Origin of the sequence: Flavobacterium plurextorum, from assembly GCF_002217395.1 — a bacterium.
In the GTDB taxonomy this organism is placed as follows: Bacteria; Bacteroidota; Bacteroidia; order Flavobacteriales; family Flavobacteriaceae; genus Flavobacterium; species Flavobacterium plurextorum.
In genome coordinates, this window is record NZ_MUHD01000011.1 from 1 (window position 1) to 57,351 (window position 57,351).

Below are 57,351 nucleotides of genomic sequence, written 5' to 3' on the forward strand. Positions count from 1 at the left end.
GGATCGCTCAGCTTGAAAAATGTTTTAAAAACGTCTTAGAGAACGTTAGTTTATTTATATTGATCTGGTAATATTTTTACATTAAATAAAAACGTCTTCTTTTTATCGCTATAGCTGTAAATCAAAGTATAATCATTATCTCTAAAAACCTGAAGTCCTGTGTTTGCTTTCGCAGTACTTAAAAGACTTTTTTCCATTTCTACTTGTATTACATCAACCTCAGCAGTGACTTTTTCTACATTTAGCAATGTCAAATTATATTGAACAACTCTTTCTTCGGGTAAACTTACACTGTCAAGACGAATTCCTTCTTGAATTTTCAGCGGGCAGCTTTTATTGTATTTCCCAACCAGTTCTGTTATTTCAGTATTTACTTCATCTGCCTTTTCAGAAAGAAAAAATTGAAAGAAAACAGCCAAAGCAACTGCAATTCCAATTACAACTAATAATAAAATATTCTGTTTTCTTTTACTTTGTTTTTCTTGCATGTTTTATTAGGCTTAAATGAATTTAAAATCTATTTTTCTTGACTCTTTTTCATCGCATTAAAATAAGCTGCACGACTTAATGGCTCATATTCTTCTGTTTCCCCAAGCATTACTAATTTATCATTATCTGTTTTACGAAAACTGTAATTTGCAAGATTTCCCGTTCTCGTACATACCGCATGAACTTTCGTAACATATTCTGCAGTTGCCATAAGTCCCGGCATTGGTCCGAAAGGATTTCCTTTAAAATCCATATCAAGTCCGGCAACGATTACACGAATTCCCTGATTGGCAAGATCATTACAAACTGTAATAATTTCATCATCAAAAAACTGAGCTTCGTCAATACCAATAACATCGCAGCCTTGTGCTAAAATTAAAATATTGGCCGCGGCAGGAACTGGCGTAGAACGAATTTCGTTGGCATCGTGAGACACCACCATTTCGTCATGATATCGAGTATCAATTGCGGGTTTAAAAATTTCGACTCTTTGTTTGGCAAATTGGGCGCGTTTTAATCTGCGGATTAACTCCTCGGTCTTACCCGAAAACATTGATCCACAAATAACTTCAATCCAACCAAATTGTTCTTTGTGATTTACTGTATTTTCGAGAAACATTTTGTATTTTTCTACCTTTAAAAATGAATAGTTTTTATTACTTTGTACTGGTAATAAATTGACGCAAAAAACTGCTGTTTTTCGGTTTTTCAAAAGTAGAAAATTTTTATCAAAACGGAGATTCGCAATCGCTTATTAACAGAAATAAAAAATTATCTCGTTGATTTTCTCCCAGAATAAAGACATTCAGATACAAAACATAATAAATTACCCTATTCACTATAATTTCAACAGTTATGAAAAAAAAATTGGAAGCCGACTTAATCAGCATTGCACATCGAATTTTAAAACTTAAAAACAAATCCGATATCAATCAATTATATCTTGAAACTCAGAAATTATATGAGAAACTAGCGGTGTTAAAATTTGTTGATGAAAATTTCGACAGTTTAAAACCAACCATTGGTCACAGTGAAATTACTTCTGAAATAGAAACTATTTTTGAAAAAGAAGATACTATTCCTGCAGAAGTTAAAACCGAAGAACCAATTGCAGTTGAAGAAACCGTAACTGAAACCATAATTGCGGAAGAAACAAAAACGGAAGAAGTTGTAGAAGAAACTGTGCCCGAAATTGTTGTAGAAATTTCTGAAGAAATCATTGTAGAAACTGAAATTGAAACGATTCCTGAAACTATTGCCGAAATAAATGAAGAACCTGAAGCAGAGGAAATTGAAGAACCAATTTTTGAAGCTAAAAAAGATATCGAAGCCGCTGACGAACTTTCGTTTACTACGATCAGCGATTTAAAACCAATTCCTGATTTCATACCTGCTTTCGAATTAGAAACGGAAGAAATAGTTGCAGAAATCAAAGAAGAGCCAAAAATCGAAACAGAGACAAAATCTCAAGCAGTTCATATGACTTTAGAAGAACTTTTGGGAGTAAATTATGCTGATGCTCAATTTGTGAAAGTTGATAGTTTTGAAAATGTTTCAGCAAATACAGCAACTGCCGAATCTAAAGAGAAAAAAACTACCGAAACAGCGATTTTAGAAACTCCAGCAGAATCTAAAACTGTTACACTAAACGAAAAACTTGCAAAAGGTTTCCACGTTGATTTGAATGACCGAATTGCATTCACAAAAAACCTTTTCGGAAACAGTTCTGAAGATTACAGTCGTGTTTTAAATCAGCTTTTAACGTTTGATTCTTATGCCGAAGCTAAAGAATTTATTGACGATATGGTAAAACCTGATTATAACAATTGGGACGGAAAAGATGATTACGCAGAACGTTTCCTTGGAATTATCGAGAAGAAATTCGCATAAAGCCATTTTCACATTTTACATTTTACGAATAAAAAATATGTCAAAATTATATATCGTTCCAACGCCAATTGGCAATCTTGAAGACATGACTTTCAGAGCTATTAGAGTTTTGAAAGAAGTCGATTTGATTTTGGCCGAAGACACTAGAACGAGCGGAAAATTGTTGAAGCATTTTGAAATTGGCACGCACATGCACAGCCATCATATGCACAACGAGCACAAAACCACCGAAAATTTAATTGCGCGTTTGAAAGCCGGCGAAACTATCGCTTTAATTTCAGATGCAGGAACTCCGGCAATTTCAGATCCAGGATTCTTATTGACACGCGCTTGTGTTGAAAATAAAATTGAAGTAGAATGTCTTCCAGGCGCAACTGCATTTGTTCCAGCGCTTGTAAACAGCGGACTTCCAAATGACAAGTTTATTTTTGAAGGTTTTCTTCCTGATAAAAAAGGACGTCAGACTAGATTTTTGGCTTTAGCCGAAGAAACTAGAACAATGATTTTATACGTTTCTCCACATAAACTCGTTAAAACATTAGCTGAATTTATTCAGTATTTTGGAGAAGATCGACAAGTTTGTGTTTCAAGAGAATTATCAAAACTACACGAAGAAAATGTTCGCGGAACTGCAAAAGAAGTTCTCGCACATTTTGAAAAAACAGCTCCACGCGGTGAAATAGTTGTTGTCGTTGCTGGAAAAACTATAACAAAAGAGCCTAAGAAAAGTAAGTTTTCTAAGGATGATGAAGAATAAAAAACATTAGCCACAGATTTCACAGATTAACACAGATTCAAGAATCCTTTGAAATCCTTTAATCTGTGGCAAAAAAAATTAAATCATAATTTATGAGCATTCAAGCCTTTTTAGAAAAAGTAAAACAAACTCCAACACAAATAACATTCCCGGAAACTATTGCCATAATTGAGGAAAATTACAATTTCACTCCAACTGCTTTTCAAAACGGAACGCAGCATAATGCAGCCGGAGAAAATTCTGGTTCTTGTAAATTATTTTCTTTTGCAAAATTGCAAAACTTAAGCAAAGAAGAAACTTTGGCTTGTTTTGGCGCTTTTTATTTTGAAGAAGTTTTAGGAGATCCAAACGGAACAAATCACCAAAACATTAGAAATTTCATCAACTTAGGCTGGGACGGAATTCAGTTTAAAGGAAATGCATTGGAATTAAAATAACATTGTGAAAACTTTGTCAAAGTTTGAAACCGAATATTTTTTCCACAGATTAAAAGATTAACACAGATTAAAAAATCCTTTTAAATCATGTAATCTGTGGCAAAAAAATCTTAATCAGATTAAACGATTTTAGAAACCTACAGTCTAAAATCAAACTCTAAAATCTAAAATCAACTCATGCGTTGGACTTTAAAACCAAAACCTTCTCAAGATAAAATCAAACATTTGGCGCAAGCCTTAAATGTAGAAGATTTTGTTGCAACACTTTTGATTCAGCGCGGCATTGAAACTTTTGAAGATGCCAAGAACTTCTTTCGCCCATCTTTAGAACATCTTCACGATCCTTATTTGATGAAAGACATGGAGAAGGCGGTTGCAAGAATAGAATTGGCAATTGAAAATCAGGAAAACATTTTAGTTTTTGGTGATTATGATGTTGACGGAACAACGGCGGTTTCTTTGGTTTCATCGTATTTAAAATCACATTATCCAAATATTGCAACTTATATTCCGGATCGTTATGATGAAGGTTACGGTATCTCTTTTAAAGGAATTGACTTTGCTGATGATAACGGATTTTCATTGATTATTGCACTCGATTGCGGCATAAAATCCATAGATCATATCGCTTACGCGAAAGCAAAAAACATCGATTTTATTGTTTGTGATCACCACAGACCTGGTGAATTTCTTCCAGACGCGGTTGCGATTCTTGATCCAAAAAGAGAAGACTGCACTTATCCGTATGATGAATTATGCGGCTGTGGAGTTGGTTTTAAATTGATTCAGGCTTTAGGCCAAAACCGAAATGAAACTATCGAGGATTTAGTTCCATATCTAGATTTGGTTGCAACAGCAATTGCTGCGGATATTGTTCCTATTACAGGAGAAAATCGTGTTTTAGCTTATTTCGGTTTGAAAGTAATTAACAGTAATCCAAGACCTGGAATTAAAGCTTTGGTTCATCAGGTTAAAAAGACAGTTTTGGATATTACCGATGTTGTTTTTATTATTTCTCCAAGAATAAACGCTGCGGGAAGAATCAAGCACGGAAATCATGCTGTTGAATTATTGACCGAATTTGATTTTGATCAAGCGCAGCAGTTTGCATCTGAAATTGAACAATATAATGCTGATCGAAAAGATCTAGATAAAAAAATTACAAAGGAAGCTTTTCTTCAAATTACAGAAAACAATGAAGAAGAACGTTTTTCTACCGTTGTATTTCAAGAAGACTGGCACAAAGGTGTTATTGGAATTGTTGCTTCTCGATTGATTGAAACGTATTATCGACCAACTTTAGTTTTTACTAAAAGCGGAGATAAATATGCAGCTTCTGCCCGATCTGTAAAAGGTTTTGATGTTTACAATGCATTAGATGCCTGCGCAGAACATTTGGAACAATTTGGAGGTCATATGTACGCGGCGGGAATGACTTTAAAAGCTGAAAATTATCAGATTTTTAAAGACGCTTTTGAAAAACAGGTTTCATCAACTATTTTACCTGAAATGCGAACTCCTGAAATCGAAATTGATGCCGAAATTAATTTCTCTGATATCACTCCAAAACTCATCCGTATTCTAAAACAATTTGAACCTTTTGGTCCGCAGAACATGACGCCGGTTTTCATGACTAAAAACATAAAAGATACTGGTTATGCCAAAACTTTAGGTTCTGAGGAGGAACATTTAAGGCTTTTTGTAAAACAATCGAATTCAGATGGAATTGCAGCAATTGGCTTTGGACTAGGAAAAAAACTAAGTATAGCGCAAAATCAGAATCTGTTTCAGCTGGCTTATTCTTTAGCTGAAAACGAATGGAACGGAACCATATCAACACAGCTTATGCTGAAAGACATCAGAACAAATGACAACTAAATCAACAAAACCAGATCCGTATCAAGCGCTTCGCTATAGAGAGTTTAATATATTTTTACTATTACGCTTTGCGATGGTTTTTGCTTGGTCGATGCAGTTTATTGTGATTGAATGGGAAGTTTACAGTTTAACCAAAAACCCGCTTTCGTTGGGAATCATAGGTTTGATGGAAGTAATTCCAGCGGTTTCAATGGCATTGTTTGCTGGACATATTGTTGATCAAAGAGAAAAGAAAGGATTATTGGTAAAATGTATTCTAGGGTTTTCAGTAATTAGTTTTGGATTATTTTTACTCACTTGGCCAAAAATTGTCAGCGGTTGGTCGACTGAGTCTACCTTATATGCTATTTACTTTTTAGTATTTCTTGGCGGATTAGTTCGTGCTTTTCTTGGTCCTACTATTTTCTCTCTACTATCACTTATTATTCCTAAAAAAGCATATCCAAATGCCGCTACTTGGAGCAGTTCGGTTTGGCAGATTGGTGCGGTTATGGGACCTGCACTAGCAGGATTTTCAATTAACTGGATTGGTGTTCACTGGTCAATGTGTCTCGTTTTCGGATTCTCAATTCTTTCCTTAATTGCCTTATCACAAATCAGTAAAAAACCAATCATAAATCCGAAGATCGGAGAATCAATAAAAGACAGTCTTACAGAAGGTTTGACCTTTGTATTTAAAAACCAGATTGTTTTAGGCGCTTTGTCACTTGATATGATTGCAGTACTTTTTGGAGGTGCAGTAGCATTGTTACCCGTTTTTGCACAAGATATTTTAAAAGTGGGTTCTGAAGGTTTTGGTATATTAAGAGCTGCGCCTGCTGTGGGTGCTTTTATTACGATGATTGTTTCGGCGTATATCCCTTTATATAAAAATGCCGGAAAAAAACTTTTAGGTGCCATATTTGTTTTTGGGTTGTCGATCATCTTATTTGGACTTTCTACGTCATTCTGGCTTTCTGTTTTTGCTTTATTCTTGAGCGGACTTGCTGACGGAATTTCGGTAGTAATTCGCCAGACCATTTTGCAGCTTAAAACTCCTGATCATATGCGTGGACGCATTGGTGCTGTAAATTCGATTTTTGTTGGCTCTTCTAATGAATTAGGTGCGTTTGAGAGCGGTGCAACTGCTAAATTAATGGGAGCAGTAACATCTGTTGTCTTTGGCGGAAGCATTACACTTTTGACCGTTTTAGGCTTTGGTTTTATATCTCCAACTTTTAGAGATTTAGATCTTCATAAAGATATGGAAGAACATCACAAATTGGAGTAATTAATTTTTAAACCCTATAAGTTCATTTAAAGAATGAATCTTAAATTTAGAGACCTCCAATAAAACGGAGGTCTTTTTATTTTTGCATCAAGCAAAAACAAAAAAGCCTTTACGATGAACTTATAGTACTTATATGGTAAAACCTTTTTCAAATTTTTATGATTTTTTTATTTAGAATTAATATAAATAATATTTATATTTGCTGGAATAAAAGGATTTACAATGAGAGAAATACAACAAATATATCACAACAGCTTCGGCATAGCCTTTTACTGGAAACAAAACAGCCAGACAATTCTTGACAAAGTACAGTTGGTTTTTAAAGAAACTGGCTTTTATTTCACGGTTTCGGAGTTGAATATGTTTTGCGATTTAATCGAAGACAGCATTATCGAAAATGCCTGCTGCGAAGCTTGTGAGTTAAAATATTCTTGTCATAAATTTTTATTAAAAACTCCATGTTCGTCAATAGATTTAGCTGTTTCAATGACAGAATTAAAATCTATTAAAGATTTAGTTGAAGGCTCTTTGTTTAAAATCGAATTAGACGAATATGTTTATGGTCCTGGATTAAACTAAGAAACATTCTAAATATTTTAACAACATTTTTTCATTATTGAAATATATTTTGATTTTATTCAAAAAAAAGTATATTTACGGCAATGAAAAAAATAAGCATTTTTATTGCCTTTACTATTTTAGCGCTCTTTTTTACAAATTGCAAAGACGCTTCTGAAGAGTATATTGATCCGCGAGGCACTGATTATGCAGGCTCAGAAAGCTGTATTCAGTGTCATCAGACTCAATATGACATGGCATCAAAAAGTGCTCATTTTAAAGCCACTGCTCCCGCAATTCCAGCAAATATTTTAGGTGATTTTGACAAAGGAAATCACACTTTTATCTATGACAAAAACACCAAAATTGTTATGGAAAAACGCAACGACAGCTTGTATCAAGTTCTATATAAAAACGGAAAAGAGGTTGAAGCACATCGTTTTGAGATTGTTTTTGGAATTAAACATGCACAAACTTCGGTATACTGGCGAGATCGCAATACGTATGAATTACCTGTTTCTTACTATAATTCTATAAACAATTGGGCTACAAGTCCAGGTTTTCCGGCAGACAAACCTTATTTTGACCGTATGGTTGTAAAAGACTGTTATTCTTGCCACAGCTCAAATATCAGCAGCAGAAATGTTAATCAGAATTCTACAGATAAGAACTTTTTATCGATGGAAGTCGAAGATGTCATTGATAAAAAAACAATTGTTTACGGAATTGATTGTGAACGCTGTCACGGACCTGCGAAAAAGCATGTTGATTTTCATCTAAAAAACCCAAATATAAAAGTCGCAAATAGTATTACCAGTTTTAAAACGCTTAACAGACAACAAAAGTTAGATGCCTGTGCACTTTGTCACGCTGGAAATGACGGCATGAAAATGAAATCTCGTTTTGACTTTAAACCGGGTGATAATCTATCTGATTTTTATAGAGAAACAAGAAGTGTAACTGATACAGCGAAATTTGACGTTCACGGAAACCAATTTCGTTTAATGGCACAAAGTAAGTGTTTTATAAAAAGTGACAAAATGGATTGTATTACTTGTCATAATCCGCATGAAAATGCTTCTAAGAATATGGCGTCGTATTCTAAAATCTGTATGAGCTGTCATCAAGGTTTAAAACACAATGAAACGACTTTAAAAACGATGCCTGAAAAGTTATTGGCCGATAATTGTGTAGAATGCCATATGCCGAAAAAATCATCGGGGGCAATTAAATTTCAACTTTCAAACAGTAAACAGTTATCAAATTACATTTTAAGAACACACAAAATTGGGATTTATCCAACAAGTACAAAATAAGACATTTTTTAGTTTTTGGTTTTAGCCATTAAGCCTCAACTTTGCGACCTGCGACTTTTGACTTTTGACTTACTTATTTTTCGAATTTCTTAAGTTCAAAAGTCTCACCGTCAAAAACTCCGTAGGTAAAATAACCAATCCAATCGCCTAGATTTACATAATTTGAATCTTCACCAACAGGAATAATCATTGGTAAATGGCGATGTCCAAAAATAAAGTAATTGTAATGTTTGGTTTCGAGTTTACGTTTGGCGTACAAAACAAGCCATTCGTTTTCTTCACCAAGAAACTTCACATCTTCGTCACCAGAAATCAGTTTGTTTTTAACCGATAAATACTGCGCTAAACTCACGCCGACATCCGGATGAAGCCATCGAAAAAGCCATTTTGAAAACGGATTTGTAAACACCTTTTTCATTCTTTTATAGCCTTTATCTCCAGGACCTTTTCCGTCTCCATGACCAATTAAAAAGGTTTTTCCGTTAAAAGTAAATTCTTTATTATCATGATAAACCGGAATATTCAATTCGGTTTCAAAATAATCATTCATCCAAAGATCATGATTTCCAACAAAAAAGTAAATTGGAATACCGCTGTCGCGAATTTCAGCTAGTTTACCTAAAATTCGAACAAAACCTTTTGGAACAACTGTTTTATATTCAAACCAAAAATCGAATAAATCACCAAGTAAAAAAATCGCCTCAGCATCATCTTTAACCTCATCTAACCAAGCCACAAATTTCTTTTCACGCGGAAGACTCAATTCAGGAGTCGGCGCACCAAAATGCTGATCTGAAGCAAAATATACTTTTTTCATTTATCTTTTGTGAAATGTGATTGGTGAGATGTGAAACGTTTTACTTTTCACAATTTACTTTTTATTAATTACAAATTATCAGAAGCGTACCATTCTGCAAACGACGATTCAGTTTCTTGAAGTTTAAGAGAGAACAGCGAAATTCCGCTTGGAAGTCTTGCGATAATTCTTTCAGCAAAATCAACTACCATGTTTTCGCTTGTTGGCTGATAATCAACCAATATCACGTGATGCCCGCGATTTTTCAATTCATTTGCCAACTCAATATGCGGCGTTGTTTGATTAAATACGGTCGCATGATCAAATTGATCGACGATTTCTTCTTTTACAATTTTCTTTAGATCAGAAAAGTCAATTACCATTCCGAATTTCACATTCGATCGATCTGTAATTGGCGAACCAATAACTGTTACCGACAATTTATAACTGTGTCCGTGAACGTTCTTGCATTTTCCGTCGTAACCGTACAATGCATGCCCGGTTTCGAAACTAAACTGTTTTGTAATTCTGATATTACTCATCGATTTTTAATTTAAGCTTGCAAATTTACAAATTAATAACCGTTTTCGTCTCTTTTTTTAGCACGGTTATACATCCAATAGGCAATTCCTATTAAAACGACAAACGGAATAAACGATCCTATAACAACACCTATTTGATATCCGCTGTCTGGAGCGTTCTTAATTTTCTCGGCAACATCTACGTTTTGGAATAACGAAATAATAGTCATATTCAATATTTTATATAATGAAAAACTGGTTTTAAACCCTTTTTCAAAACTATGTTACTATTTGCATGAAATCAATGACTTATGTCATGCTTATTTTTTAAACTGCATCAAAGCATTTCTGGTAAAATCCGACAAAACCAATTTACCTGTAATAGCGGCACGTTCAAAAAGCAGAGATTCCCAATTTTCTGTGTTTTCCCAAATGATCTTTTTCATTTCGTGTAATGCTTCAGGATTGTAAGAGCTTAATTTTTGAGCAAAATTTTCTACTTCTTTATCTAGATTTTCTGAGTCAATTAAAACTGAATAAAGTCCTTTTTGAAAAGCCCAATCTGCCGATTTCCATTCGTGGGCTGCCAATGTCATTGCTGTCATTGCTGTTTTTCCGATTTTACGAGATACAGCGGGCTCAATTACAAACGGACCAATACCAATTGCAAGTTCAGATAATTTAATATCACTTTGAGGAGTCGCAAAAACGTAATCGCAAGCCGCAATTATTCCTACTCCGCCTCCAACTGCTTTTCCTTGAACTCGCCCAACTATAAGCTTACTGCAGCTGCGCATAGCATTTAGCAAATGTGCAAAACCAGAGAAAAACTCTGTTCCTTGTTCTTCATTTTCGACTTGCAGAAGTTCATCAAATGAAGCGCCGGAGCAAAAAGCTTTTTGACCTTCGCTTTTCAAAATAATAAGCGAAACAGAATCATTTCGACTCAATGAGTTAATTTCTAATGTAAGTTTATTTAATAATTCTCGCGGAAAAGAATTACTTGCAGGATGCCCAAACTGGACTGTTGCAATTGTATCTTGAAAAGAAGTCTCCAACGATCCTTTTGTAGTTTCTAAACTCATAAAAATAGTTTTAAGTGTAAAGTTACGGTTTTGACTACTATTTTTACTTAGATAGGTTTCTAAATTTGTTTATTGAAAATTAATTGACTTTATTTGCTGTCACTTTGGGGGATTAGCTCATTTGGCTAGAGCGCTACGCTGGCAGCGTAGAGGCGATCGGTTCGAATCCGATATTCTCCACAAAAACTGTATTGCTTAATTGAAATACAGTTTTTTTTATGATTTATTTTAAACACAATCAAATTTAAACCAACACAAAACCCCATGAAAAAAAGCATTCTGATTGCATTACTTACTCTAGTTGGCGCAAGCTCTTTTGCACAAGAGTTCAAAGTTAAAAAAGGTGAAGTTTTACTAGATGGTAAACCAATTGCTAAAATGTCGACAAAAGTACTTCGACAATATGAAATCACGAATCTCGACGGAACAAATGCAATTACGGCATACATGAGAATCTGTGAAAATCCAGCACCAGGAAAAGTTTATGTTGAAATCGCTAATGAAGAAAAGAAAGCAAACGATCTTGATTTTGTAAAATATTCGCCTTTCAATGTTGACCGAAGCATTATTCAAACCTTATTTGCAAAAGGTATGATTACCGAAAACGGAATTCAATTAGAACAAGTAAACACTTTTGTAAATGGCGAACCAACTGGTTTAGGCGAAAAATACGGATGTAAACAACAAAATGCAGAAAAAGCAGTAACAGATGCATTAGCCTTAACAATTGATGACAGTGGAAATGTTTTTAGCAAAAAAGAAAAAATTGGTTACATCAGAATGATTACAAACAATGGAACTACTAGTGGTTCTGTTGAAAAATACGAAGTAACAAATTTAGATTACAAAGTAATTGGAACTTGGTATGGTAAGTTTGGAATGGTACAAGGTTATGGTAAAGCTTTAAACCAAGAAATTTATACTTACGATGGTAAAGTTTTTAAAGTAGAATTTAATAACGGAGGAAATTTTATTGGTTACAAAATGAGCCAAGACGTTACTGCCATGAACATTATAAAAAAATTAACTGGAAATGGATATTCTTTAGGCCACAATTAAAACCAGTAATACAAAACCTAAAAAGAGTTCTCGAATTAACATCGAGAACTCTTTTTATTTTTAGCTTATTCTTATTTCTCATTTGCCGAGTCATCGGCGTCTATTCTATCTTTTACAGCTTTTTTGAAATCATTGTTCAACAAATCTGTTAACTTTCTTTTCTCTTTTTGATTTTTTCTGATTGTAAGTACAACTAGAATAACTACCAGTACTGCAACAACCGCCATTACAACCCAATTAATTTCCATAGCTTTAATTTTTAATTAAAAGTAAGAAACTATAACTAAATACTATATTATCAAAAAGTTAAGTATTAGATCTTCAGCAAAAACTTATTCTGATAGAATTATATATTTTGTAAGACATCTCACTAAATCATATGATTACTTTTGTATATCAAGAATCTAAAAAAGTGAATGTTTGTAAAATTTCAAAAAACAAACAACTTATGGCATTTATATTTCGATCATTCGGGATAAAATAATAAAGACGCTCAATTGAGCGTCTTTATTATTTTTAAATCATTCTTTTTGAATGGATTGTATGATTAGTTTTCCTTTCATTACTGTTACGACAACAGGTTTATCAATTAAAAATCCAGCTTCTTTGAGCCAATTACCGCACAAACGTATCTGCGGTACAATTACTGGCTGTGTTTTATACATGCCTATAGAACGCGAAAGCCTGTAAAATGCATAAGCTTTCATTCGCCTAATTGATAATACATTTGAAGTTTTTTCGATTTCAGAGGTTGTAGTTTCTACCTCTTTACTGCTTGTTTTTTCTTTGAAGTTCATTTGAAGAAAAATTAAGTTGACCAAAAAAATACGGTTTCAGCCTTTCCCGTTGAACTTCACCTTTGAGAGGCAGTGGGCGCATTAACGCTCCACACGGAGGTACCAAAACCGCGTATCTATACTTACAGACATAAAAAATGCCCGCAACAAAATTGACGAGCAATACTCGCCTCTCAAAAATGAAGTTCACTGCAAATGTAGCGAAAAAGTTCTTCTGTTTTGTAAGAAAAAAGACAAAATTAACTTTTAAAACTTATGCAGGCTTTAAACTTTTGATTTTCAAATTCAAACAAATTAAAGTACTTTCGTACATAACAAAACTTAAAATTATATTTAAACAATGACAACAAGATTCTTCTTTTTATCAAGCACTTTTTTAATTTTATTATCTGCCTGTAACAAAAAAGAAAACACCACAAATACACTTCCTAAAGTAACCGCACAAACGGCAACTGTAGCCGATACTCTTCAAGCTGAAGAAACTTCAAGAAAGGAAAGCATCTATTTATTTACTGTTATGCCAAAAGACAGCAGCGATGTTGCTTTTGTTTCTCTTTCGGATATTTATCCCATTGACAACGAAAAAGACACTCTGACTTTACCCAACCTTGAAAAAATGGCAGATGCCGATGCTCAATATTTCACCTTTGCCAAAAACTACAGAAAACGATTTTTATCTAAAACCAATATTTCTGAAACCGATTCGCTTTTTGTTTACGATTATGCCAAAAATAAACTTGCCTCTTTTTTAGTAAAAAATCTAAAAACTGCTGCGATGTTAAATGTATATTCTATTGGAGATGCCGGACCGTATCGTAATTATGATTATATGATTGGTTTCGAAATCAACAAAAAACTTTTAAACGGATTCAGCGATTATTACAGAGATGCTTTGGTATATATAGGTAAGGAAAATCCGTTTTCGAAAGAACGTTTGAAGCCAATTTCGTGGAAAAAAATTGCAAAAAAAGACTACCCATCAAAAGCACTGAAAAATAACGATCACGCTTTGCTAAAGAATACAATAGCGGGCAATACATATTTTTACAAAACAGAAAGCTATCAGTATTTTTTACAAGACTATCTAGACAGCAATAAAACAATTTATGGCAGACGTCTATTAGTCGTTGATTCAAAAACAAAAGATGTTATAATCGAAAAACTTTTCAGCCAAAGTGAAGGCACATCACCTGCTCCACTAAATTATGAAAATGGAGAAGATTCTATTGAACAATGGACTGGAAAACTTTTTAAAAACAAACCTGAAGTTGTTTTTGGTTTCGAATATCTTTCTTTTAGCTGTCCAAGTATTTCTGTAATCGACAAATCAAATGAAGAAATTAGTATTCAATGTGATAATCGTCATTAATAGATACTATCTTTAAAAAGATACTACTTCAACAAAAACCCCATTCTTATCGAACCGTAAAAATATCCTCTATTGGTATCATTAACATCGCCTTCTAATTCACGACCTCGATAAATAAACGAATACGACATATTGAAATTATTATGGCGGTATTTCAGTCCAAATTCGGCATTAAAACGAAGCGGCACTAAATCGAAAGTAATAGGACTTGTGTCATTAAACATACTGCCTTCGATTGTGGCATCATAAAACTGATAATTAACGCTTGGCATGGCGTAAAAATAAAACTCTCTAATATTGGGCTGTACATTTGCACTTACCGAAGCATCATGCATATTCGAATCGTAAATTGGAAGCAGTTTTTTAAAACCAATCCTAGTCATAAAACCAGTTGAAATGCCTGTAAAAATAGTTCCTAAATTGGCTTCTGACTGGAAATGAAGATCTACAAAGTCATTATGTTTTGATGGAAATAGTTTCTTCGAATACATCACATGAGCCTGCACTCCAAAAGCATTATGAAGCTGATTCTCCCAGCCATAAACTTTTTTATATCCAATGATTTTATGAAATCCTTCTTGAGTTTCTTGACCTAACGCATTTGGCCCCATAAAACCCAGCTGAAAATCGGTTTTTAAAACGGATTCACTTTGGTAAAAAAAACTTCTTCCAGCTTCGGCAAAAAGATATGCCGTAAACGGACGGTCATTTACATAAACCGCTTCTTTGTTAATGAATCTTGGATTATAAATATATTGCCCGATTCTAAATTCAGTGATTTTTTTGTTGATTTTTTCATTGTCATTCTTAGACAGAAATCGATAAAAAAGCTCTAAACCGTTGGTGTAATACATATCATTTTTTGATGATGTATATAAATCATTATCCGAGATAAAACCTATTTCTGTTCTTTTGCCTTGTCCAAAAGTCAAAGTTGCAGTTAAAATGAGGAATGCAAAAATTACCTTTTTACTTCCCATTATAATTAATTTTTCCAACAGCACGCATTTCGCGCACGATTCTTTCTTTTCTTCGGTTTATATAACTAGAAGAGCCTGTAGCTTTAAATTTTCTTGGATTTGGCAAAATTGCAGCAATTCCTGCTGCCTGCATTGGCGTTAAACTTGAAGCGTCGCGGCGGTACCAATGTTCTGTTGCGGCATAAGCACCATACACTCCATCTCCCATTTCGATACTATTTAAGTACACTTCCATGATACGTTCTTTACCCCAAATCAATTCGATTAAAACAGTAAAATAAGCTTCAAGTCCTTTACGGAAGTAGCTTTTTCCCTGCCATAAAAAAACGTTTTTAGCAGTTTGCTGCGAAATTGTACTTCCACCTCGAATTCGGCGTCCGCGTTCATTACTTTTATAAGCCTTTTGAAGCGCTTTAAAGTCAAAACCATTATGACTTAAAAAAGTTCCGTCTTCACTGGCAATAACTGCTTTTTGCAAATTCATTGAGATTTTTTCAATAGGTTCCCAATCGTGATCAAAGTAAACTTCCTTGCCTGCCATTTTGTTTTCGATTGCTCGAATAACCATTAAAGGCGTAAAAGGTACCGGCACATATTTAAAAAACACAACCGAAGCGATCGAAACTCCAAAAAACCAAAGACATAGCTTAATAAAAAACCATTTTACTTTTTCTCCAAAAGAACGATTCGTCTTTTTTGGAGCTGCTTTAGGTTTACTTGCCGTTGTTTTTTTTGGTGCTATTTTTTTAACTGCCATTATATTAAGTCTGCTAATTCGGTTCCTATTAAACTGCCTATTGCTACTCCCATTCCGCCTAAACGCACTCCACAAAACACGTTTTCAGACAGTTGAGCAACAACAGAACTTTTACTATTTCCGACTCCCATAATCCCACTCCAACGATGTGCGATCTTGAAATCCTGATTCGGTAAAATTACATTTTTCAACAACTCCTCCAATTTATTTTGAATAATTTTCGTCTGCCCAAATTCCGTTGTCGTTTCCCCTTCAAAATCTAAATTTCGACCACCGCCCAATAAAATTCGGTCGTCTATATTCCTGAAATAATAGTAACCGCGATCTAAATGAAACGTTCCTTTTATATCTAGATTTTTGATTGGCTCAGTAATTAAAACCTGTGCTCTCGCGGGTTTTACTTCTCCTTTTGTTAAAGAACCCGCAAAACCATTTGTAGCAAAAAGCACTTTACTCGATCTAAAACTAAAATCATTTAAAACCAACTCTACATAACTGCCTGCATCAAAATACGAGGTCACTGTTTGCTGATTTAAAATTAAAATATCGGCAGAAACAGCTTGTTTCAATAATTCCTGCATCATATTCCCAGTATCTATCTGCGCTTCAAATGGATTAAAAACTAAATAATCCTGAGTATTTTTAAAACCAAATCGATCTGTTTCTTTAGAAAAAACATCAGCTTTAAAAAGTGGTTTTAAAATTTCATTAATAAAAGGCATTTTCGAAATACATTCATTAAAACCTATTTCATCTTCTTTCAAAAACAATTCATATCCACCGTGAGGTTTAAAATCAATTTTGGAATCTCCTAATCTTTTTCGAAGTAATTGCAATCCTTTCCAACGTTTTTCGATTAAACGTACAACATCATCTTCTGAATTTGTTTTTAAGTCGTCCATAATTTCTGAAAGACTTCCAAAACAAGCAAAACCAGCATTTTTTGTACTCGCACCTTGTGGCAGCATTCCTCTTTCTATAACTAGAATTTTTGAAGCAGGAAATCTTTCGCGTAAGCGCAAAGCGGCATGCAGACCAACAATTCCGCTGCCTACAATTGTGTAATCGATATTTGTAAACCAGTTCTTTAATTCCCAGTAACTTAATTCCATCTTCCTCTTAAAATAAATTCCAATTTTTCAAATTCCAATTTAGGAAATAAATTTAAGACTTTGCTTTTGATTTTTAATCGACGCAAATTCACGAATTATTATTCTCAAAGATTATCAAAAAAAAATAATTCGTGAATTCGTGGCGAACAAAATTTTAGAGATTCCGTTTTTGGATCTCTATCCAAATGTCAAGCTGAGCGTCCCGAGGCTTCGGGTGAGAATGGATGATAAACTTTAACAAATTTTGGAATTTTAAATTCGTATTTTTAGCTCCACAAAAAATAGAATTTTTATTATGAAAAAAGTATTATTTACAACCTTAATAATGATGAGTTTAAACGCTATCGGGCAAAATGTAATGTCGCCAGAATTGTTATGGAAATTAGGAAGAGTGAGCGCACTTGGACTTTCGAAAGACGAAAAAAATGTTGTTTTCAAGGTTTCTACTCCTTCTGTAGAAGAAAACAAATCACATTCAAAATTTTATACTATCCCCGTAGGCGGTGGTAATGCAACTGAAGTTACGGATACAAAAGCGATTTTGGCTGATAAAAACATCTCGCCTGACGGAAAATTTTTAGTGTACAATGAAGAAGTAAAAATTGACAAGGTTTTAGGTAAAGATTTTTATCCAAAACTTGATAAATCTGATGCACAAATTTATGATGGTTTAGATTATCGTCATTGGGATACTTGGAACGTAGGTAAATTTAACCACGTTTTTTATAAGGAAAACAAAGACGGCGCTAAAGGAATTGACATTTTGAAAGGAGAAACTTTTGACTCTCCGCAAAAACCTTTTGGCGGTGACGAAGATTACATCTGGTCTCCTGATGGAAAAAGCATTTTGTATGTGTGCAAGAAAAAAGCAGGAACTGATTATGCGGTTTCTACGAATACCGATATTTATGAGTACAATTTAGAGACTCAAAAAACTACTAACAGAACTGAAGGCAACTTAGGTTACGACACGGCTCCGCAATTTTCTCCAACAGGAAATTTAACTTGGCTGCAAATGAAACGTGATGGTTATGAGGCCGACAAAAACGATATTATTGTTGAATTTAAAGGAATCAAAACGAACTTAACGGCAAACTGGGATGGAACTGTAGATAATTTTATCTGGAGTAAAGACGGAAAAAATGTGTTTTTTGTTGCTCCAGTTGATGGTACAAAACAACTTTTCAGTGTTAATTTTCCTGGATTAACAAGAATTGCAATTACTGTTCGCCAAATAACAAAAGGTGATTTTGATGTAAATGATTTAGTAGGATTTGCAGGTGACGATATTATTGTAACTAGAAATGACATGAATCACGCACCAGAAATTTTTTCTTTTAACTTGAAGAAAAATACTTGGAAGCAACTTTCAAATGTAAATACTGATACTTACAAAACCCTTACTTTAAGCAAAACTGAAAAACGTTATGTTACTACAACTGACGGTAAAAAAATGTTGGTTTGGGTAATTCTTCCTCCAAATTTTGATGCTTCAAAAAAATATCCAACTTTATTATTCTGTCAAGGCGGACCTCAAAGTGCATTGACACAATCGTATTCTTTCCGTTGGAATTTCTCATTAATGGCAGCAAAAGGTTATGTTGTTGTGGCGCCAAATCGCCGCGGAATGCCTGGTCATGGTGTTGAATGGAATGAGCAAATTAGTAAAGACTGGGGCGGACAGGTTATGGATGACTATCTTTCTGCAATTGATGATGTTGCCAAAGAAAGCTATGTTGACAAAAGCCGTTTAGGATGTGTTGGTGCAAGCTACGGTGGATACTCAGTATTTTATTTAGCAGGAATTCACAAAAACCGTTTTAAAACTTTCATCGCTCATGATGGTGTTTTCAATACGGTAAGTATGTTAGGAACTACTGAGGAAGTTTTCTTTAACAACTGGGATTTTGGCGGTGCTTATTGGGAAAAAGACAATGCTGTTGCACAAAAAGCATATACTACTTTTAACCCTGCAACTTTGGTTCAGAACTGGAATAAACCTATCTTGATTTTCCAAGGCGGGAAAGATTTCCGTGTGCCAATCGGACAAGGACAAGAGGCTTTTCAAGCAGCACAATTGCGAGGAATTAAAAGCCGATTTGTTTATTTCCCTGAAGAAAATCACTGGGTTTTACAACCTCAAAATGCTCAAGTTTGGCAAGGTGAGTTCTTTAAATGGTTAAACGAAACTCTTTAATCTCAAAATAAAAACAAAAAATCAGCCTCAGATATTTATATAATCTGAGGCTGATTTCTTTTTAAGACTATTTAATTATATAAACATTTGAGTTGTTTTTGCTTTTTTGAGATCGAAATTTTAAATAAATTGCAGATAATTCCAATATCTCAAACACTTCCTCAATCTACACCTAAATATTTATGGAGAGTAAAAAAAGTTATACAGCACTCAAAGTCTTATTCAGTTATGTTGCATTACTGGCTTTGGTAGTTACTGTTGGATGGTTTTTATACTCTGAAAATGTAGTCTACAATAAACTTGAAGATAAAATTGCCTTTGAAAAAACCAAAATTTTAAGAGTCAGTAAACTATTTTCAAACGTTTATAAAACGGAGAGTTTAGCTCGAAAAACAATTCAAACAAATTCTGAAAGTGATTTTAAAAACTATCTTATCGAAACGGATTCTTTAAGAGCAAGAATTGACACTTTAAAACAAATCGTTACTACTGAATATCAAAAAGTTCTATTAGACAGCGTTACTTATTTATTGTCTGAAAAAACAGAAAATATCCGCAAGCTAAAAACTATAAAAAACAAAGCTGATGATGAAGTTTCTGTAAATACTGCAATTGATGAAATCACTAAAATGGAGTTTAAGCTTAGAAAACTGGAACTTCAGGATTTTAGCAAGAATCCAAATCAATTAGGAAGTTATCAGCGAAATGTACTTCAAAAATATGTGGATTATCTGAACCAAAATATCCCAGATGACAGCACTAATACTTTAAGCAAACAAGCATCTGATTCTATCTTGGCCAATTCGAAAAAACTACTGAGTAATGTAAAATTGAAGGCCGAAAAGAAAAAAGAATCACTGAATTTTGAAGAAAACAAGTTACTAAAAAATGAAATTGCCATTTCTGAACAACTTAGAAAGGTTCTTCGAATTATAGAAAGAGAGATCATTATTAATTCGATAAAAAACAATTCGTTAAAAGAAAAATCCCTACGCAAAGTCAATGAAATTGTAACTGCTTCGGCCATTATTGGATTAATATTGACTATTTTCTTTTCGATTTTAATTGTAAGCGATTACTCGAAATCGCAGTTGTATAAGAAACAGCTTGAAATTGCGAATTTTAAAACCAAAAATTTATTAAAAAGCCGAGAGCAGTTAATTTCGACTGTAAGCCATGATTTAAAAACTCCTTTGAGCACAATTGTAGGATATTCAGAACTTTTGAGTAATTCTGATGTCAACACAAAGCAATCATACTTTATTAGGAATATCAAAAATTCTTCGGAATATATCACACAGCTGGTTCAGGATTTATTGGATTTTTCTAAAATTGAAGCTGGAAAAATTACTATCGAAAAAGTTCCTTTTTCTTTAACAGAAATTATTGAAGATACTGCCAAAAGCATTCAATCTGTATACGAGCAAAAAAACATTGATTTAATTATAAATGTTGACGAAAAATTAAAAACAAGAATTGTTGGCGATCCGTTTCGATTAAAACAGATTTTAACTAATATTATTGGTAATGCCTTTAAATTTACTGAAGAAGGTTTTATTAAGATTAATGCATATTGTACTGATGATGAAAAATCTTTTGCAATTACAATTGAAGACACTGGTATTGGAATTGAAAAAGGGAATCAAAAATTAGTTTTTGAAGAGTTTGCTCAAGCCAATGAAAACATTGAAAAGAAATACGGCGGCACAGGATTAGGCTTATCAATCTGTCAAAAAATAATTGCAATTCTTGGAGGCAGTTTAAAACTGGAAAGCACTTTTGGAAAAGGAAGCACCTTTAAAATCAAACTTCCTCTGCAATTTGACAACAGCAATAATACTGTTGAACAAAACGAAAAACCAAAGCTTGGTTTTACTCAAAAACTGACTTTTATTGTAATAGATGATGACACTAATCTGTTGAATTTAACCAGCGGCGTGCTTCGACAAGAAAAGCATGAAGTTTTATCCTTTAACAGTGCAGCAAAAGCATTGGAGACTATTGAAAATACGCCTTTTGATTTTATTATTACCGACATTCAGATGCCGGAAATGGACGGTTTTATGTTTTTGAAAAAGCTCCAGACTTCTGAAAAAGGAGTGTACAAAAACCAACCTGTTATCGCTTTGACTGGAAGAACAGATTTAGAAGCATCTGTTTACACTGAAGCTGGTTTTACAACGGTAATCAAGAAACCATATTCGCCAAAAGTATTAATAGAAACAATTCAGTCTATCTTGGCCGATGACAGACTTCCAAATACAGTAATAAATGAGCAAGAATCTGGAGAGACTTCTTCTCAATTGTATTCTTTAAAAACATTAAAAGAATTTTTAGGTCACGATAATGATGCTTTAAAAGACATTCTAAAAGCTTTCATGGCAAGTAGTAACGAGAATTTTACGGCTCTTGAAAATGCTATTGCAGAAGAAAACATTGCAGACATTCGAGCAATCTCTCATCGAATTGCACCTATGTTTAAACAGATTGAAGCACGAGAAATTGGAGTTATTCTAAAAATACTGGAACAAAATGATCTTGAAATTCACCAATTAAAAGACATTTATCAAGATCTAAAAATCAAAAAGGATTTGCTGTTTAACGCTTTACAACAAGAAATAGTCTAATCTATATTGTATTGCTTTAATTTGTTATAAAGTGTTTTTCTGGTAATTTTAAGCAGTTTTGCTGCTTCTGATTTATTGTTTTGAGTTCTATTTAGAGCCTGAATAATGGCTTCTTTTTCGTTATCAGATAATGAAAAAGAACCTCCAGTATTTTGCTGCTTTTGAGTCTGAAAGAATTCAGCCGGCAATACATCGCTTTTTATAAAATCTCCTTGAGATAAAAGTGTAGCACGTTTAACACAATTTTGCAATTCGCGTAAATTACCCGGCCAATTGTAATTTTGAAATATGGCAACAACTTCTGGAGAAAAACCTATAATATCTTTGTTTAACTGCTGATTTGCTTTTTCAAGAAAATAGTCGGCAAAAACCATTAAATCTTCATCACGATCTTTTAAAGATGGAGACTGAATCGAGAATTCATTGATTCTATGGTATAAATCTTCTCTAAAATCGCCGTTTTTTACTGCCTCACGCAAATCTTCATTTGTAGCAGTAATAATTCGGATATCGACGTTTATTTCTTTATTGCTTCCAACGGGTTTTATTTTTCGCTCTTGAAGCGCACGTAATAATTGAATTTGATTTTCATAAGAGAGATTTCCTATTTCATCCAAGAAAAGTGTACCGCCGTTTGCCGCTTCAAAATACCCCATTTTATCACTAATCGCTCCAGTAAAAGATCCTTTTAGATGTCCAAAAAATTCACTCGCTGCTAACTCTTTGGGAATAGCTCCGCAATCTACTGCAATAAAATTATTATTCTTTCGATGACTTTGCTGATGAATACTTTTGGCAATAATCTCTTTTCCGGTACCGCTTTCGCCGATAATTAAAACGGACATATCCGTAGGACTTACTAAGTGAATGTGATCCAATAGTTTTTTTGAAGCAACTGAAATTCCTTTTACAAATTCGTTTTCAGTTGATACTGTCTTTTTTACTCGCTTTTTTTCTTTAACAGGAGCTTCATCTTCAAATTCAGATTCAGGAACCTGCAGCGCATTTGTAATTACAAGGAGAACCTCATCTGGATTAAATGGTTTTGAGATATAATCGGCAGCGCCATTCTTTATTGCTTTTACAGCTGTATTTACATCAGAATATCCAGTCATTAAGACAACTGGAATTTGAGGATGAGAATTTTTAAATTCAGACATAAGTCCTATGCCATCAGAATCAGGCAGGCGAAGATCTGTCAAAATTAAATCAAATGATTCACTTTTGATTGCTGATCTTGCTTCTGCAGCAGAGAATGCTATACTTACTTCGTATTGTTTTTTTACTAGAAATTTCTCCAGCAGCTTACAAAACGAAATATCATCTTCTATCAATAAAATCTTTGGCATTTGTTTTTAGGGACTTTTTTGCTAAAATAAGACTATTAAAATTGTATTTTTACAAAGTTATGCAAAAAAAAAGAGATTGCACGCTGCAATCTCTTTTCACCAAAAACATAAATCTAATTTCACCTAATTATATTTTCAACCAGTTGCCATTGACATCTGAAAAAACAGTAGCCTTCTGGTCACCAACCGATATTTCTAGTTTGTATTCTTTTTTATCATTAACAAAAGCTTTTACCAATTTTGCATTTGGATAAGCGGTTTGCAGAGCGGTTTTTACAGCTGCCGGAACAGCTTCTGAAGTAATCTCGGTATATTCTGTTTGTACCAAAATTGACATTTCTACTTTATTTGAAGTTGTCTCTGCTAAAGCAGGAAGTGACAAACTCGCTAAAATAATAGTTACTGCTAGGGCTGACTTTTTCATAGTGCTATGTTTTTAATTATTTCTTAATGATATTCCCTGAAGCATCAGTGAAAAAAGTATATTTCTTACCTTCTTTTGAAATTTCAAGCTTGTACTCATTTTTATCGTTCTTGTACGCTTTTTCAAGTTTAGTACCTGGAAAAGATTTCTCGATTGTTGATTTCACTGCTGCCGGAACAGCATCTGCTGTAACTTCAGTGTATCCATCTTGAATGTTTACTGTTGCAATAACAGAAACTGACTGAGTCGAAATTGCCGCCTGAGATGACAAACCTCCTAAAATAAGTGCTGCAGATAAGATTAACTTTTTCATAATGCTTAGTTTTTATGGTTACTTTTTAATAATTTTTCCTGTCGCATCTGTGTACACAGTTGATTTTTCACCTCTAACAGTGATTTCAATTTTGTACTCTTTTTTGTCGTTTACAAATGCTTTCTCCAATTTCACACCTGGATAAGCTTCGTCTAAAGATGTTTTGATTGCAGCCGGAACTGCATCAATTTCTTTATACTCGTCTTGATAATTTACTGATTGTACAGCTGATTTCGCTGTAACAGTATTTTCTGCCTGAATTGACAAACTTCCTAAAAGGATAGCTGCCGATAAGATTAACTTTTTCATAATTATATTTTTTTTTAAGTTAGCTTGACTTATTTTTTGATCCAAGATCCATCAGCGTTAGCATAAAGAGAACCTACTTTGTCTCCTACAGTAACATCTAATTTATACTCTGATTTTGTGTTTTTAAAAGCTTTAGAAAGTATTGCATCTGGATATGCTTTTTTAAGAGCGTCTGTTACTGCAGATGGAACTTCTTCAAGTTTTATTTCAGTGTAATCATCTTGAATTGAAATTGTTTTTACGATTGTATTTGAAATTGGCGAAGTTGAAGCAAATGATGTTAAACCTCCCAAAACGATTGCGGCTGATAAAAATAAATTTTTCATGGTAGTGATATTTTAATATTGTTAATTTAATCTTAGTATTACTAATTCGAATTTTCAAGAGAATACTCTTTAAGGATTATTTTTTAATCCAAGTTCCGTCAGCGTTAGCGAAAAGATTCCCTACTTTTTCTCCAACTGTAACGTCTAATTTGTATTCAGATTTTTCGTTTTTGTATGCTTTTGTAATTACTGCATCTGGATATGCTTTTTTCAAAGCTTCGGTAATTGGAGCTGGAAGCTCTTCTAGTTTAATCTCTGTGTATTCGTCTTCAATCGAGATAACTTTTACAACAGTGTTTGTCACTGGACTAGTTGAAGCAAATGAAGTTAAACTTCCTAAAACAATTGCGGCTGATAAAAATAAATTTTTCATAATGTGTATATTTAGTAATTAATAGTTGTTTTACGCTTTAGATAAAGAAACTATCGTGCCGTAAACCAAATACCAAACCCAAAAGCAGCAAAACCACTTATTATCAACAGGTTAACACTATATACACAAAAATACAAAAAATACGAATAGTGTGTAAATCAATTATATAGTGTGTAAAAAGTAAACACTTTTTGTGTTTACTTAACCCTATAACACAACAAAACCCGACAAGTAAACTTGTCGGGTTTATAATATAGATTAAAAAAAAGCTGTCGAAATCGACAGCTTTACTTATTTATTCTTGAATTGGATTCATTTTGAAAGTATCCATAAAAGCAGTTGTGTAATCTCCTGCAATATATCTAGGATCATCCATCAATTGTCTATGGAAAGGTATTGTAGTTTTTACACCTTCAATAACAAATTCATCCAAAGCTCTTCTCATTTTACTGATCGCTTCTTCACGAGATTGTGCAGTTGTAATTAACTTAGCAATCATTGAATCGTAATTTGGCGGAATGCTGTAACCTGAATAAACGTGAGTATCTAAACGAACTCCGTGTCCTCCTGGCATATGAAGCGTAGTAATTTTTCCTGGTGAAGGACGAAAATCATTATAAGGATCTTCAGCATTAATACGACATTCTATAGCATGTAATTGTGGCAAATAGTTTTTTCCAGAAATTGGAATTCCGGCAGCAACCATAATTTGCTCACGAATCAAATCGTAATCAATTACTTGTTCCGTAATTGGATGCTCTACCTGAATACGTGTATTCATTTCCATGAAATAGAAATTTCTGTGTTTGTCAACCAAAAATTCTACAGTTCCAGCTCCTTCGTATTTAATGAATTCCGCAGCTTTTACAGCAGCTTCTCCCATTGCAGCACGTAGTTCATCTGTCATGAAAGGTGAAGGTGTTTCTTCAGTAAGTTTTTGGTGACGACGTTGTACAGAACAATCTCTTTCAGAAAGGTGACATGCTTTTCCGTAAGAATCTCCAACAACTTGAATTTCGATATGACGTGGTTCTTCAATAAGTTTTTCCATGTACATTCCGTCATTTCCAAAAGCTGCAGCAGCTTCTTGACGTGCACTTTCCCAAGCTTTTAAAAGCTCTTCTTCTTTCCAGATAGCACGCATTCCTTTTCCACCACCACCAGCAGTAGCTTTCATCATAACTGGATAACCAATTTCTTTAGCTATTTTTAGTGCATGTTCGTAAGATTCTAACAATCCATCTGAACCTGGCACACATGGTACTCCTGCCGCTTTCATTGTAGCTTTTGCAGAAGCTTTATCTCCCATTCTGTCGATCATTTCAGGAGCCGCACCAATAAATTTGATTCCGTGCTCTTGACAAATTTTTGAGAATTTAACATTCTCAGAAAGAAAACCGTATCCTGGGTGTATTGCATCTGCATTTGTAATTTCTGCAGCGGCAATAATATTTGACATTTTTAAATACGATAAGTTACTTGGAGGAGGCCCAATACAAACCGCTTCGTCAGCAAATTTAACGTGCAAGCTTTCTGCATCTGCTGTAGAGTAAACTGCAACAGTTTTGATTCCCATTTCCTTGCAAGTACGAATTACACGAAGTGCAATTTCTCCTCTATTCGCAATTAATATTTTTTTAAACATCTTATTTTAATTAGATAATTAGACAATTTGATAATTAGATAATTTTAGATGATTAACAAAACTTTTATTGTGAATCCTTCTAAAATCTAAAATCTAAGATCTAAATTTATTTATGATGGATCTACTAAGAATAAAGGTTGATCAAATTCAACTGGAGACATATCGTCAACAAGAATCTTAACAATTTTTCCTGAAACTTCTGATTCGATTTCGTTGAATAATTTCATTGCTTCAATTACACAAAGAACATCTCCTTTTGCGATTGTGCTTCCTACTTCAGTAAAAACTGGTTTGTCTGGAGATGGTTTTCTATAAAATGTTCCAATAATTGGAGATTTTATCGTTATGAATTTAGAATTTTCAGCTGGAGCTTGAGGCTCAGCTGCTACATTTACAACTACTGGCGCCGTTACTTGCGGTGCAGCTGCTTGTGGTAATGCTGCCTGAGCTGGCAATTGCTGTACATAAGTAGTTTCTGTTACATTTCCTTCTAAAGTTGTTCTGATTGTGATTTTTACATCATCCATTTCTAACTTCACTTCTGCAACTCCTGAATTTGCTACAAATTTAATTAGGTTTTGAATTTCTTTTAAATCCATAATGACTCGTTTTTAGTTTTGATTTATTTTTTATCGTAAGCCCATTTTAGGTAAATAGATCCCCAAGTGAATCCACCGCCAAATGCAGCTAAAATAATATTGTCTCCTTTTTTGAGTTGTTTCTCAAAATCGTAAAGTACCAAAGGTAATGTTCCTGAAGTTGTATTACCATATTTTTCAATATTTACTAATACTTTAGACTCTTCTAGTTCAAGTCTTCCTGCAGTTGCATCAATGATGCGTTTGTTTGCCTGATGCGGCACTAACCAATCAACATCTTGATTTGTTAGATTGTTTCTTTTCAAGATTAGCTCGCTTGCGTCTGCCATATTGGTTACAGCATATTTAAATACTGTTTTACCATCTTGCATAATATTGTGTTGTCTGTTTTTTACAGTTTCTTCTGAAGCTGGAATTAAAGATCCTCCAGCCGGTATTTTAAGAAAATCACGACCTACTCCATCGCTTCTTAAATACTCATCTTGCAAACCTAAACCTTCATAGTTTGGTTCAAATAAAACAGCACCACCGCCATCACCAAAAATAATGCAAGTTGCTCTGTCTGTATAATCTACAATTGATGACATTTTATCTGCACCAATTAATAGTACTTTTTTATATCTTCCAGATTGTACATAAGCCGCAGCAGTTGACATTCCGTATAAGAAACTTGAACAAGCTGCCTGCAAGTCATATGCAAATGCATTAGTTGCTCCAATTTCTGTTGCAACATAAACTCCTGTAGAAGCCACCATCATATCAGGTGTTGCTGTTGCCATAATAACCATATCAATTTCTAAAGGATCGATATTTGCTTTTGCTATTAAATCCTTTGCTGCTTGTATAGCAAGATAAGATGTCCCTTTATCAGCATCTTTAAGAATTCTTCTTTCTTTAATTCCGGTACGAGTGGTAATCCATTCGTCATTGGTTTCTACCATTGTTTCCAACACTTTGTTAGAAAGTACAAAGTCTGGAACGTATCCTCCAACAGCGGTAATTGCGGCTGTGATTGTATTCATTATATTCTATTATTTCCTTTCAAATATTGTTATTTGAAAAATTTTTAAAAGACTTGAAAATTACAAAAAAAATCAAAACGAATTTGCCTGTATTTTCTTAAAAAACGAAAATTATAACCAACAAAAAAAACTCTCACTATGTGAGAGTTCTAGTATAATTTACAAAAACGTATTAAGCAACCGCTTCAGATTTATCGATAACAACTTGCCCTCTGTAGTACATTTTACCTTCATGCCAGTAAGCTCTGTGGTATAAATGCGCTTCTCCAGTAATAGGACATGTAGCGATTTGAGCTACAGTAGCTTTATAATGTGTTCTTCTCTTATCTCTTCTTGTTTTCGAGGTCTTTCTCTTAGGATGTGCCATTTTACTATATTATTTATCCGTTAATAGTTTCTTTAATTTTTCCCAACGCGGGTCAATATCTTCTTCTTGTTTACTCTCTTCCTTTTGTTCTTTTACACTTAATTCATTCAACTTTGTTAAAGCTTCGGTCTGTAAAGTCCCATCTTTAACGCCTGGATGAATTCGTTTTTGAGGCACTGAAAGCGCTATCATTTCATAAATGTATTGTCCTACATTCAATTCATGCTCTCCATGCGGTAAAATCAACAACTCTTCATTATCATCATTGAATTCATCTCCAAAGCGAACAATCAATTTCATTTTCCCTTTTAAAGGAAGATCAAAATCTTCACTTGTTAGATCACAAGGCACATTTACAGTTCCTTTATGTTTGAATTCTAACTCTAACATGTTGCTTTTCTTTTCGAAAACCAAACTCACTTTAATCTCAGAACTTTGAAACTCTTCATAGTCAAAGTCTTTAAAGAACGTGTTATTTATTTGATACTCAAAATGGTGTTTTCCCAGCTTTAACCCTATAAAAGGAATTAAAAATTCTTTTGTTTTGCTCATTTCAACATCAATTTGTACAATTCGAATACAAAACTACATATCCGAATTGGGGTGCAAAGATATAAAATTATTATAAATCTAATAATCTTATTCACCTTTTTTTGTTTATAACTGTTTTTCTTTTATTTTAAGAGGTTTTTGGCTAATCTCCTCATACTGATTACGCGAGCGAAAAATATCAAGTGCAAGATAAACTGCCTCTTTAAACGAGTTGAAATCTGCCATGTCTTTTCCTGCAATATCATAACCAGTTCCGTGATCTGGTGATGTTCTAATTTTATTTAAACCTGCTGTATAATTAACTCCTTTACCAAAAGACAATGTCTTGAACGGAATCAATCCTTGATCGTGATAAGTCGCTACAACAGCGTCATATTTTTCATATTGACCGCTTCCAAAAAAACCATCAGCAGAAAATGGTCCGAAAACCATAGTTCCTGAATCGAATATTTTTTTCAAAACCGGCTTTAAAACTAAATCATCTTCTTTTCCAATTACGCCGCCGTCACCGCAATGTGGATTTAATCCTAAAACTGCAATTTTTGGCTTTACAATACTAAAGTCTTGAATTAAAGATTTTCGGATTGTTTCAATCTTTCTTGTAATTAATTCTTCGGTTAAATGAGAAGAAACTTCACTTATAGGCACATGATCTGTTAACAAACCTACTCTTAAGTTATCCTGAACCATCATCATTAAAGCATTACCTTCTAACTCTTGATCTAGATAATCTGTGTGACCTGGGAATTTAAATTCTTCAGATTGGATATTATATTTATTTATAGGAGCCGTAACCAACACATCAACTAAACCTTCTTTTAAAGCTTTTGTCGCTGCAACAAATGATTTTATGGCATACTCTCCTATTTTTTCATCATTAGTTCCTAAGTTAATATCAACTCCTTCTCTCCAAAGATTAAACACGTTCACTTTTCCTGGAACAATCTGATCTAACTTATCTATTCCATGAAACTGAACGGTCGAAGTGAAACTTTTTTTAACAAAGGATAGAATTTTAGCATTTGCAAAAATAACCGGTGTACACAATTCAAGCATTCGAGAATCCTCAAATGTTTTTAGTATAACTTCGCTTCCAATACCGTTTAAATCTCCAACTGAAATTCCAACAATTATATTTTCTGCTTTTTTATTCATGAGCTCAGCTTATTTATTACTAATTTTGATGTGCAAATTTAGTAAAATAAAACCACAATGTTCACAGGAATTATAGAAACCCTAGGAAGGATTCACGAAATACAAAAAGACAAAAACAACTTACATGTAACTGTCGACTCCTCTATTACAAACGAATTAAAGATTGATCAAAGTGTTTCGCACAATGGAATCTGCCTTACGGTAGTTGCTATAAAAGATTCATTTTATACGGTTACTGCAATTGAGGAAACTATTTTAAAGACCAATATTGGCGATTGGAAAGTTAATGACATTGTAAATCTAGAAAGAGGAATGAAACTTGGCGACCGCCTTGACGGACATATTGTACAAGGTCACGTTGACCAAACTGGTACATGTACAAAAATTGAAGAGGCTAACGGAAGTTGGAATTACACTTTCGATTACGATGCAAATCTTAGCAATATTACGATCGAAAAAGGCTCTATAACTGTAAACGGAGTTAGTCTGACAGTTGTAAATTCTAAAACCAACGAATTCAGCGTTTCTATTATACCTTATACTTTTGAAAACACTAATTTCAAAAACTTCAAGGTTGGCTCAAAAATAAACTTAGAGTTTGATGTTGTTGGAAAGTACATTTCAAGACTTTATTCAATAAACAAATAGTTCTAGAAAAATTCAAAACACAAAAAAAGCTTCAATTTAAACTGAAGCTTTTTTTATTTTATTTTGATATATAATTGTTATTCCTAAAATTAATGCGCTTGCAATTAAAAAAGCAATATCCTCATTAATTGGCACTTTTGTCGGCGGCGGCGGCTTTACGATTCCAGCACGCGACATTCGCGGCGGCTGCGGCGGCATCTCTTCAGCAAAAACATATGATGAATTAGATACAACTAAAAAAAATACCAATAAAGCAATTCTTGTAATTCTCATAAATTTAAAACACTGAAAACAAACATTAGATATTTGGGCAAATATTTTAATATAATATCCTCATGAAAAAGAGTCTTTCAAGGAAATTCATTGACAAAAGTATTTTTTTTTCGCAAAAAAACAACTTTACAAACAAAACAGCTCTTTCAATTTAAGAAATAAAATTATAATACAATTCCTACAACAAATATCAATGTATTTTAAAGAAAAACCAAAATATTTCAAACCTTTCCTTCCGAAATTCTTTAAAACACTTTAATACGCAAGCACTTTCAATTATTCATCGCCTAAACAAGAAACAAATCGATCAAGAAAATCCTTTTTTCGGCACTCTGAAATTTGAAAAAAACTTCTCACAGAATAAAATTTAAAAAAAATGCAACAATTTTAAATAAGTCAGAAAGAACTGTAAAGTATAACATTGAAAAATAAAATACTTTTCTTTTTAAGAACCGATCGCAGTCTACTATACTCTAATTAATATATTTGCAGGAAATAATATGGAACTAAAAAAGTTCAAGACATCATTTCTTTAGCCGAACGAATAATGGAGAATAAATTTACAGTTGGAAGTTTGTATGCGGGTGTGGGCGGAATATGTCTAGGTTTTAAAAAAGCTGGCTTTGATCTAAAATGGGCCAATGAATTTGACAAACATGCCTGCAAGACTTACAGGACAAACTTCGAACACAATTTAATTGAAGGAGATGTTATGAACTTAAACTTAAGTTCTCTTGAAAAAATAGACATTTTAACGGCCGGTTTTCCTTGTCAGCCTTTTTCGCTTGCAGGACACCGAAAAGGTTTCGAGGACAGAAGAGGAAATCATTTTTTTAAAATCCTTGATTTTATTGACGAAATGAGACCTAAAGTTGTTTTTCTTGAAAACGTTAAAAACTTAAGAGGACACGACAAAGGCAATACTCTTAAGGTTATTGAAAGTGAAATAAAAAAACGAAACTACACTTTTGACAGCGCTATTTTAAACACTAAAGATTTTGGCAACACGCCGCACAACAGAGAAAGACTTTTTATGGTTGCATTTGACAAAAACTTCGTTAATAACAAAAAGTTTAAGTTTGCCTTTCCCAAAAAAGAAAACCTGACTACATCTGTAAAAGATTTAATTATTACCGAAAAAGTACCAGATAAATTTTACTATGGTGAGGATAAATACATGTACAATACTTTGAAAGAATCTATTGTCGATAAAGATAGAATTTATCAATTCAGGAGACACTATGTTAGAGAAAACAAGGCTGGTTTATGCCCTACTTTAACAGCAAACATGGGAACTGGCGGACATAATGTTCCAATTATTATAACAGATCATGGATTTCGAAAATTGACACCTCGCGAATGTTTTAGGTTTCAAGGTTTTCCAGACAGCTTTAATCTCCCTTCTATTTCAAATTCTAACTTATACAAACAAGCTGGAAATTCTGTAAGCATGCCTGTTATTGAAAGATTGGCCAATGAGATTTCTAAAGTCATCGAAAAAGTCGAAAAGAAGAAAAACATTTAAACTCTATTTCTCTTCGATTTCACTCTTTGAAAATTCTATTTCTCTTTGAATTCTGATTAAACAAGTATCAAGTTCTTTCTGAATTTCTTTGCTCCAAAAACGTATTACTTTCCATTCTTTTGAAATTAAATAAGCATTAACCTCAGCATCGCGCTTCCTATTTCGTTCCATTTTTGGAATCCAATACTCCCGATTCGACTTAATACGTTCTTGATTTAAGTCCCAATCTTTACCGTGAAAAAATTCGCTGTCTATAAAAATGGCAATTTTATACTTTGCAAAAGTCAAATCAGGCTTACCAAACACCTTTTTATTATTCTTTCGATATCTATATCCAAGCCGCCATAAAGCCTTTGCAATCCTAACCTCATCTTTGGTTGCTGTGCTTTTTATAGCCTGCATATTTTTCCTCCGTTGTTCAGGCGTTAAATTATCCATTGTCTTATCCTGATTAAATTTGTCTCTGCAGTATAAATTTACTTCATTTTTCAATAGACAATGAAATTTTAATAACTTCTCTAAAAAACAAAAAACAAAAAAGCCTTTACATTTCTGTAAAGGCTTTTTATTTCTAAATAAGTGGTCCCACCTGTACCCCTGATAATTTTATCAAATTTTACTATTTTTTACCGTATTTACTAGCCTTAACCCTTGTTTTTACTAGCTTTTATATAAGGTCAAATAAAACTAAAAATAATTAAAATAAAAAAATTCCGCCCCTCATTCCGCCCCTATTGAATTTATACTTAGATTTGCTGTATATAAATTCATACACATGTCTAAGGTAAGATTCAAATTAAAAGAGCCTAATTCTAAAAATGACACATTAGTTTATTTGATGTGCTATTACCAATATAATGAATTTAAATATTCAACTGGCGAAAGAATTAATCCAAAATTTTGGAATCCTAAATCACAACGAGTAAAAGAAACTAGACAGTTTCCTGAATATCCTGAATTTAATGCTAGACTAGACAAATATGAGAATGCAATAAATAATGTATTCCGTAGATTATTAAATGATGGTATTCAACCTAACAACACTTTATTAAAAAAAGAAATAGAAATTGAATTAAGTGATAACCGCTTAAAACCAAGAAAAAAATCATTCCTAACTTTTGTTGATGAATATATAACCGAAAGCAAATTAAACAAACGTGAGGGAACTATAAAAGTCTACAACACTACATATAAATACCTAAAAGAGTATTCCGCAAAAAACAAGACGATTAATTTTGAAGACATAACTTTAGAGTTTTACAATTATTATACTGCTTTTTTATCTCAAGAACATTCGCTTTCAGCCAATACAGTAGGAAAACATATTAAGACTATTAAATCTTTTATGAACGAAGCCACAGAAAGAGGATTTAATGAAAACTTAGAGTTTCGAAAAAAGAAATTCAAAACAATTCGAGAAGAAGCAGACACGGTCTATTTAAGCATAAAAGAACTAGAACAGTTTGAAAAATTAAAATTAAGTGCAACCCCAAAACTTGAAAGAGTTAGAGATTTATTTTTGATTGGTTGTTATACAGGTTTACGTTTTTCTGATTTTACACAAATACAACCTGAAAACATAAATAGTGATAACACTATGATTTTTATTCGAACTCAAAAAACAAGCGAACGTGTTGCAATTCCATTACACAAAACAGTAAGGACGATTTTAAAAAAGTACAATAATCGACTTCCGAAAGCTTACACTAATCAGGTTATGAATTCATACCTGAAGGATGTTGCAAGCTTAGCCAAAATAAAAGAACCAATTGAAACAACTATAACAAGAGCAGGAAAACTAGAAAAAACGGTATCTCCAAAATTCAAATTGATTTCTACCCATACCGCCCGAAGAAGTTTTGCAACAAATTTATATCTTGCGGATATTCCTGCTATTTCAATAATGAAAATTACAGGACATAAAACGGAGCGTTCTTTTATGCAATACATCAGAATTACCCAAGAACAGAATGCAGACAAACTATTAACTCATGCTTTTTTTAAATAATGGATATAATTACTTCAAACGAATTACAAGAGAAATTTGACTTAACAATTCAAAATAATTCCAATCGAAATTTAAAAATCGAAAATGAAATTAAAGCCGTTGAGGAATACGTTTACAATGTTCCTGTTTTAAGAAATTCATTAAGAAGACAACCTATTCAAACCAGCATAAACAAAACCCCTCAAGTCTTCAACTTAGGTAATACTTATATTGACAGAAATATTTTTCATGATGCTTTTTGTAAATATCTAAATAGTGAAGAAAAAACAATTGTTGGACAGCTTTATAACGAACCTAAAGAAGTCCATTATTTAAAACAACGTTCAGCAAATCAAGCAATCGAACTTTTTATATATTACAGCTGGTTAAAAACTCTGCTTACTAAAAAAGCAAAACCAACAATAACTTTAAATCACCAAGAGAAAATGCTTGCACTTGTCTATTTAGGAATGGACACAAGTAAATTTGACAAGAATAAAACCGCAAAAATACTTAGTGCAATTTTAGGACTAAGCGAACAAAACACTAGAGAAATTTTAGGCTCATTATATATCAATGCAGTAAACAATCCTGTAAGAACAAAAAAGCATTTTGAAAATTTACAGAACCAATTTAAAAATATTGGTCTAAGCGAAATTGCATCGAATATAGAAGAAGAAATTAAAAATTTAAAATAAAACTTGTAGTACTACACACAATTACTACTCACTGCACCTCTTTACATCTTTGCGTCATTATTAATCAAATAAAGTAAAATAATGGCAAAAATGATGTTTACCACAATCGAGCTTCCAGAGCTTAAAAAAATTGTAGAGGATGCAATATTAAATCAATTGAAAAATTTTGTTCCTGTAGTAGAACAAAAAAAATCACAACTCCTTACAAGAAAACAAACAGCAGAAATGCTTTGTATTTCATTACCTACTCTTCACGATTGGACTAAAACAGGCTTAATAAAAGCGCATAGAATCGGGAATAGAGTACTTTATAAATTTGACGAAATAAACAATTCGTTACGTCAAATCAACACTTCAACAATGAAAGGAGGTCGTCATGGAAACTAAGAAAAATGACTACTCTGTTATTGTATATCTAGAGAATGAAACCATGCCTAAAAAATGGACTTACGTTCATAAACTAAATGGTTTCTCAATGTTTCTAAATACCTCTCATCCTACTTGGGCGTATATGAATGTTTACGAACGTAGAACAGGAAAATATTTGAAACGTTTTTACAAGGGAAACTTCATACCTCCATTTCTCTAGATATTTTTTTTTAACCTTTAATAACTAAAGCACCTTTAATAATAACCATTAATAAATAACCTTTTAATGGTTTTAATTAATGTGCAACGATTCAGATTATGATAGTCAAAAACACATACGGTACAAGTGTCGCTTTTTCGGTTCGGGAATTCGGTATAATACCCAAAAATGAGTTTACGGGTTCATCACTTCAAAGAAAGAAACAAGAACCTAAACCAAAAACAGAAAAGAAACCCAAGCCAATAGACAACATAAAAAAAATGCGGTCTTTGTCTAAAAAGTCAAAACAAAAAATCCGAAAGAAAATAATTTGTTTTGCGAGATGTTACAAACGATTGAGTTTTGTTACACTCACATTTTTAAACAAAGTAACAGACGAGCAGGCAGTAAATCTATTACGCAAGTTCATTGATAACGCAAAAAAGCGAAGTGAAAACTTCCAATATATTTGGGTAGCTGAAAGACAAACCAAAAATGACTTTTTTAAAGGAAACGTTCATTTTCACATGATAACCAACAAATATTGGAAAATTGAAAAATGGTGGAATTATTGGCTTGACTTACAAAAGAAAAACGGAATAATCCCAAGAGACGAAAATTACAAACCCTCTTCGGCATTTGATGTAAGACAACTCAATTCAAACAACATTCGGTCAATTGCTTCTTATGTGACAAAGTACGTAACTAAAAATAATGACAAATTTAATTGTCAGGTCTGGAACTGCTCTCGACAAGTCTCAGAGCTTTACACGGATTTTTATACCGATTCAAGTTTTGTAGATGAATTTAAAAAACTGGATGCAGTCCTTAAAGAATTTGAGGTAAAAGACCATAGCAACCGAACAATTATAAATGTAAAAATGATAAACCTAAACAGACAGACTTTAAAACTATACAATAGACTAGACGAAAAGAATAAAGCAATCCCTAACTAAACAAACTATGAAAAACAATAGAAAAGAATTCAAAGAATTACCAAAAAACATAAAGTTTGCAACACATAATTCTAATAATGAAGATTTCATAATCATAGAATATTTTATTGCAAACCTAATCTACAATGGAGCTTCGTTTAAACAGCTTCTAGAGCCTGCCCATGATATCAAAAATAAAAAAGACAAAGAACAAATGATAACTGAAACAACTAATATAGTTTTAGACTTCATTAAACTCAATCCTGAATTTGCTAAAATTTTAAAGCAAAACAAAAAAGTTGATGGAATTAACAATTTTGGAGGAAACTAATTATAAGATTTGTATTTTTGTTTGTAAATAATTTCAATCAATGGCTAAAAAATCTCAAAACGAAAATTTAACTCAAGCTAAAAAAAATAAGAAAGACGAGTTCTATACTCAACTTCCAGATATAGATAGAGAACTTAAACACTACAAAAATCATTTCAAAAACAAAATAGTATATTGTAACTGTGATGACCCACGTGTTAGCAATTTTTTTCATTATTTTTCATATAACTTTGAAAAATTAGGTCTAAAAAAACTTATTGCTACTTGTTATAAAAGTCAAAATATGGATTTATTTAGTCAAAATGAATCCGAACAGGCTGTGTATTTAGAATATAATGGTGACAAAAACGGTAATAATGTCCCAGACCCGAGCGAAATTGGTATTATACCTTTAAAAGGTGATGGTGATTTTAGAAGCCAGGAAAGTATTGAATTGCTAAAACAAGCTGATATAATCGTATCCAACCCACCTTTCTCATTATTCCGTGAATATGTAGCTCAAATAATTGAAAATGAGAAAAAATTCGTAATTATTGGACATCAAAATGCAACTAAATATAAAGAAATCTTTAGACTTATTAAAGAGAATAGAATATGGTTAGGCTATGGATTCAAAGGAGGGGCTGGGCATTTTATTAACCAACATTACGAAGACTATGCAACTGCTACAGATAGAAAAGAAGGTATGATTAGAGTATCTGGAGTTCATTGGTTTACAAATCTTGACTTAAATAAACGACACGAAGATTTAATACTTTACAAGATGTATAATGAAGAGGAATACCCAAAATATGACAATTATAATGCAATTGAAGTTAGCAAAACAAATGAAATACCAGTAGACTACAATGGAATAATGGGAGTCCCTATTACATTTTTAGACAAATATAATCCAGACCAGTTCGAAATTGTAGGTATGACTTCGGGTAGAGATGAATTTGAAGCTAGACCAATTAAAAAATATATCAATCCAAAACAACACAACGAAGACGGTACCACAACAAACGGAAGCAAAGCAAATACTAGTTCGACTATTCTATACAAAAATAAACCTGAAGGAGTTTATTATACCGCTGATAACGCTGAAGGATATTTAAAAGTACTTTACACTAGATTTCTAATTAAAAGAAAATAATAATGAATATAGAACTTAAAGAGATTTCAGTCCGAGAACTAACAAACGGATTTCAAGATAACGAAGAAAATGGGGTAATTGGTTTTGGCGGTAAATTAGATATTCGCCCACCTTATCAAAGAGAATTTATTTATAAAGACAAACAAAGAGATGCCGTAATAGATACTATCACAAAAAACTACCCACTTAACGTTATGTATTGGGCAATTCGTGAGGACGGAAATTTTGAGGTTATAGACGGGCAACAAAGAACAATATCTATTTGTCAATATATAAATGGAGATTTCGCATATATGTTTAAGTATTTCCATAATTTACAGAAAGACGAACAAGACAAAATTTTAGACTATAAATTAATGGTTTATGTTTGTAGCGGTACAGATAGCGAAAAATTAGAGTGGTTTAAAACAATTAATATTGCTGGAGAAAAACTAACAGAACAAGAATTAAGAAACGCTGTTTATTCGGGTTCTTGGGTTACTGACGCGAAAAGATACTTCAGTAAAAATAATTGTGTTGCATACAATATTGGAAGTGATTATTTAAGCGGTACACCTAATAGACAAGATTATTTAGAAACTGCAATAAGATGGATTTCAAAAAGCAATATTGAGGTTCATATGGCAAACCATCAACACGACCCGAATGCATTAGCTTTATGGCAATATTTTCAAAGTGTAATCACTTGGGTTCAAGGTACATTTACTAAAAAACGTGTCAAGTTTATGAATGGTGTAGACTGGGGAGCTCTATATAATGTATATAAAGACCAAGTTTTTGACACAAAAGCAATAGAAGAAGAAACAGCAAGACTTATTGCAGATGATGATGTGCAAAAGAAAAAAGGAATATATCCATACATTTTAACTCGAGATGAACGCCATTTAGGAATAAGAGCTTTTTCTGATTCTATGAAACAAAAAGTATATGAGCAACAAGAAGGAATTTGTGTTTCTTGTAAAAAACATTTTGATGTCGCACAAATGGAAGGCGACCATATCACACCATGGCATGACGGCGGAAAAACTATCGAAGAAAATTTACAAATGTTGTGTAAAGATTGTAACAGAAGAAAATCTGGAAAATAGAAACTACATTAGAATCCACAATCAAAGCCTCTTTATAGAGGTTTTTTTTATTCTAAAAATATAAAAATTCCGCCCCTTATTCCGCCCCTGAAAAAAACAAAGCCTTACAAACGTAGTGTTTATAAGGCTTTTCAAGTGTAAACCGTGGTCCCACCTGGGCTCGAACCAGGGACCACCTGATTATGAGTCAGGTGCTCTAACCAGCTGAGCTATAGGACCGGTTTAGAGGATGCAATATTACTACTATTTTTCATTCACACCAAATATTTTAAGACATGATTTGCATTTAATTTTAATTCAAAGCCCATGTTTCAAAAACAAGATTGATTTTCAAGGCATTATTGAGAATAAAAAAAGGAACTTTTTTTATCTAATTTCCTGACAAAGCTCAACCAAAACACCATTTGTATTCTTTGGATGCAAAAAAACCACCAATTTATTGTCGGCGCCTTTCTTCGGAACTTCATTTATCAATACAAAACCTTCGCTTTTTAAGCGTGAAATCTCGGCATGAATATCTTCAACATCAAAAGCGATGTGATGAATTCCTTCACCTTTCTTTTCTAAAAATTTCGCAATTGGGCTTTCTGGATTCGTCGCCATCAAAAGTTCAATTTTGTTTGTTCCAGTTTGAAAAAAAGAGGTCAAAACTCCTTCACTTTCTACCCTTTCTTCTTTGTACGACGGAACGCCCAATAATTTCTCGAACAATACATTTGCATCGTCCATATTTTTTACGGCAATTCCAATATGTTCTATTTTATTTACCATCTTATTTTAATTGAGTTACATAAGTATTAAAATAACCACATTCTGCAATTACATCCTGATAATATTTAGTATCCGAATATTCTTTTTGCAGCGTTTTAAATCCATTCCAAGCAATAAAATTCACTTTATCATCATTAGCATCCCACCAATATTTAACACTATTGTATTTTGTATTATAATATTCATTTCGTTCGCATTTCGAGATTAAATACACACATTTTGCTTTCTGCTCCTTTGTAGATGCTGCCTGCAATGCTTTTTGGTAATACATTTTAGAAACACTGCAATCTGTAATCATCTTTTTCATAGAATCTCTAAACGAATATGGACTTGAGCCGTAACCTACAATAGTAATTTCGTAGAAAGTTCTTCCGTTTCCAAAATGCGAAATATTATAAAATGCATTTCCTAACAATAAACTATTGGTGTAAACATCTTCGTTTTTAGCCAGTTTATCCTGCATTTCTTTTATTGTATTTAAGAAATCCATTTGTGTATACTTTCTTTTTTGGTAAGCTGCATGATCACAATCGTGGCAGTCTTTTATACTTCCGTTAAACGGATTTCCTAAAAATTTAGAATTCTGAACAGAATCTGTCTGTTTCATAAACTCGATAGCTTCTGGAATTTTGTTTTTGAAAGTTGCCTGAACTGCCTGAAAGTTATTAATATCTTTTAATTTCAAACTATAAATTCCCGCACCAATATTCTCGATTTCAGACTTATTCGATTTAGACAAAAACGTTTTTATTCCCTGTAAATTCTTCTCATCATCATAAAAAGCATTTCCATCATTCCAATAGCTGTAACGAGATTCGCCAAAAATCTCAGCCATAACTAAATTCCCTTTTTCTCTATAAAGCGTAGACAAATAACTTCTGCTCCATGAAGAAGCATTTTGATAACGAAATTCTTGTCCTTTATAGTTTTTTGGAAGTTCGTAATACAACCAATTCAAATCTGCCAAAATTGTTTTTTCGTTTTTATCCGTCAGTTTATCAATTTTACTTAAGTTATTTACAAAACGCAATAAACGAAGCTGCATTCCTGCCAATTCTGTTTTAGGAAGCGTTTTTACCGCTTTATCAAAATTCTTATCTGCATTTGCATAATCACCTTTTAAAGTCTGCAAATACCCAAGAGACAAATCCCATAAATAAGGTCTGTCTGTATTTCCTGCCGCCGAAATTTTTGCAATTAAATCCAGCGCTTTTTTATCCACTTTAGCTTGATTTTCGGTTTTGTTTTCCGCAACAGTAAGCTTTTTTACGGGCTGGTTTTCTCCACCATCCTTCTGAAAAGAGTTATTTATAGACTGTTCAAGTCCGTTTACCAATCTAGTCGCCAAATAATTTAAATGCTCGCTTTTTGGATCTAATTCGTAAATTTTCTCGATTGCTTGTTTTTCATCTTTATAATATCCGTGAATAGCCCAAAGTGCTGCTTTCTCTTTATTAGTCTTTGCCATTGTCAGCGCTTTATTCCAGTCTGTTTCATTTTTTGGAGCAAAACTATACGCTGTTACCACTCTTAATTCAGGACATTTATCAAAAACCTGTGCATACAAATAGTTCGAAACCGCATATTTTCCTTGTTTATGATTGATTCCGGCAACGTATGAAAGCGCGCGATAATACAATGTATTTTTAGGAACTGAGCTTTCTGTTTTATTAAAAAACTCAATTGCTTTTTGTTTATTATTACTATAAAAACGAGCTTTCATGGTAAGAAACCAATATCTATTTTTCAAGAAAGGATCAGACAAAGTATTGTAAACATTCTCGATTGACTGAATCATTTTAGCATCATTGAACGTTTTTGCCACAACAGGATCATAACTCCAATGATCTTCGCTAATTGAAACGGTTTCTATTTTTTGTGCCAAATACAAAAACTCAACAAAGTTTTTTACTTTTTCATCTTTCAATGGCATCTTTTTTCCCCATTTTAAAGACGAAGCATTCTCTTTTTTAGCTTTATAATACACATGAAGATCTGTGATTTCTTCCTTATTCTTAATCTTATTTTTATTATCTGAATAATAATTTGGCTTCTCATCACCAATTAAAAAATAATTTACTGTTGTAGTATCTATTTTTCCTTTAAGATAAGCTGCCCAATCTGATTTTATGTCTTTATTGAAACGTGAATTATGCTGGGTATCATAACCAATTCCGTAGAAAATACCATTCGACAAAAAAAGCGGTGAATAGGATTTATCTGCAAACGTTTCTGGAGTAAAATTAGAACTATAAATACCAAAATAATCCCAATCTCCATCTGCACAAGCATAAATTATTCCGTATGTAAAAAGGAAAGCTGCACTAAAACCAAGAAACAACTTGCTTAAAAATATTCTTTTCATAATTATTAATATTGAATTCGTCTAAATCGTAAAATATAATTTCTTTTGGAGACTGCGCTTTATTATCGTCTAAATCTTCAGCCATTTCTTTTAAATCTTCGGGAGAAATTGTCTCTGTTTTCAGCAGATCATTTTCTTGGTAATAAACACCATTTTTGTAATTAGATTGTTTTACTCTAAAAAATATTGAACTAATCTGCTCGAAGTTTTTATCTTTTTTGAGTTCGTTGATATTCAATTTCGAACGCAAACCTAAAACCTTTTGATTCCTAATATGAATTGCCCACGAATAAATAGGAAGCGCATAATCAAGATGCAGCGGATATTTCTTTAAACTTTTAAGATATTTCTCTGAGATTTTTCGGCTGTAAATAGAATTTAATGAATCTGGCGCTATACTTCCCATATTGTAAAACATCAAAACACCGTTATCTACATTCGGAATTTTAGTTTTCTTAAAGTACTTAACTTGATGAAGTCTGATTGTGGCCGAGAGTTTTTTCTTCGAAAGCTTTTTAATCTGCTCAATAAACTTAAGATAATCGTCTTTGCTGTTCAATGTCCAATCGCAGTCAATTTGGATTTCGGTACAATTAATTTTATTCTTGCTGTTGATTTCAGTAATTAAATGAATCGTCTTTTTTGCAAGATCTTCAACGTCTAAATACTTCTCAAGCATTACTTTATTTTGAATAAAAACAACTGGAACAATTTCAAACTCTTGCACATTTTCATAAAAATGAACTGGACTTACAGGAAATGGCTTTTGCGTTTGAGGATCAAGTCCGATGTCAAAATATCGAACATAAAGTTTATGAACCTCATTGTCTTTGAGAGCTGTCTTTTCAGTTTCTGAAAATTTTAGATTGGTTTTCCAATAATAAAAAGAAATTATTGGCTGGTCTTTTTTGCTGCACGCAGTCAGAAAAAGAAGTAACAAAACCCAAAAAAATCTTTTAACCAAAACAAAGTGATATTATATTTAAAATCAAAAGTAAGAAATTATCTCATATCAGAGATTTTAAATTCTAAAAATTGCGAAAATATCTACAGTTCGAAATCCTAATAAATGGCCAAAAAATTTCAATTAAAGCAAATATAATTGTTATTTTGTGCAATCAAATTTAAAAACCGCTATGTTTAAAAGCAAACTCAAATATATTTCATTTTTATTGGTATTATTAATGGTGAGCTGCGCCAAAAGAGGCAATATTACTGGCGGATTAAAAGACACTCTGGCTCCTATTTTAATATCCAGCACTCCTAAAAACTTAACTACAGATTTTCAGGGAAACGAGATTACATTGGTATTTGATGAATATGTTAAATTAAAAAACCTCAACAAACAGCTTATTATTTCTCCTCCAATGAAATATGAGCCGCAGATTACGCCTGTTGGTGTGAGTAAATTTTTAAAGATAAAACTTAGAGATACTTTACAGCCTAATACTACTTACAGCTTAAATTTTGGACAAAGTATTACTGATAATAACGAAGGAAATCCGCTGAACCAGTTTAAATACATTTTTTCAACCGGCGCTTATATCGATTCTCTTACTCTTGGCGGAAAAATTAAAGATGCATACGCAAAAAACGTAGACAATTTTGTTTCTGTAATGCTTTATGAAGCAAACGACAAATACAAAGATTCTGTTATTTACAAAGAATTTCCGCGATACATTACCAATACTTTAGACAGTATGAGAACTTTTAAATTTGAAAATTTAAAAGCTGGGAAATACTTGTTAGTTGCTCTAAAAGATAAAGGAAGCAATAATAAATTTAATCCAAAAGACGATAAAATTGGATTTATAAAACATTTTATTACGGTACCTAATGATACCATTTTTGAGTTAGATTTATTTAAAGAAACACTGCCTTTAAAAGCATTCAAACCAATTCAGGTTTCAGGAAACAGATTACTTCTTCCGTATGAAGGAACACAGAATTTCAAAAACTCGAAACCAAAAATTGTACTAAAAAACAACGGACAGGTACTCGAAACTATCGTAACACAATTTCCTAAAAAAGATTCGCTGCAAATTTGGTATAAACCTTTAAAAGCTGATTCATTGTCATTGGAAGTGAGTAACGACAAGTACAATAAAAAATTCACTTTTAAGATTAAGGATCAGAAAAAAGACACTTTAAATATTAAAGCTGTTCAAAACGGCGTGCTTAATTTCAGAGAAAAATTCACGTTAGAAACTGAAACTCCACTGGTAAAATTTGACAAAACAAAAATTAGACTCGTAAATAAAGATTCTACTGCGGTTGATTTTACTACAGAATACGACGAGTTCGAACAGAAATTGTACGTTGATTTCAAAAAAGAGCCTCTGCAAAAATATAATTTCACATTTTTCCCTGGCGCGTTAACTGATTTCTACGACAAAACAAATGATACGTTATCGTATAAGTTAACTACAAAGGAATTTGAAGATTATGGTAATCTGGTTTTGAATTTACAAAACGTAAAACGCTTTCCTATAATTGTTGAAATCACCAATAAAAAAGGCGATAATGTATATGCTTCTGAATATTCTGAGGGCAAAACAAAAATTGAATTCAACTTACTGCTTCCAGAAGAATTTACGGTTCGAATTATCTATGATGATAATAAAAATAAGATGTACGACACGGGTAGTTTCTTAAACAAAACGTATGCTGAAGAGGTATTTTATTATCAAAAAGGCGTAGATGTTCGATCGAATTGGGATGTTGATCAGTCGATTGATTTAAATATTCCTTATAATCCTGAAGTCGAGAAAAAAGACGATGATTTAAAGAGAAAGAAGGAAGAGAAAAAACGGAAAGCTTTTTAAATCTTAATTCAATCGCATAAAATGGATGCTGAATTAATTGAAAGTAAAAACTGGTTTCAATCAAACTGGAAATGGATTATTCCTTTAGTCCTTTCATTGGTTTTAATCTCCGGCTATTTATTCTCGAGCTCCGACGAAAACATAATGGATTTTGCTCAAGCCTATAATGATACTGCATTGTATGAAAAGGCGATAGAAAAAGCCAATTCAAACAAAAGAATCTTAGAAACTGTTGGAGAAATTCAGCCAATCGACAAATTAGCGATTTTAGAAGGCAACACGATTTATGCTGACAACAATACTTCGGTTGTATTATCGATTAGAATTAAAGGCACAAAAAGCAATGGTAAATTAGATATTACAGCTAAAAAATTGGGTTCAGAATGGGAATATAAAAAAATTCTTGTTCGCTGTAAAAATCCAAAAGAAGAGATTACAGTTGTAGATTCCAATTAAAACATCTTGTTTCTTAGTCCAAATTGATTTTAAAACTGTCTTTATCGTTTAAAAAAGCGAACTTTTTTCGAGCTTCCAGCATTACATTTTTATCTAGTTCAAGTACAAAAACATCTTCTGTTTCCTGTGGTTCTAAAATATAGTTCCCTAAAAAATCTATTGCCTGCGAATGTCCAATATGCTCAAAATTATTGGCATCAAGTCCAATTCTGTTTACTCCAATAACATAACTTAAATTTTCGATGGCACGTGCTTTAAGCAAAGTGTCCCAAGCATTTGTGCGTACTTTTGGCCAATTGGCAACATACAAAAGCAAATCATAATTTTCGACATTTCTAACAAACACTGGAAATCTCAAATCATAACAAACCTGCAGGCAAATTTTCCAATCGAGATAATCAACTATTACTTTTTGAGTTCCTGCTGTATAAAATTCCTCTTCGCCAGCTAATGTAAATAAATGTCGTTTGTCATAAAACTGAGTTTCACCTGACGGAAAAACAAACAGCATTCGGTTATAATACTTTTCATTTTCAACAATAACCAAACTTCCTGCAACGGCACTGTTTCTTGCTTTTGCCATAGCTTTCATCCACAACACGGTTTCTCCCTGCATAGTTTCGGCAACTACAGAAGGATTCATGGTAAAACCAGTTGAAAACATTTCTGGGAGAACAATAAGATTTACTTCAGAATCGAGCTGATTTATTTTCACTTCAAAGCGTTTTCTGTTTTCAGAAGCATTTTCCCAATAAAGGTCGGATTGAATTAGTGCTGTTTTCATACTTCAAAAATACGAATTTTCAGCTAAATTTTTTTTGCATCTAAAAAAGTTGCCGCTGCAAAATTTTCTCAAAGAGCCTTTTAAAACTGCACTTTTTTTGGAAAACAAAAATACATCAGCAAAAAAATATGCAAAAAAAATGCATTTCTTGCAAAAAAAATGCAAATGTGAAAAATAAATATATATATTTGATCGCCAATAAAAACCAAAAAAAAACATGAAAACCAAAAAATTATGAAAACAAAGTTAATTTCATTAGTGTTTATTGGGGGGGTAATCTTCTCAGCAAATGCGAAAGAGACTGCAATTAAAAAACATCTTTTTGAGCAAAAAAGCAGTCAGGTTGAAATTTCGGGCCAAGTGATTGGTCAGGATGACGGAATGCCAATTGCGGGAGCGACAATTTATGCTAAAAGCAACAAAAAAAATGCATCTATTACTGATGAAACAGGAAAGTTCAAATTAAATGTTCCAGAAAACGAGACTCATATCATTGTTTCCTATATGGGTTACGCAACTTTAGAATATGAATTAAGTGCCGTTAAAGATTTAGTTATACGCTTAAAACCTGCAGAAAATGTTTTAGATCAGGTTTTAGTAACTGCATTAGGAGTTAAAAAAAGCAGTAAAGCGGTTGCTTACGCTGTGACTGAATTAAAAGGTACTGAGTTTACAAAGGCTAAAGAAACTAATATCTCAAATGCTTTAGTAGGGAAAATTGCTGGTGTAAACGTAAGCAGCACAGCAACTGGACCAAACGGTTCGACAAGAGTTGTTATTAGAGGAAATGGTTCCTTAAACGGAAACAACCAGCCAATGTATGTGGTTAACGACTTACCTATTGACAACACACAGCTTAATTTACCTGGAATTGGAAATGGTGCAGGACAAACTAGAATTAATGTTGACCGAGGTGACGGAACTGCTGTTATAAATCCTGATGATATTAAAACCATTACGGTTCTTAAAGGTGGAACAGCTGCAGCATTGTATGGTGCAAATGCTGCAAATGGTGTCATCTTGATTCAAACAAAAAGAGGTTCAATTCAAAAGGGAATTGGAGTTGAGTATAACACCTCTTTTACTTTTGAAACTCCATCAATCATACCAGATTGGCAATACGAATACGGATCTGGAGATGCCAATAAAAAACCAACTACTAAGGCAGAAGCAATAAATTATGGCCGCTGGTCTTGGGGTGCAAAAATGGACGGAACCGATGTTATTCAATTTGACGGAGTGAAAAGACCATACAGCCCTCAGAAAAACAATATTAAAAATTTCTACGAAACTGGAACAACTTTTATCAATTCGATCGCTTTATCCGGCGGAACTGAAAAAGCAACAGGACGTCTTTCGTTCTCGAATATGGACAATCAATCTGTTGTGCCAAACTCTGGTTTTAATCGCAAAAGCATAAATATTGCGAGCAACGTGAACTTAACTGATTGGTTGAAATTTGATGTAGTAGCGCAATATAATTTAGAAAAAAACAATAATAGAGTTACCGTTTCAGATGCTGAAGCAAACCCTAACTGGGGAACTTATATGATTGCCAACACAGTTGATATTAGAAATCTTGCCCCAGGTTATGATGAAAACGGCGTTGAAGAAGCTTGGAACCCAGTAGCAATTGCTACAAACCCTTATTTTGTTGTTAATAAAATAAAAAACAGCGATACTAAAAACCGTTTTATCGGTATGCTGAATGTAAAATTGAATTTTACACCTGAATTATTCCTTCAAGGTAGAATTGGTCAAGATTTTACAAACTATGATTTCTTTGGTTACATTCCAAAAACAACTTTAAACAATCCAGTTGGATATGCGCAAGGTTCAAAAATGAAATTATCGAACTTAAACTCTGAAGCTATTCTTAATTATACTAAGAAAAATATTTACGGTAATTTCTCTTTAAATGCATTAGCAGGTGTAAACTCTCGTACTACTTTGAGAGACGAAACAAGAATTGAAGGTTCTGGTTTTGTATTGGATGATTTTTACGCACTTAGCAACTTAGGTACAATCACTTACAGTTATCCTTACGGAAAAACAAAAACAAACTCTGTTTATGGCGCTGTAGATTTAGATTATAAAAATGTTGTATTTTTAAACTTTACAGGTCGTCAAGATTGGTTCTCAACACTTTCACAAGACAACAACTCTGTGTTTTATCCATCGGTTGGAACAAGTATTATAGTTTCTGATATTGTAAAAATGCCTGAATTTATTTCATTTGCAAAACTTAGAAGTTCATGGGCTCAAGTTGGAGGTGCAACACCAGATCCTTATGCATTAAACCAATCTTACTCAATGGTTCAAGGCGGACATAATGGCGAACAATTGCAAACGCCAACAAGCAACAGAGTTCCAAATTCAACTTTAAGTCCATTAACTTCTACAACAATTGAGGTTGGAACTGATTTAGGATTTTTCAACAATCGCTTAAATCTAGATTTTGCATGGTACAATCGCTCAACTACAAATGATATTGTTGAAACTACAATTTCAACAGCTTCAGGCGCAAACAGTGCTTTGTTAAACCTTGGAAAAATGAGAAATAAAGGAATTGAATTTTTAGTGAGCGGTAAAATCATCAACTCACGTAATTTTTCATGGGATGCAAGTTTCAACGGTTCTTACAATGAAAACAAAGTTGAAGCGCTTACAGATGGACTAAACTCTATAACGATGGCAACTTCTGTAAACGGTTACGCAACTATTACAAGTGACGTGGGACATCCTTACAGCACAATAAAAGGATACAGACCTCTTAAAGATGCTAAAGGAAATACAGTTTATACGCTAAGCGGAGGTTCTGCAGCAATCGCAAGAGGACCGCTGGAAATATTAGGAGAAGGTGTACATCCTTGGACAGCTGGTATTACCAATGAATTCAAATACAAAAACGTATCATTCAGCTTTTTAATTGACGGTAAATTTGGCGGTAGTTTATACTCAGGAACTGATTTGTACGGAACACGTATGGGATTAACTAAGTTGACTCTTGAAGGTCGTGAAAACGGACTGCCTATTAAAGGTGTTGACACAAACGGAAATCCTGTTGATATGGTTATCGCTCCAGAAAACCTAAGATATTATTATGATGGTTTAAAAAGTATTTCATCAACATTTATCTATGATGCAAGCTTCATAAAACTACGTCAAATAATATTGGGCTACACATTACCAGTTGATAAAATAAGAGGTTTATCAAAACTTCAAGGAGCTTCGATCTCATTTATTGCAAGAAACCTATTCATTCTTTACAAGAAAACACCAAACGTAGATCCTGAATCTGTATTCAGTGCAGGAAATGCACAAGGTGTAGAGCAATTTGGAGTGCCAAAAACCAGAAGTTTCGGTTTAAGTTTAAATATCAAATTTTAAACTCATTTTATCTCTAATTTTTAAATTAAAAGACATGAAAAAGATAACCCTTTTATATATAGCAGGTATCCTTTTAGGAAGCATGACAGCCTGTACGGAAGATTTTGAAGAAATCAATTCCAACCCAAATGCAGTTGAAAAACCAAATCCGAATTTTATTTTCAGCAGAGCACAGCTGGACGGCTTGGCAAACAACTATTTTTTCACCAATATACTTCAATGCGGCGGAATGCTGCAGCATTATGCTACTTACAAAGAAGCTTCGGGCGTTGGAGACAAATATTTGAATAATGAAGTTTATTACTCTGCTTATTTCAACCAAGCCTATCCTACGGCATTAAACGAAACAGAAATTGTAATTAATACCGTAAAAAGCAATCCGAACGACAGTAATAAACTTAATATTGCTAGAATCTGGAAAGCCTTTTTATATCATAAAATTACCGATTTGTACGGAGACGTTCCGTATACAGAAGCCGCAAAAGCAAATAGTGCAAATGTTTTTCTTCCAAAATATGATTCACAAGAATTCATATACAAAGATTTATTGAAAGAACTTGAGGAAGCTGCCATTGCATTAGATCCTGCGAAACCAAGTTTTGGCAAAGCCGATTTTATTTACGCTGGAGATGTAGCAAAATGGAAAAAATTCTCTTATTCATTAATGCTTCGTTTAGGATTAAGATTATCGAAAGTTGACCCTGCTTTATCAAAAACTTGGGTAACAAAAGCAATCGCTGGAGGAGTAATTTTAAATAGCGGCGATAACGCAATTATGACCTATAAAGATGGGCCAAACAACTTTAACCGAAATCCGGTTGGTTTTGACTCTAGAAGTGAAGATTACTCAAATGGATCATACGGAAAAACAAATCGTGAAGGTGGTAAACTTGCTAAAACATTTATTGATTTACTAAAAAACACTGCCGATCCTAGAATTAGTGTTTACTCTGGAGTATGGCAGGGAACTGTACAAAATACAAGTGCGGCGGTACAAAAAGGGTTTCCTAACGGAATAAAAACTGCTCCATCACCAGAAGAACAACAAACTTATTCTGAACCAAATCAAAATACTATTTTAAGATTTGATGCGCCACTTGTACTTATAAGCAATGCCGAAACAAACTTGTATTTAGCAGAAGCTGCAGCAAGAGGATGGTATACTACTGAAACAGATAAAGATTTATATGAAAAAGGTGTAAAAGCATCTTTCTTAAACATGGGAGTTTATGGCACCTCTTACGCAATTGCAGATGCCACACCTTATTTAACTGCAAATCCCTATAACGCGTCAGGATCATTTGAAGCAAAAATGAATCAAATTCATACTCAAATTTACATTGCTTTGTTTGTTGACGAACAGGAAATTTATGCCAACTGGAGAAGAACAGGATATCCTGTTTTGGTTCCTGTAAACTATCCAGGAAACGTTACAAATGGCACAATTCCAAGACGTATAAAATACCCAACAGGCGAATATTCAGTGAATTCGACTAACTTAGCAGAAGCGGTTAAGCGACAAGGAGCAGATACTTTCACAACAAAAATCTGGTGGGATAAATAAAAACACAATTCATAAATGAGCATTTTAATTCTTACGGCATGCATTGCATTTTTAATCATTCAAATTGCTTGGTTTAAAATCAATCCGTTTATTGCTTTTATAATAACAGCTTTATTAGCAGGTCTTTTTTTAGGCCTGCCAATAAACACATTGTCACAAACAGTACAAAAAGGTTTAGGCGAAATGCTGGGTTCAATCACATTGATTATTGTGTTTGGAACCTGTATTGGAAAACTAACCGTTTCATCAGGAGCGGCCAATGTTATTGCCAAAACAGTTATGGGATGGACAGGCAAAAAATACGTACGTTTAGGCTTAATGATTACAGGTTTTATTGTTGGGATACCTCTATTTTATAGTGTTGGATTTGTTTTGTTAGTACCTCTAATCTTTTCAGTAGCCCATCAATTTAAATTGTCAAAAGTATATCTGGGAATCCCTATGCTTGCGTCGCTTTCAGTAGCACACGGTTTTTTGCCCCCACATCCTTCTCCAATGGCGTTAAGCAGTATTTTAAATGCTGACATTGGACTTGTTTTGATTTACGGAATAATAATAGCGATTCCAACTATTTTTATTGCGGGTTTATTGTTTTCTAATTTGCTTAAAAACATCAAAACCGAATCTGATCACGAAATTATAAATGTTGAAGAAGTTGCCAATCAAGGCAGACTTCCAAGCTTTTCTCTTAGTTTATTTTCTGCTTTATTTCCTGTTTTCGGATTAACGGTTACTTCTTTACTGCCGTTAATTTCAACAAATGAAAACTTAGTAAACATTTGCAAAACAATAGGAGAACCAAGCATGATTATGCTGATATCACTGCTTCTTTGCACCTATACATTAGGAATTAGAATGAACCGAAGCCTTGTATCTGTAATGGATGATTATGCCATTGCCATAAAAGATGTCGCTTTGATCGTTTTAATCGTAGGCGGCGCCGGAAGTTTAAAAGAAGTTATGATTGTAAGCGGTGTAAACGACACTATTGTTGCTGCTTTAACACAAATAAACATTCATCCGTATTTATTGGCTTGGATAATGGCCGCGATCATTCGCGTTTGTGTTGGCTCTGCAACCGCTGCCGGATTAATGACAGCCAGCGTTTTACTTCCTTTACTGGAGCTTAATGGATTAGATCCAAACTTACTGGTTTTATCAGTTGGCGCAGGAAGTTTGATGTGCTCGCATGTAAACGATCCAAGTTTTTGGATGTTCAAAGAATATTTTAATATCAGCCTGAAAGATACTTTTAAATCATGGACAGTCATGGAATCATTAGTATCTGTTTTAGGAATCATTTTCGTTTTTATTTTAAACTCTATAATACATTAATATCATGAACTTATTACCACAAGAAAAATTTGACACTCTTGGTTTGTCTTTACCGCCAGCGCCTCAGCCTTTGGGTATTTACAAACCCTATTTAGTTGATGGTAAATATTTATACCTTTCAGGTCACGGTCCTGTTAGAGACGACAAATCCTTAATTATTGGCCGAATTGGCGATGATATGGATATCGAAGAAGGAAAATTAGCAGCAAGGCAAGTCGGACTAACCATGCTTTCAACAATAGTAACCAATTTTGGGAGTCTGAACAAAGTAAAAAGAGTCATAAAAGTACTTGGAATGGTGAACTGCAATGGCGATTTTTTAAGACATCCCTATGTAATAAACGGCTGCAGTGAATTGTTTGCGGAAGTTTGGGGACAAGAAAACGGAATTGGAGTACGAAGCGCTGTAGGAATGGGTTCTTTACCTGATAATATTCCTGTAGAAGTTGAAGCTGTTTTCGAATTATATTAGATTAAAAAAATTAGCCCGCAGATTAAACGGATTGGCACAGATTATTTTTTTTTAAACACATAGAAACATAGATTTTTTAGCTGAACATTAAGAGGAAGTAAAAAAAGCCAGCTTTTACACATAGCTATGTTTGTTAATGCAAGTGAAACGTTTTTTATACGGTTTCGAAAACTATGTTTCTATGTGTTCAAAAAAAAATAAGCGCTACGTTTAAAATCCTTTTAATCAGTAATCCCGATAGCTATCGGGAGTGGCAAAAAACAAAAAATATGAATACAACACCACAAACTAGAATTGCAACTTTTGGAGAGTTATTACTCCGAATGAATGTTGCTGATGGAAACCGATTTACGCAGGCCAATGAAATAAAAATTCACGTAGGCGGCGCCGAAGCAAATGTTTGTGTTTTACTTTCTCAACTCGGAATTCAAACCGATTATATTACCCGACTGCCGCAAAATGATTTGGCACAATTAGCTTTAAACGAACTTCAAAAATACAATGTTAATACTTCAAAATGTGTTTATGGCGGAGAACGTTTAGGTTTATATTTTGTTGAATCTGGCAATCAAATCAGACAATCTCAGGTAATTTACGACCGAAGTAATTCCTCTTTTTCAACCATTCAAAAAGATCAAATTGACTGGAATAAAGTTTTAGAAGATGTTACGCATTTTCACTGGTCAGGAATAAGTCCGGGAGTTTCAAACGAAGCTGGTTTAGCCTGCAAAGAAGCAATTCTTGCAGCGCACAGAAAAGGACTGCCTATTTCATCTGATTTTAATTATCGCTCGAAATTATGGCAATACGGAAAACATCCTTCTGAAGTTATGCCCGATTTACTTCAATACAGCACAATTACAGTAGCCGATTTAGATGCCATTGAAATTTATTTCGGAATCAAAACCGATATAAATGAATCCGATGAAAATCGTTTTAAAAAAACATTTGAGTTATTAAAAGAAAAAATGCCCTACCTAAAAACATTAGCAATGAGTTTTAGAAAATCCGAAGGACAGGCACATCTGTACAAAGGATTATTGATTCATGAAGGCAATTTTTTCCAAACTCAAGAACACAAAATACATGTTGTAACAGACCAAATTGGTTCTGGAGATGCTTTCAATGCGGGATTATTATACGGATTATCCAATAAATTATCTGGGCAAGAATGTATTGAATGGGCAACAGCCTGCGGCGTAATCAAACAAAGTATACATGGCGATTTTGCAATAAGCAGCAACGCCGAAATAAGTCATTTTATTAAAAACGGCTCAAGTAACAGAATTAATAGATAAAATAAGAATATGTACAGCATTTTAAAAACGCAAGGTGTACTTCCGTTAGTAACCCAAATCGACATCGAAACTGCCCAAATAATATTACGATCAGCGGCTGATGCTGGCATTAAAATTATTGAGTTTGCTGCGCGTTCAAATGACTCTAAAGAAGTTTTCAGCCAAATGGTAAACTTTAAAAAAGCGAACAATTTAAACATTAAAATAGCTGTTGGATCTATTTTGACTATTGAAGATGCAGAGACCTACCATAAACTAGGAGCTGATTGCATTGTATGTCCGCATACTGATTTAGAAATTGGCAATTACTGTATTAAAAATAACATTTACTGGATTCCAGGAGCCGCTACATTAAACGAAATTCTTTATGCCAACAAACAAGGAGCAGAAATAGTAAAGCTATTTCCTGCTGATAAAATTGGAGGATCAGGATATGTAAAAGCAATAAAAGCACCATTTCCGAACTTAAAAATAATGCCGACTGGAGGCGTAACTTTAGAAGAAAGTAATTTAAAATCTTGGTTTAAATCTGGAGTTGTATGCGTTGGAATTGGTTCAAACTTATTTTCAAAAGAAATGCTGCAGCATTTAACTTATGATCAATCGCTCGAAGCATTTCAAAATTTAATTGAAATAATCGAAAAAATAAGAAACTAGATTATGCAAAAAAAATGGTGGAAAATTAATTCCGAAACTCAACTTGATACCCCATATCTGGCAGTGTACGAAGATCGTCTCCGCTGTAATATTGAATATCTGATAAGTTTGGTAAAAGGAGACACTCAAAAGCTTCGCCCTCATATCAAAACACATAAAATAGGCGAAATTCTTGAGTTGTTTAAAATTTACAATATCAAAAAAGTAAAATGCGCTACAATAGCAGAGGCAGAACTTGCTGCCATACACCAAGTTCCAGATGTACTTCTTGCCTATCAGCCGGTTGGTCTTAAAGCTGACCGATGGATTTTACTTATTCAAAAATATCCAGAAGTTCATTTTTCTACCATTGTCGACAATTTAGAATCAGCAAAAACATTAAATGAAACCGCTTTAGAACACAATTTAAATCTCACCATTTATCTGGATTTAAATACTGGAATGAACAGAACAGGAATCGCTGTTTCTGAAAATTGGGGCGCTTTAGTAAAAAAAATTATTCAGTTAAAAAATATCAATTTGGCTGGCATTCATATTTATGATGGTCATTTGAAAGGCAGTATCGAACAGCGAAAAGACGCAGCTCAAGAATCCTTTACAAAAATCACTAATGAAATTGAAAAGCTACAGCAAAATCTAGATTACGAATTAAAAATTGTTGCCGGCGGATCAAATACATTCCCATTTTATGCCCATCAGGAAAATGTAGAATGCAGTCCCGGTACTTTTGTTTTTTGGGATGCCAATTATCAAACCAATTTACCCGAACAATTATTTAAACCTGCGCTGGTTATAGTTGGAACAATTATTTCAAAACCTACTACATCAACTTTTTGCATTGATATTGGATATAAAGCAGTTTCTTCAGAAAACCCAATTGATAAAAGATTAGTAATCTTAAATGATGAAGATTTAATTCCTGTTTCCCATTCAGAAGAACATTTGATTATAGAAAACAAAGGCCAAAATGATTATAAAATTGGCGATACGATTTACGCACTTCCTTATCATGTTTGTCCAACCTGCGCTTTGTATGATACTGTTCAGGTAATAAATAAAGAAAACCGTATTTGCGACCAATGGCAGGTTGCAGCAAGAAGCAGAACAATTAATATCTAGCAGCAGAAAAAGTAGAATAAAGAAAAAAGAATAGAAAATAGAGCGAAGAAGAAAGAGAATAGACCTCATAATAACAATTGTCTAAAGAACCTCTGAGCCTTTGAACCTTTGTGCCTTAAAAAAAAAATATGTTTATAATAGACGCCCATTTAGACCTGAGCATGAATGCAATGGAATGGAATAGAGATTTACGAAATGATGTTACCACTTTGCGTCATTTAGAAAAAGGAATGAGTGATAAACCAGATCGTGAACGCGCAACGGTTTCATTTCCCGATTTACGAAAAGGAAACATTGGAATTGTGGTTGCTACTCAAATTGCAAGATTTGTAAAACCTGACAGTATTATTCCGGGTTGGAATTCTCCTGAACAAGCTTGGGCACAAACGCAAGGACAGCTTACTTGGTACAAAACCATGGAAGAAGCGGGAGAAATGACACAAATTACAGATAAAAAATCGCTTCAAAAACAAATTGATTTATGGAATGACGGCACTCCAAATGACAAAAAACCAATTGGTTATATTTTGAGTTTAGAAGGTGCTGATTCTATTATTGACATTTCTTATTTAGAAAAAGCATACAATTACGGATTACGAGCTATTGGCCCAGCACATTACGGTCCGGGCAGATACGCAAACGGAACAGATGCAACAGGAAAAATGAATCAAAACGGGCTTGATTTATTGAAAGAAATGGAACGTTTAAACATTATTTTGGACGCAACTCATTTGTGCGACGATGCTTTCTGGCAGGCTTTAGATCATTATAATGGTCCAGTTTGGGCAAGTCATAACA

The 57,351-nt window shown here is 33.3% G+C and carries 60 protein-coding genes and 2 tRNA genes (1 of these 62 only partly in view); 32 read left to right on the plus strand and 30 right to left on the minus strand.

Annotation, left to right across the window (positions count from 1 at the left end):
- Positions 1-50: 50 nt before the first annotated feature.
- Together B0A81_RS05100 and B0A81_RS05105 are read right to left on the minus strand one after the other, a co-directional pair.
- Positions 51-488 carry a hypothetical protein gene (locus B0A81_RS05100; RefSeq protein ID WP_089057022.1) on the minus strand — a complete coding sequence of 146 codons (438 nt, stop codon included), beginning with the start codon at positions 486-488 and terminating at the stop codon, positions 51-53.
- Positions 489-517: 29 nt separating this feature from the next.
- Positions 518-1,108, minus strand: a complete 591-nt coding sequence (locus B0A81_RS05105) for a thymidine kinase (RefSeq protein WP_089054374.1) — start codon at positions 1,106-1,108, stop codon at positions 518-520.
- A 236-nt stretch (positions 1,109-1,344) separates the two neighbouring features.
- On the opposite strand from B0A81_RS05105, the gene B0A81_RS05110 reads away from it, so the two are divergent.
- The 7 genes from B0A81_RS05110 to B0A81_RS05140 all read left to right on the plus strand — a co-directional run bounded on the left by B0A81_RS05110 (position 1,345) and on the right by B0A81_RS05140 (position 8,595).
- Entirely contained in the window at positions 1,345-2,379 is a 1,035-nt protein-coding gene (locus tag B0A81_RS05110) for a hypothetical protein (RefSeq protein WP_089057023.1), read from the plus strand.
- A 37-nt stretch (positions 2,380-2,416) separates the two neighbouring features.
- Complete coding sequence (gene rsmI, locus B0A81_RS05115) at positions 2,417-3,136, plus strand: 16S rRNA (cytidine(1402)-2'-O)-methyltransferase (protein WP_089057024.1); 720 nt, start codon at positions 2,417-2,419, stop codon at positions 3,134-3,136.
- Between the two features lie 92 nt (positions 3,137-3,228).
- Positions 3,229-3,573 (plus strand): HopJ type III effector protein, encoded by a 345-nt coding sequence (locus B0A81_RS05120; protein WP_089057025.1) that lies wholly within the window; start codon positions 3,229-3,231, stop codon positions 3,571-3,573.
- Positions 3,574-3,750: 177 nt separating this feature from the next.
- Complete coding sequence (gene recJ, locus B0A81_RS05125; RefSeq protein ID WP_089057026.1) at positions 3,751-5,451, plus strand: single-stranded-DNA-specific exonuclease RecJ; 1,701 nt, start codon at positions 3,751-3,753, stop codon at positions 5,449-5,451.
- Positions 5,441-6,721 carry an MFS transporter gene (locus B0A81_RS05130; protein WP_089057027.1) on the plus strand — a complete coding sequence of 427 codons (1,281 nt, stop codon included), beginning with the start codon at positions 5,441-5,443 and terminating at the stop codon, positions 6,719-6,721. The genes recJ and B0A81_RS05130 overlap by 11 nt, the downstream gene beginning before the upstream one ends.
- 222 nt (positions 6,722-6,943) lie before the next feature.
- Positions 6,944-7,300, plus strand: a complete 357-nt coding sequence (locus B0A81_RS05135) for a hypothetical protein (protein ID WP_089054340.1) — start codon at positions 6,944-6,946, stop codon at positions 7,298-7,300.
- Between the two features lie 83 nt (positions 7,301-7,383).
- Positions 7,384-8,595: a cytochrome c3 family protein gene (locus B0A81_RS05140; RefSeq protein ID WP_089057028.1), complete on the plus strand. Its 1,212-nt coding sequence runs from the start codon at positions 7,384-7,386 to the stop codon at positions 8,593-8,595.
- 73 nt (positions 8,596-8,668) lie between these two features.
- Here B0A81_RS05140 and B0A81_RS05145 read toward each other — a convergent pair whose 3' ends face one another.
- From B0A81_RS05145 to B0A81_RS05155, 4 genes are all read right to left on the minus strand, one after another.
- Positions 8,669-9,412: a UDP-2,3-diacylglucosamine diphosphatase gene (locus tag B0A81_RS05145; protein ID WP_089057029.1), complete on the minus strand. Its 744-nt coding sequence runs from the start codon at positions 9,410-9,412 to the stop codon at positions 8,669-8,671.
- Between the two features lie 68 nt (positions 9,413-9,480).
- Complete coding sequence (locus B0A81_RS05150; protein ID WP_089057030.1) at positions 9,481-9,933, minus strand: 6-pyruvoyl trahydropterin synthase family protein; 453 nt, start codon at positions 9,931-9,933, stop codon at positions 9,481-9,483.
- Positions 9,934-9,965: 32 nt separating this feature from the next.
- Positions 9,966-10,142: a hypothetical protein gene (locus B0A81_RS21600; protein ID WP_165768037.1), complete on the minus strand. Its 177-nt coding sequence runs from the start codon at positions 10,140-10,142 to the stop codon at positions 9,966-9,968.
- A 90-nt stretch (positions 10,143-10,232) separates the two neighbouring features.
- The gene (locus B0A81_RS05155) at positions 10,233-10,997 is read right to left on the minus strand and encodes an enoyl-CoA hydratase/isomerase family protein (RefSeq protein WP_089057031.1); all 765 of its coding nucleotides are present in this window, start codon (positions 10,995-10,997) and stop codon (positions 10,233-10,235) included.
- A gap of 106 nt (positions 10,998-11,103) precedes the next feature.
- On the opposite strand from B0A81_RS05155, the gene B0A81_RS05160 reads away from it, so the two are divergent.
- Together B0A81_RS05160 and B0A81_RS05165 are read left to right on the plus strand one after the other, a co-directional pair.
- Positions 11,104-11,177, plus strand: a tRNA-Ala gene (locus B0A81_RS05160).
- An 84-nt stretch (positions 11,178-11,261) separates the two neighbouring features.
- Positions 11,262-12,056, plus strand: a complete 795-nt coding sequence (locus tag B0A81_RS05165; RefSeq protein WP_089057032.1) for a hypothetical protein — start codon at positions 11,262-11,264, stop codon at positions 12,054-12,056.
- A gap of 71 nt (positions 12,057-12,127) precedes the next feature.
- Here the strand turns inward: B0A81_RS05165 and B0A81_RS21605 are convergent, their stop codons facing one another.
- On the minus strand, positions 12,128-12,304 hold the full coding sequence (locus B0A81_RS21605) for a hypothetical protein (protein WP_165768038.1): 177 nt from the start codon (positions 12,302-12,304) through the stop codon (positions 12,128-12,130).
- Positions 12,305-12,577: 273 nt separating this feature from the next.
- Positions 12,578-12,853: a SymE family type I addiction module toxin gene (locus B0A81_RS05170; RefSeq protein WP_089057033.1), complete on the minus strand. Its 276-nt coding sequence runs from the start codon at positions 12,851-12,853 to the stop codon at positions 12,578-12,580.
- 340 nt (positions 12,854-13,193) lie between these two features.
- Here B0A81_RS05170 and B0A81_RS05180 point away from each other — a divergent pair, with 340 nt between their 5' ends.
- Positions 13,194-14,222: an oxidoreductase gene (locus B0A81_RS05180; RefSeq protein ID WP_089057035.1), complete on the plus strand. Its 1,029-nt coding sequence runs from the start codon at positions 13,194-13,196 to the stop codon at positions 14,220-14,222.
- Positions 14,223-14,245: 23 nt separating this feature from the next.
- On the opposite strand, the gene B0A81_RS05185 is transcribed toward B0A81_RS05180, so the two are convergent.
- Genes B0A81_RS05185 through B0A81_RS05195 form a run of 3 tightly spaced genes read right to left on the minus strand, consistent with a single transcriptional unit; the run spans position 14,246 to position 17,071 of the window.
- Positions 14,246-15,202 (minus strand): lipid A deacylase LpxR family protein, encoded by a 957-nt coding sequence (locus B0A81_RS05185; protein ID WP_089057217.1) that lies wholly within the window; start codon positions 15,200-15,202, stop codon positions 14,246-14,248.
- Positions 15,192-15,959: a monofunctional biosynthetic peptidoglycan transglycosylase gene (gene mtgA, locus B0A81_RS05190; RefSeq protein WP_165768039.1), complete on the minus strand. Its 768-nt coding sequence runs from the start codon at positions 15,957-15,959 to the stop codon at positions 15,192-15,194. Before mtgA ends, B0A81_RS05185 begins: the two co-directional genes overlap by 11 nt.
- Positions 15,959-17,071 (minus strand): NAD(P)/FAD-dependent oxidoreductase, encoded by a 1,113-nt coding sequence (locus B0A81_RS05195; protein ID WP_089057036.1) that lies wholly within the window; start codon positions 17,069-17,071, stop codon positions 15,959-15,961. Before B0A81_RS05195 ends, mtgA begins: the two co-directional genes overlap by 1 nt.
- Positions 17,072-17,366: 295 nt before the next feature.
- Between B0A81_RS05195 and B0A81_RS05200 the strand changes: the two genes are divergently transcribed.
- Both B0A81_RS05200 and B0A81_RS05205 read left to right on the plus strand, forming a co-directional pair.
- Positions 17,367-19,268, plus strand: coding sequence for a S9 family peptidase (locus tag B0A81_RS05200; protein ID WP_089057037.1), 1,902 nt, complete (start codon positions 17,367-17,369; stop codon positions 19,266-19,268).
- A 182-nt stretch (positions 19,269-19,450) separates the two neighbouring features.
- On the plus strand, positions 19,451-21,895 hold the full coding sequence (locus tag B0A81_RS05205) for an ATP-binding response regulator (protein WP_089057038.1): 2,445 nt from the start codon (positions 19,451-19,453) through the stop codon (positions 21,893-21,895).
- Here the strand turns inward: B0A81_RS05205 and B0A81_RS05210 are convergent.
- From B0A81_RS05210 to pdxA, 12 genes are all read right to left on the minus strand, one after another.
- Positions 21,892-23,244, minus strand: coding sequence for a sigma-54-dependent transcriptional regulator (locus B0A81_RS05210; RefSeq protein ID WP_089057039.1), 1,353 nt, complete (start codon positions 23,242-23,244; stop codon positions 21,892-21,894). The genes B0A81_RS05205 and B0A81_RS05210 overlap by 4 nt on opposite strands.
- 127 nt (positions 23,245-23,371) lie before the next feature.
- Positions 23,372-23,668 (minus strand): hypothetical protein, encoded by a 297-nt coding sequence (locus tag B0A81_RS05215; RefSeq protein ID WP_089057040.1) that lies wholly within the window; start codon positions 23,666-23,668, stop codon positions 23,372-23,374.
- Between the two features lie 16 nt (positions 23,669-23,684).
- Positions 23,685-23,981, minus strand: coding sequence for a PepSY-like domain-containing protein (locus B0A81_RS05220; RefSeq protein ID WP_089057041.1), 297 nt, complete (start codon positions 23,979-23,981; stop codon positions 23,685-23,687).
- Between the two features lie 18 nt (positions 23,982-23,999).
- Positions 24,000-24,290 carry a hypothetical protein gene (locus B0A81_RS05225; RefSeq protein ID WP_089057218.1) on the minus strand — a complete coding sequence of 97 codons (291 nt, stop codon included), beginning with the start codon at positions 24,288-24,290 and terminating at the stop codon, positions 24,000-24,002.
- A 29-nt stretch (positions 24,291-24,319) separates the two neighbouring features.
- Positions 24,320-24,616, minus strand: coding sequence for a hypothetical protein (locus B0A81_RS05230; RefSeq protein WP_089057042.1), 297 nt, complete (start codon positions 24,614-24,616; stop codon positions 24,320-24,322).
- A 76-nt stretch (positions 24,617-24,692) separates the two neighbouring features.
- A complete protein-coding gene (locus B0A81_RS05235; RefSeq protein WP_089057043.1) occupies positions 24,693-24,989 on the minus strand; it encodes a hypothetical protein in 297 nt (98 codons plus the stop codon).
- 295 nt (positions 24,990-25,284) lie between these two features.
- The gene (gene accC / locus B0A81_RS05240) at positions 25,285-26,634 is read right to left on the minus strand and encodes an acetyl-CoA carboxylase biotin carboxylase subunit (RefSeq protein ID WP_089057044.1); all 1,350 of its coding nucleotides are present in this window, start codon (positions 26,632-26,634) and stop codon (positions 25,285-25,287) included.
- Positions 26,635-26,744: 110 nt separating this feature from the next.
- Positions 26,745-27,233, minus strand: coding sequence for an acetyl-CoA carboxylase biotin carboxyl carrier protein (gene accB, locus B0A81_RS05245; RefSeq protein ID WP_089054362.1), 489 nt, complete (start codon positions 27,231-27,233; stop codon positions 26,745-26,747).
- 23 nt (positions 27,234-27,256) lie between these two features.
- The gene (locus B0A81_RS05250; RefSeq protein ID WP_089057045.1) at positions 27,257-28,255 is read right to left on the minus strand and encodes a beta-ketoacyl-ACP synthase III; all 999 of its coding nucleotides are present in this window, start codon (positions 28,253-28,255) and stop codon (positions 27,257-27,259) included.
- 172 nt (positions 28,256-28,427) lie between these two features.
- Positions 28,428-28,622, minus strand: coding sequence for a 50S ribosomal protein L32 (gene rpmF / locus B0A81_RS05255; RefSeq protein ID WP_008465217.1), 195 nt, complete (start codon positions 28,620-28,622; stop codon positions 28,428-28,430).
- Positions 28,623-28,631: 9 nt separating this feature from the next.
- Positions 28,632-29,174 (minus strand): YceD family protein, encoded by a 543-nt coding sequence (locus B0A81_RS05260; protein WP_089057046.1) that lies wholly within the window; start codon positions 29,172-29,174, stop codon positions 28,632-28,634.
- A gap of 105 nt (positions 29,175-29,279) precedes the next feature.
- Complete coding sequence (gene pdxA, locus B0A81_RS05265) at positions 29,280-30,329, minus strand: 4-hydroxythreonine-4-phosphate dehydrogenase PdxA (protein ID WP_089054365.1); 1,050 nt, start codon at positions 30,327-30,329, stop codon at positions 29,280-29,282.
- 57 nt (positions 30,330-30,386) lie between these two features.
- Between pdxA and B0A81_RS05270 the strand changes: the two genes are divergently transcribed.
- Positions 30,387-30,977 carry a riboflavin synthase gene (locus tag B0A81_RS05270; RefSeq protein ID WP_089057047.1) on the plus strand — a complete coding sequence of 197 codons (591 nt, stop codon included), beginning with the start codon at positions 30,387-30,389 and terminating at the stop codon, positions 30,975-30,977.
- A 36-nt stretch (positions 30,978-31,013) separates the two neighbouring features.
- Here the strand turns inward: B0A81_RS05270 and B0A81_RS05275 are convergent, their stop codons facing one another.
- Positions 31,014-31,250 carry a hypothetical protein gene (locus B0A81_RS05275; RefSeq protein WP_089057048.1) on the minus strand — a complete coding sequence of 79 codons (237 nt, stop codon included), beginning with the start codon at positions 31,248-31,250 and terminating at the stop codon, positions 31,014-31,016.
- A 547-nt stretch (positions 31,251-31,797) separates the two neighbouring features.
- On the opposite strand from B0A81_RS05275, the gene dcm reads away from it, so the two are divergent.
- Positions 31,798-32,775: a DNA (cytosine-5-)-methyltransferase gene (dcm, locus tag B0A81_RS05280; RefSeq protein ID WP_089057049.1), complete on the plus strand. Its 978-nt coding sequence runs from the start codon at positions 31,798-31,800 to the stop codon at positions 32,773-32,775.
- Positions 32,776-32,778: 3 nt separating this feature from the next.
- Here dcm and B0A81_RS05285 read toward each other — a convergent pair whose 3' ends face one another.
- A complete protein-coding gene (locus B0A81_RS05285; RefSeq protein WP_244281284.1) occupies positions 32,779-33,267 on the minus strand; it encodes a very short patch repair endonuclease in 489 nt (162 codons plus the stop codon).
- Between the two features lie 283 nt (positions 33,268-33,550).
- Between B0A81_RS05285 and B0A81_RS05290 the strand changes: the two genes are divergently transcribed.
- From B0A81_RS05290 to B0A81_RS05325, 8 genes are all read left to right on the plus strand, one after another.
- Positions 33,551-34,783: a site-specific integrase gene (locus B0A81_RS05290; RefSeq protein WP_089057050.1), complete on the plus strand. Its 1,233-nt coding sequence runs from the start codon at positions 33,551-33,553 to the stop codon at positions 34,781-34,783.
- Positions 34,783-35,460, plus strand: a complete 678-nt coding sequence (locus B0A81_RS05295; RefSeq protein WP_089057051.1) for a hypothetical protein — start codon at positions 34,783-34,785, stop codon at positions 35,458-35,460. The genes B0A81_RS05290 and B0A81_RS05295 overlap by 1 nt, the downstream gene beginning before the upstream one ends.
- An 81-nt stretch (positions 35,461-35,541) precedes the next feature.
- Positions 35,542-35,847 carry a helix-turn-helix domain-containing protein gene (locus B0A81_RS05300; protein WP_089057052.1) on the plus strand — a complete coding sequence of 102 codons (306 nt, stop codon included), beginning with the start codon at positions 35,542-35,544 and terminating at the stop codon, positions 35,845-35,847.
- Entirely contained in the window at positions 35,837-36,049 is a 213-nt protein-coding gene (locus B0A81_RS05305) for a hypothetical protein (RefSeq protein ID WP_089057053.1), read from the plus strand. The genes B0A81_RS05300 and B0A81_RS05305 overlap by 11 nt, the downstream gene beginning before the upstream one ends.
- Before the next feature lie 98 nt (positions 36,050-36,147).
- Entirely contained in the window at positions 36,148-36,984 is an 837-nt protein-coding gene (locus tag B0A81_RS05310; RefSeq protein WP_089057054.1) for a rolling circle replication-associated protein, read from the plus strand.
- Positions 36,985-36,991: 7 nt separating this feature from the next.
- Complete coding sequence (locus B0A81_RS05315) at positions 36,992-37,294, plus strand: hypothetical protein (protein WP_089057055.1); 303 nt, start codon at positions 36,992-36,994, stop codon at positions 37,292-37,294.
- Positions 37,295-37,334: 40 nt separating this feature from the next.
- Positions 37,335-38,429, plus strand: coding sequence for an adenine-specific methyltransferase EcoRI family protein (locus B0A81_RS05320; protein ID WP_089057056.1), 1,095 nt, complete (start codon positions 37,335-37,337; stop codon positions 38,427-38,429).
- Positions 38,430-38,431: 2 nt separating this feature from the next.
- A complete protein-coding gene (locus B0A81_RS05325; protein WP_089057057.1) occupies positions 38,432-39,517 on the plus strand; it encodes a GmrSD restriction endonuclease domain-containing protein in 1,086 nt (361 codons plus the stop codon).
- Positions 39,518-39,662: 145 nt separating this feature from the next.
- On the opposite strand, the gene B0A81_RS05330 is transcribed toward B0A81_RS05325, so the two are convergent.
- The 4 genes from B0A81_RS05330 to B0A81_RS05345 all read right to left on the minus strand — a co-directional run bounded on the left by B0A81_RS05330 (position 39,663) and on the right by B0A81_RS05345 (position 43,593).
- A tRNA-Ile gene (locus B0A81_RS05330) sits at positions 39,663-39,736 on the minus strand.
- Between the two features lie 147 nt (positions 39,737-39,883).
- Complete coding sequence (gene mce / locus B0A81_RS05335) at positions 39,884-40,288, minus strand: methylmalonyl-CoA epimerase (protein ID WP_089057058.1); 405 nt, start codon at positions 40,286-40,288, stop codon at positions 39,884-39,886.
- A 1-nt stretch (position 40,289) separates the two neighbouring features.
- Positions 40,290-42,653, minus strand: a complete 2,364-nt coding sequence (locus B0A81_RS05340) for a hypothetical protein (protein ID WP_089057059.1) — start codon at positions 42,651-42,653, stop codon at positions 40,290-40,292.
- On the minus strand, positions 42,613-43,593 hold the full coding sequence (locus B0A81_RS05345; RefSeq protein WP_244281286.1) for a hypothetical protein: 981 nt from the start codon (positions 43,591-43,593) through the stop codon (positions 42,613-42,615). Before B0A81_RS05345 ends, B0A81_RS05340 begins: the two co-directional genes overlap by 41 nt.
- Positions 43,594-43,789: 196 nt before the next feature.
- Between B0A81_RS05345 and B0A81_RS05350 the strand changes: the two genes are divergently transcribed.
- Together B0A81_RS05350 and B0A81_RS05355 are read left to right on the plus strand one after the other, a co-directional pair.
- The gene (locus B0A81_RS05350) at positions 43,790-45,478 is read left to right on the plus strand and encodes an Ig-like domain-containing protein (RefSeq protein WP_089057061.1); all 1,689 of its coding nucleotides are present in this window, start codon (positions 43,790-43,792) and stop codon (positions 45,476-45,478) included.
- A gap of 21 nt (positions 45,479-45,499) precedes the next feature.
- The gene (locus B0A81_RS05355; protein ID WP_089057062.1) at positions 45,500-45,934 is read left to right on the plus strand and encodes a cytochrome c oxidase assembly factor Coa1 family protein; all 435 of its coding nucleotides are present in this window, start codon (positions 45,500-45,502) and stop codon (positions 45,932-45,934) included.
- A 13-nt stretch (positions 45,935-45,947) separates the two neighbouring features.
- On the opposite strand, the gene B0A81_RS05360 is transcribed toward B0A81_RS05355, so the two are convergent.
- The gene (locus B0A81_RS05360) at positions 45,948-46,718 is read right to left on the minus strand and encodes a nitrilase family protein (protein WP_089057063.1); all 771 of its coding nucleotides are present in this window, start codon (positions 46,716-46,718) and stop codon (positions 45,948-45,950) included.
- A gap of 234 nt (positions 46,719-46,952) precedes the next feature.
- Here B0A81_RS05360 and B0A81_RS05365 point away from each other — a divergent pair, with 234 nt between their 5' ends.
- The 8 genes from B0A81_RS05365 to B0A81_RS05400 form a co-directional block, all read left to right on the plus strand.
- On the plus strand, positions 46,953-50,108 hold the full coding sequence (locus tag B0A81_RS05365) for a SusC/RagA family TonB-linked outer membrane protein (protein WP_089057064.1): 3,156 nt from the start codon (positions 46,953-46,955) through the stop codon (positions 50,106-50,108).
- Between the two features lie 34 nt (positions 50,109-50,142).
- Positions 50,143-51,672, plus strand: coding sequence for a SusD/RagB family nutrient-binding outer membrane lipoprotein (locus tag B0A81_RS05370; RefSeq protein WP_089057065.1), 1,530 nt, complete (start codon positions 50,143-50,145; stop codon positions 51,670-51,672).
- A gap of 15 nt (positions 51,673-51,687) precedes the next feature.
- The gene (locus B0A81_RS05375) at positions 51,688-53,007 is read left to right on the plus strand and encodes a GntP family permease (protein ID WP_089057066.1); all 1,320 of its coding nucleotides are present in this window, start codon (positions 51,688-51,690) and stop codon (positions 53,005-53,007) included.
- A 4-nt stretch (positions 53,008-53,011) separates the two neighbouring features.
- Entirely contained in the window at positions 53,012-53,479 is a 468-nt protein-coding gene (locus B0A81_RS05380; RefSeq protein ID WP_089054685.1) for a RidA family protein, read from the plus strand.
- Positions 53,480-53,748: 269 nt separating this feature from the next.
- Positions 53,749-54,777, plus strand: a complete 1,029-nt coding sequence (locus B0A81_RS05385) for a sugar kinase (protein WP_089057220.1) — start codon at positions 53,749-53,751, stop codon at positions 54,775-54,777.
- Positions 54,778-54,786: 9 nt separating this feature from the next.
- Positions 54,787-55,434, plus strand: a complete 648-nt coding sequence (locus B0A81_RS05390) for a bifunctional 4-hydroxy-2-oxoglutarate aldolase/2-dehydro-3-deoxy-phosphogluconate aldolase (RefSeq protein WP_089057067.1) — start codon at positions 54,787-54,789, stop codon at positions 55,432-55,434.
- A gap of 3 nt (positions 55,435-55,437) precedes the next feature.
- Positions 55,438-56,553, plus strand: a complete 1,116-nt coding sequence (locus B0A81_RS05395; protein WP_089057068.1) for a D-TA family PLP-dependent enzyme — start codon at positions 55,438-55,440, stop codon at positions 56,551-56,553.
- A gap of 128 nt (positions 56,554-56,681) precedes the next feature.
- On the plus strand, positions 56,682-57,351 hold the 5' portion of the coding sequence (locus tag B0A81_RS05400; RefSeq protein WP_089057069.1) for a dipeptidase. 401 nt of this gene lie beyond the right edge of the window; 670 of the gene's 1,071 nt are visible here — the first part of the coding sequence; it begins with the start codon at positions 56,682-56,684; the stop codon falls past the right edge of the window.

What these genes read in the sequence shown, in the direction of transcription:
- B0A81_RS05155 (WP_089057031.1), bottom strand. Translation starts at nt 10,997, where the DNA reads ATGAGTTTAGAAACTACAAAAGGATCGTTGGAGACTTCTTTTCAAGAT.
- accC (WP_089057044.1), bottom strand. Translation starts at nt 26,634, where the DNA reads ATGTTTAAAAAAATATTAATTGCGAATAGAGGAGAAATTGCACTTCGT.
- B0A81_RS05305 (WP_089057053.1), top strand. Translation starts at nt 35,837, where the DNA reads ATGGAAACTAAGAAAAATGACTACTCTGTTATTGTATATCTAGAGAAT.
- B0A81_RS05380 (WP_089054685.1), top strand. Translation starts at nt 53,012, where the DNA reads ATGAACTTATTACCACAAGAAAAATTTGACACTCTTGGTTTGTCTTTA.
- B0A81_RS05385 (WP_089057220.1), top strand. Translation starts at nt 53,749, where the DNA reads ATGAATACAACACCACAAACTAGAATTGCAACTTTTGGAGAGTTATTA.
- B0A81_RS05185 (WP_089057217.1), bottom strand. Translation starts at nt 15,202, where the DNA reads ATGGGAAGTAAAAAGGTAATTTTTGCATTCCTCATTTTAACTGCAACT.
- B0A81_RS05110 (WP_089057023.1), top strand. Translation starts at nt 1,345, where the DNA reads ATGAAAAAAAAATTGGAAGCCGACTTAATCAGCATTGCACATCGAATT.
- B0A81_RS05275 (WP_089057048.1), bottom strand. Translation starts at nt 31,250, where the DNA reads ATGAGAATTACAAGAATTGCTTTATTGGTATTTTTTTTAGTTGTATCT.
- B0A81_RS05390 (WP_089057067.1), top strand. Translation starts at nt 54,787, where the DNA reads ATGTACAGCATTTTAAAAACGCAAGGTGTACTTCCGTTAGTAACCCAA.
- rpmF (WP_008465217.1), bottom strand. Translation starts at nt 28,622, where the DNA reads ATGGCACATCCTAAGAGAAAGACCTCGAAAACAAGAAGAGATAAGAGA.
- B0A81_RS05220 (WP_089057041.1), bottom strand. Translation starts at nt 23,981, where the DNA reads ATGAAAAAGTTAATCTTATCTGCAGCACTTATTTTAGGAGGTTTGTCA.
- B0A81_RS21605 (WP_165768038.1), bottom strand. Translation starts at nt 12,304, where the DNA reads ATGGAAATTAATTGGGTTGTAATGGCGGTTGTTGCAGTACTGGTAGTT.
- B0A81_RS05100 (WP_089057022.1), bottom strand. Translation starts at nt 488, where the DNA reads ATGCAAGAAAAACAAAGTAAAAGAAAACAGAATATTTTATTATTAGTT.
- B0A81_RS05300 (WP_089057052.1), top strand. Translation starts at nt 35,542, where the DNA reads ATGGCAAAAATGATGTTTACCACAATCGAGCTTCCAGAGCTTAAAAAA.
- mtgA (WP_165768039.1), bottom strand. Translation starts at nt 15,959, where the DNA reads ATGGCAGTTAAAAAAATAGCACCAAAAAAAACAACGGCAAGTAAACCT.
- B0A81_RS05195 (WP_089057036.1), bottom strand. Translation starts at nt 17,071, where the DNA reads ATGGAATTAAGTTACTGGGAATTAAAGAACTGGTTTACAAATATCGAT.
- B0A81_RS05200 (WP_089057037.1), top strand. Translation starts at nt 17,367, where the DNA reads ATGAAAAAAGTATTATTTACAACCTTAATAATGATGAGTTTAAACGCT.
- B0A81_RS05205 (WP_089057038.1), top strand. Translation starts at nt 19,451, where the DNA reads ATGGAGAGTAAAAAAAGTTATACAGCACTCAAAGTCTTATTCAGTTAT.
- rsmI (WP_089057024.1), top strand. Translation starts at nt 2,417, where the DNA reads ATGTCAAAATTATATATCGTTCCAACGCCAATTGGCAATCTTGAAGAC.
- recJ (WP_089057026.1), top strand. Translation starts at nt 3,751, where the DNA reads ATGCGTTGGACTTTAAAACCAAAACCTTCTCAAGATAAAATCAAACAT.
- B0A81_RS05150 (WP_089057030.1), bottom strand. Translation starts at nt 9,933, where the DNA reads ATGAGTAATATCAGAATTACAAAACAGTTTAGTTTCGAAACCGGGCAT.
- B0A81_RS05105 (WP_089054374.1), bottom strand. Translation starts at nt 1,108, where the DNA reads ATGTTTCTCGAAAATACAGTAAATCACAAAGAACAATTTGGTTGGATT.
- B0A81_RS05320 (WP_089057056.1), top strand. Translation starts at nt 37,335, where the DNA reads ATGGCTAAAAAATCTCAAAACGAAAATTTAACTCAAGCTAAAAAAAAT.
- dcm (WP_089057049.1), top strand. Translation starts at nt 31,798, where the DNA reads ATGGAGAATAAATTTACAGTTGGAAGTTTGTATGCGGGTGTGGGCGGA.
- B0A81_RS05135 (WP_089054340.1), top strand. Translation starts at nt 6,944, where the DNA reads ATGAGAGAAATACAACAAATATATCACAACAGCTTCGGCATAGCCTTT.
- B0A81_RS05170 (WP_089057033.1), bottom strand. Translation starts at nt 12,853, where the DNA reads ATGAACTTCAAAGAAAAAACAAGCAGTAAAGAGGTAGAAACTACAACC.
- B0A81_RS05120 (WP_089057025.1), top strand. Translation starts at nt 3,229, where the DNA reads ATGAGCATTCAAGCCTTTTTAGAAAAAGTAAAACAAACTCCAACACAA.
- B0A81_RS05140 (WP_089057028.1), top strand. Translation starts at nt 7,384, where the DNA reads ATGAAAAAAATAAGCATTTTTATTGCCTTTACTATTTTAGCGCTCTTT.
- B0A81_RS05260 (WP_089057046.1), bottom strand. Translation starts at nt 29,174, where the DNA reads ATGAGCAAAACAAAAGAATTTTTAATTCCTTTTATAGGGTTAAAGCTG.
- B0A81_RS05340 (WP_089057059.1), bottom strand. Translation starts at nt 42,653, where the DNA reads ATGAAAAGAATATTTTTAAGCAAGTTGTTTCTTGGTTTTAGTGCAGCT.
- B0A81_RS05180 (WP_089057035.1), top strand. Translation starts at nt 13,194, where the DNA reads ATGACAACAAGATTCTTCTTTTTATCAAGCACTTTTTTAATTTTATTA.
- B0A81_RS05350 (WP_089057061.1), top strand. Translation starts at nt 43,790, where the DNA reads ATGTTTAAAAGCAAACTCAAATATATTTCATTTTTATTGGTATTATTA.
- mce (WP_089057058.1), bottom strand. Translation starts at nt 40,288, where the DNA reads ATGGTAAATAAAATAGAACATATTGGAATTGCCGTAAAAAATATGGAC.
- B0A81_RS05365 (WP_089057064.1), top strand. Translation starts at nt 46,953, where the DNA reads ATGAAAACAAAGTTAATTTCATTAGTGTTTATTGGGGGGGTAATCTTC.
- B0A81_RS05210 (WP_089057039.1), bottom strand. Translation starts at nt 23,244, where the DNA reads ATGCCAAAGATTTTATTGATAGAAGATGATATTTCGTTTTGTAAGCTG.
- B0A81_RS05235 (WP_089057043.1), bottom strand. Translation starts at nt 24,989, where the DNA reads ATGAAAAATTTATTTTTATCAGCCGCAATTGTTTTAGGAAGTTTAACT.
- B0A81_RS05355 (WP_089057062.1), top strand. Translation starts at nt 45,500, where the DNA reads ATGGATGCTGAATTAATTGAAAGTAAAAACTGGTTTCAATCAAACTGG.
- B0A81_RS05165 (WP_089057032.1), top strand. Translation starts at nt 11,262, where the DNA reads ATGAAAAAAAGCATTCTGATTGCATTACTTACTCTAGTTGGCGCAAGC.
- B0A81_RS05250 (WP_089057045.1), bottom strand. Translation starts at nt 28,255, where the DNA reads ATGAATACAATCACAGCCGCAATTACCGCTGTTGGAGGATACGTTCCA.
- B0A81_RS05375 (WP_089057066.1), top strand. Translation starts at nt 51,688, where the DNA reads ATGAGCATTTTAATTCTTACGGCATGCATTGCATTTTTAATCATTCAA.
- B0A81_RS05370 (WP_089057065.1), top strand. Translation starts at nt 50,143, where the DNA reads ATGAAAAAGATAACCCTTTTATATATAGCAGGTATCCTTTTAGGAAGC.
- B0A81_RS05325 (WP_089057057.1), top strand. Translation starts at nt 38,432, where the DNA reads ATGAATATAGAACTTAAAGAGATTTCAGTCCGAGAACTAACAAACGGA.
- B0A81_RS05290 (WP_089057050.1), top strand. Translation starts at nt 33,551, where the DNA reads ATGTCTAAGGTAAGATTCAAATTAAAAGAGCCTAATTCTAAAAATGAC.
- B0A81_RS05130 (WP_089057027.1), top strand. Translation starts at nt 5,441, where the DNA reads ATGACAACTAAATCAACAAAACCAGATCCGTATCAAGCGCTTCGCTAT.
- B0A81_RS05315 (WP_089057055.1), top strand. Translation starts at nt 36,992, where the DNA reads ATGAAAAACAATAGAAAAGAATTCAAAGAATTACCAAAAAACATAAAG.
- B0A81_RS05310 (WP_089057054.1), top strand. Translation starts at nt 36,148, where the DNA reads ATGATAGTCAAAAACACATACGGTACAAGTGTCGCTTTTTCGGTTCGG.
- B0A81_RS05215 (WP_089057040.1), bottom strand. Translation starts at nt 23,668, where the DNA reads ATGAAAAAGTCAGCCCTAGCAGTAACTATTATTTTAGCGAGTTTGTCA.
- B0A81_RS05270 (WP_089057047.1), top strand. Translation starts at nt 30,387, where the DNA reads ATGTTCACAGGAATTATAGAAACCCTAGGAAGGATTCACGAAATACAA.
- B0A81_RS05360 (WP_089057063.1), bottom strand. Translation starts at nt 46,718, where the DNA reads ATGAAAACAGCACTAATTCAATCCGACCTTTATTGGGAAAATGCTTCT.
- B0A81_RS05230 (WP_089057042.1), bottom strand. Translation starts at nt 24,616, where the DNA reads ATGAAAAATTTATTTTTATCAGCCGCAATCGTTTTGGGAGGTTTAACA.
- B0A81_RS05395 (WP_089057068.1), top strand. Translation starts at nt 55,438, where the DNA reads ATGCAAAAAAAATGGTGGAAAATTAATTCCGAAACTCAACTTGATACC.
- accB (WP_089054362.1), bottom strand. Translation starts at nt 27,233, where the DNA reads ATGGATTTAAAAGAAATTCAAAACCTAATTAAATTTGTAGCAAATTCA.
- pdxA (WP_089054365.1), bottom strand. Translation starts at nt 30,329, where the DNA reads ATGAATAAAAAAGCAGAAAATATAATTGTTGGAATTTCAGTTGGAGAT.
- B0A81_RS05295 (WP_089057051.1), top strand. Translation starts at nt 34,783, where the DNA reads ATGGATATAATTACTTCAAACGAATTACAAGAGAAATTTGACTTAACA.
- B0A81_RS05225 (WP_089057218.1), bottom strand. Translation starts at nt 24,290, where the DNA reads ATGAAAAAGTTAATCTTATCGGCAGCTATCCTTTTAGGAAGTTTGTCA.
- B0A81_RS21600 (WP_165768037.1), bottom strand. Translation starts at nt 10,142, where the DNA reads ATGACTATTATTTCGTTATTCCAAAACGTAGATGTTGCCGAGAAAATT.
- B0A81_RS05145 (WP_089057029.1), bottom strand. Translation starts at nt 9,412, where the DNA reads ATGAAAAAAGTATATTTTGCTTCAGATCAGCATTTTGGTGCGCCGACT.